The 57,173-nt window shown below is 63.9% G+C and carries 49 protein-coding genes (1 of these 49 running past the window's edge); 22 read left to right on the top strand and 27 right to left on the bottom strand.

Features of this window, described 5'->3' with window-relative positions:
• The 12 genes from GJV18_RS15145 to GJV18_RS15090 form a co-directional block, all read right to left on the bottom strand.
• Positions 1-550, bottom strand: the beginning of a protein-coding gene (locus tag GJV18_RS15145) for a DUF748 domain-containing protein (RefSeq protein ID WP_160347092.1). It extends 2,375 nt beyond the left edge of the window; the window shows 550 of its 2,925 coding nt (coding positions 1-550); it begins with the start codon at positions 548-550; its stop codon lies beyond the left edge, outside the window.
• 88 nt (positions 551-638) lie between these two features.
• Positions 639-1,655: a class I SAM-dependent rRNA methyltransferase gene (locus GJV18_RS15140; RefSeq protein WP_160347090.1), complete on the bottom strand. Its 1,017-nt coding sequence runs from the start codon at positions 1,653-1,655 to the stop codon at positions 639-641.
• 151 nt (positions 1,656-1,806) lie between these two features.
• Entirely contained in the window at positions 1,807-2,988 is a 1,182-nt protein-coding gene (locus GJV18_RS15135) for an acetyl-CoA C-acetyltransferase (RefSeq protein ID WP_160347088.1), read from the bottom strand.
• 186 nt (positions 2,989-3,174) lie between these two features.
• The gene (gene acs / locus GJV18_RS15130) at positions 3,175-5,112 is read right to left on the bottom strand and encodes an acetate--CoA ligase (protein WP_160347086.1); all 1,938 of its coding nucleotides are present in this window, start codon (positions 5,110-5,112) and stop codon (positions 3,175-3,177) included.
• Positions 5,113-5,227: 115 nt separating this feature from the next.
• Positions 5,228-6,892: a glucose-6-phosphate isomerase gene (gene pgi / locus GJV18_RS15125; protein WP_160347084.1), complete on the bottom strand. Its 1,665-nt coding sequence runs from the start codon at positions 6,890-6,892 to the stop codon at positions 5,228-5,230.
• A gap of 103 nt (positions 6,893-6,995) precedes the next feature.
• A complete protein-coding gene (gene panC / locus GJV18_RS15120; RefSeq protein ID WP_160347081.1) occupies positions 6,996-7,850 on the bottom strand; it encodes a pantoate--beta-alanine ligase in 855 nt (284 codons plus the stop codon).
• Positions 7,847-8,647: a 3-methyl-2-oxobutanoate hydroxymethyltransferase gene (gene panB / locus GJV18_RS15115; RefSeq protein WP_160347079.1), complete on the bottom strand. Its 801-nt coding sequence runs from the start codon at positions 8,645-8,647 to the stop codon at positions 7,847-7,849. The genes panC and panB overlap by 4 nt, the downstream gene beginning before the upstream one ends.
• Before the next feature lie 380 nt (positions 8,648-9,027).
• Positions 9,028-9,561, bottom strand: a complete 534-nt coding sequence (gene folK / locus GJV18_RS15110; protein ID WP_160347077.1) for a 2-amino-4-hydroxy-6-hydroxymethyldihydropteridine diphosphokinase — start codon at positions 9,559-9,561, stop codon at positions 9,028-9,030.
• A gap of 1 nt (position 9,562) precedes the next feature.
• Complete coding sequence (locus GJV18_RS15105) at positions 9,563-10,966, bottom strand: polynucleotide adenylyltransferase PcnB (protein WP_160347075.1); 1,404 nt, start codon at positions 10,964-10,966, stop codon at positions 9,563-9,565.
• A gap of 686 nt (positions 10,967-11,652) precedes the next feature.
• Positions 11,653-13,080 carry a sigma-54-dependent transcriptional regulator gene (locus GJV18_RS15100; RefSeq protein ID WP_160347073.1) on the bottom strand — a complete coding sequence of 476 codons (1,428 nt, stop codon included), beginning with the start codon at positions 13,078-13,080 and terminating at the stop codon, positions 11,653-11,655.
• A gap of 75 nt (positions 13,081-13,155) precedes the next feature.
• Positions 13,156-16,110, bottom strand: coding sequence for a sensor histidine kinase (locus GJV18_RS15095; protein WP_160347071.1), 2,955 nt, complete (start codon positions 16,108-16,110; stop codon positions 13,156-13,158).
• A 60-nt stretch (positions 16,111-16,170) separates the two neighbouring features.
• A complete protein-coding gene (locus tag GJV18_RS15090; RefSeq protein WP_003244646.1) occupies positions 16,171-16,347 on the bottom strand; it encodes a hypothetical protein in 177 nt (58 codons plus the stop codon).
• A 147-nt stretch (positions 16,348-16,494) separates the two neighbouring features.
• On the opposite strand from GJV18_RS15090, the gene GJV18_RS15085 reads away from it, so the two are divergent.
• From GJV18_RS15085 to GJV18_RS15065, 5 genes are all read left to right on the top strand, one after another.
• Complete coding sequence (locus GJV18_RS15085; RefSeq protein ID WP_160347069.1) at positions 16,495-17,733, top strand: parallel beta-helix domain-containing protein; 1,239 nt, start codon at positions 16,495-16,497, stop codon at positions 17,731-17,733.
• Positions 17,733-18,845 carry an SO2930 family diheme c-type cytochrome gene (locus GJV18_RS15080; protein WP_160347067.1) on the top strand — a complete coding sequence of 371 codons (1,113 nt, stop codon included), beginning with the start codon at positions 17,733-17,735 and terminating at the stop codon, positions 18,843-18,845. The genes GJV18_RS15085 and GJV18_RS15080 overlap by 1 nt, the downstream gene beginning before the upstream one ends.
• A gap of 351 nt (positions 18,846-19,196) precedes the next feature.
• A complete protein-coding gene (locus tag GJV18_RS15075) occupies positions 19,197-22,487 on the top strand; it encodes a transglutaminase family protein (protein WP_160347065.1) in 3,291 nt (1,096 codons plus the stop codon).
• Between the two features lie 183 nt (positions 22,488-22,670).
• On the top strand, positions 22,671-25,166 hold the full coding sequence (locus tag GJV18_RS15070) for a circularly permuted type 2 ATP-grasp protein (protein ID WP_160347063.1): 2,496 nt from the start codon (positions 22,671-22,673) through the stop codon (positions 25,164-25,166).
• On the top strand, positions 25,163-26,059 hold the full coding sequence (locus GJV18_RS15065; RefSeq protein WP_160347061.1) for a transglutaminase family protein: 897 nt from the start codon (positions 25,163-25,165) through the stop codon (positions 26,057-26,059). Before GJV18_RS15070 ends, GJV18_RS15065 begins: the two co-directional genes overlap by 4 nt.
• Before the next feature lie 82 nt (positions 26,060-26,141).
• On the opposite strand, the gene GJV18_RS15060 is transcribed toward GJV18_RS15065, so the two are convergent.
• From GJV18_RS15060 to GJV18_RS15035, 6 genes are all read right to left on the bottom strand, one after another.
• Positions 26,142-27,083: a DUF808 domain-containing protein gene (locus tag GJV18_RS15060; protein ID WP_160347059.1), complete on the bottom strand. Its 942-nt coding sequence runs from the start codon at positions 27,081-27,083 to the stop codon at positions 26,142-26,144.
• An 842-nt stretch (positions 27,084-27,925) separates the two neighbouring features.
• On the bottom strand, positions 27,926-28,498 hold the full coding sequence (locus tag GJV18_RS15055) for a HupE/UreJ family protein (protein ID WP_160347057.1): 573 nt from the start codon (positions 28,496-28,498) through the stop codon (positions 27,926-27,928).
• 84 nt (positions 28,499-28,582) lie between these two features.
• Positions 28,583-29,197, bottom strand: a complete 615-nt coding sequence (gene ureG / locus GJV18_RS15050) for an urease accessory protein UreG (protein ID WP_160347055.1) — start codon at positions 29,195-29,197, stop codon at positions 28,583-28,585.
• A gap of 137 nt (positions 29,198-29,334) precedes the next feature.
• Positions 29,335-30,009, bottom strand: coding sequence for an urease accessory protein UreF (locus GJV18_RS15045; RefSeq protein WP_160347053.1), 675 nt, complete (start codon positions 30,007-30,009; stop codon positions 29,335-29,337).
• Positions 30,006-30,506 carry an urease accessory protein UreE gene (gene ureE, locus GJV18_RS15040; RefSeq protein WP_160347051.1) on the bottom strand — a complete coding sequence of 167 codons (501 nt, stop codon included), beginning with the start codon at positions 30,504-30,506 and terminating at the stop codon, positions 30,006-30,008. Before ureE ends, GJV18_RS15045 begins: the two co-directional genes overlap by 4 nt.
• A gap of 163 nt (positions 30,507-30,669) precedes the next feature.
• Positions 30,670-31,257: a TetR family transcriptional regulator gene (locus tag GJV18_RS15035; RefSeq protein ID WP_160347672.1), complete on the bottom strand. Its 588-nt coding sequence runs from the start codon at positions 31,255-31,257 to the stop codon at positions 30,670-30,672.
• Between the two features lie 210 nt (positions 31,258-31,467).
• Between GJV18_RS15035 and GJV18_RS15030 the strand changes: the two genes are divergently transcribed.
• Together GJV18_RS15030 and GJV18_RS15025 are read left to right on the top strand one after the other, a co-directional pair.
• On the top strand, positions 31,468-32,583 hold the full coding sequence (locus GJV18_RS15030) for a ferredoxin reductase (RefSeq protein WP_160347049.1): 1,116 nt from the start codon (positions 31,468-31,470) through the stop codon (positions 32,581-32,583).
• Complete coding sequence (locus GJV18_RS15025) at positions 32,580-33,674, top strand: fatty acid desaturase family protein (RefSeq protein ID WP_160347047.1); 1,095 nt, start codon at positions 32,580-32,582, stop codon at positions 33,672-33,674. The genes GJV18_RS15030 and GJV18_RS15025 overlap by 4 nt, the downstream gene beginning before the upstream one ends.
• Before the next feature lie 77 nt (positions 33,675-33,751).
• Here the strand turns inward: GJV18_RS15025 and GJV18_RS15020 are convergent, their stop codons facing one another.
• From GJV18_RS15020 to GJV18_RS15010, 3 genes are all read right to left on the bottom strand, one after another.
• On the bottom strand, positions 33,752-34,474 hold the full coding sequence (locus tag GJV18_RS15020; RefSeq protein ID WP_160347045.1) for a class I SAM-dependent methyltransferase: 723 nt from the start codon (positions 34,472-34,474) through the stop codon (positions 33,752-33,754).
• A gap of 51 nt (positions 34,475-34,525) precedes the next feature.
• Complete coding sequence (locus tag GJV18_RS15015) at positions 34,526-34,849, bottom strand: Rieske (2Fe-2S) protein (RefSeq protein ID WP_160347043.1); 324 nt, start codon at positions 34,847-34,849, stop codon at positions 34,526-34,528.
• Between the two features lie 247 nt (positions 34,850-35,096).
• Entirely contained in the window at positions 35,097-37,379 is a 2,283-nt protein-coding gene (locus GJV18_RS15010) for a TonB-dependent hemoglobin/transferrin/lactoferrin family receptor (RefSeq protein ID WP_160347041.1), read from the bottom strand.
• Positions 37,380-37,509: 130 nt separating this feature from the next.
• Between GJV18_RS15010 and GJV18_RS15005 the strand changes: the two genes are divergently transcribed.
• Genes GJV18_RS15005 through GJV18_RS14970 form a run of 8 tightly spaced genes read left to right on the top strand, consistent with a single transcriptional unit; the run spans position 37,510 to position 43,977 of the window.
• Entirely contained in the window at positions 37,510-38,220 is a 711-nt protein-coding gene (locus GJV18_RS15005; protein WP_160347039.1) for an energy transducer TonB, read from the top strand.
• Positions 38,221-38,252: 32 nt separating this feature from the next.
• Positions 38,253-39,317 (top strand): hemin-degrading factor, encoded by a 1,065-nt coding sequence (locus tag GJV18_RS15000; protein ID WP_160347037.1) that lies wholly within the window; start codon positions 38,253-38,255, stop codon positions 39,315-39,317.
• Position 39,318: 1 nt separating this feature from the next.
• A complete protein-coding gene (locus tag GJV18_RS14995; RefSeq protein ID WP_160347036.1) occupies positions 39,319-39,960 on the top strand; it encodes a MotA/TolQ/ExbB proton channel family protein in 642 nt (213 codons plus the stop codon).
• Positions 39,945-40,388, top strand: a complete 444-nt coding sequence (locus GJV18_RS14990; RefSeq protein ID WP_160347034.1) for an ExbD/TolR family protein — start codon at positions 39,945-39,947, stop codon at positions 40,386-40,388. Before GJV18_RS14995 ends, GJV18_RS14990 begins: the two co-directional genes overlap by 16 nt.
• A complete protein-coding gene (locus GJV18_RS14985; protein ID WP_407692365.1) occupies positions 40,372-41,280 on the top strand; it encodes a heme/hemin ABC transporter substrate-binding protein in 909 nt (302 codons plus the stop codon). The genes GJV18_RS14990 and GJV18_RS14985 overlap by 17 nt, the downstream gene beginning before the upstream one ends.
• Positions 41,277-42,314 carry a FecCD family ABC transporter permease gene (locus GJV18_RS14980; RefSeq protein ID WP_160347030.1) on the top strand — a complete coding sequence of 346 codons (1,038 nt, stop codon included), beginning with the start codon at positions 41,277-41,279 and terminating at the stop codon, positions 42,312-42,314. Before GJV18_RS14985 ends, GJV18_RS14980 begins: the two co-directional genes overlap by 4 nt.
• On the top strand, positions 42,314-43,081 hold the full coding sequence (locus tag GJV18_RS14975) for a heme ABC transporter ATP-binding protein (protein WP_160347028.1): 768 nt from the start codon (positions 42,314-42,316) through the stop codon (positions 43,079-43,081). The genes GJV18_RS14980 and GJV18_RS14975 overlap by 1 nt, the downstream gene beginning before the upstream one ends.
• Positions 43,082-43,092: 11 nt before the next feature.
• A complete protein-coding gene (locus tag GJV18_RS14970; protein ID WP_160347026.1) occupies positions 43,093-43,977 on the top strand; it encodes a ChaN family lipoprotein in 885 nt (294 codons plus the stop codon).
• 320 nt (positions 43,978-44,297) lie between these two features.
• Here the strand turns inward: GJV18_RS14970 and GJV18_RS14965 are convergent, their stop codons facing one another.
• The 5 genes from GJV18_RS14965 to GJV18_RS14945 all read right to left on the bottom strand — a co-directional run bounded on the left by GJV18_RS14965 (position 44,298) and on the right by GJV18_RS14945 (position 48,255).
• On the bottom strand, positions 44,298-45,092 hold the full coding sequence (locus tag GJV18_RS14965) for a Crp/Fnr family transcriptional regulator (RefSeq protein WP_160347024.1): 795 nt from the start codon (positions 45,090-45,092) through the stop codon (positions 44,298-44,300).
• A 105-nt stretch (positions 45,093-45,197) separates the two neighbouring features.
• Positions 45,198-45,470 (bottom strand): TfoX/Sxy family protein, encoded by a 273-nt coding sequence (locus tag GJV18_RS14960; protein WP_160347022.1) that lies wholly within the window; start codon positions 45,468-45,470, stop codon positions 45,198-45,200.
• Between the two features lie 34 nt (positions 45,471-45,504).
• Positions 45,505-46,254, bottom strand: a complete 750-nt coding sequence (locus tag GJV18_RS14955) for a class I SAM-dependent methyltransferase (RefSeq protein ID WP_160347021.1) — start codon at positions 46,252-46,254, stop codon at positions 45,505-45,507.
• A gap of 2 nt (positions 46,255-46,256) precedes the next feature.
• A complete protein-coding gene (locus tag GJV18_RS14950) occupies positions 46,257-46,601 on the bottom strand; it encodes a pentapeptide repeat-containing protein (RefSeq protein WP_160347019.1) in 345 nt (114 codons plus the stop codon).
• A gap of 91 nt (positions 46,602-46,692) precedes the next feature.
• Entirely contained in the window at positions 46,693-48,255 is a 1,563-nt protein-coding gene (locus tag GJV18_RS14945; protein ID WP_160347017.1) for a bifunctional aminoglycoside phosphotransferase/ATP-binding protein, read from the bottom strand.
• A 118-nt stretch (positions 48,256-48,373) separates the two neighbouring features.
• Between GJV18_RS14945 and mrcB the strand changes: the two genes are divergently transcribed.
• Genes mrcB through GJV18_RS14930 form a run of 3 tightly spaced genes read left to right on the top strand, consistent with a single transcriptional unit; the run spans position 48,374 to position 51,700 of the window.
• Complete coding sequence (gene mrcB, locus GJV18_RS14940) at positions 48,374-50,692, top strand: penicillin-binding protein 1B (protein ID WP_160347015.1); 2,319 nt, start codon at positions 48,374-48,376, stop codon at positions 50,690-50,692.
• 16 nt (positions 50,693-50,708) lie between these two features.
• On the top strand, positions 50,709-51,380 hold the full coding sequence (locus GJV18_RS14935; RefSeq protein WP_160347013.1) for a tetratricopeptide repeat protein: 672 nt from the start codon (positions 50,709-50,711) through the stop codon (positions 51,378-51,380).
• Positions 51,380-51,700, top strand: a complete 321-nt coding sequence (locus GJV18_RS14930) for a YqcC family protein (protein WP_160347011.1) — start codon at positions 51,380-51,382, stop codon at positions 51,698-51,700. Before GJV18_RS14935 ends, GJV18_RS14930 begins: the two co-directional genes overlap by 1 nt.
• Positions 51,701-51,720: 20 nt before the next feature.
• Here the strand turns inward: GJV18_RS14930 and GJV18_RS14925 are convergent, their stop codons facing one another.
• Entirely contained in the window at positions 51,721-52,170 is a 450-nt protein-coding gene (locus GJV18_RS14925) for a DUF4124 domain-containing protein (RefSeq protein WP_160347009.1), read from the bottom strand.
• Positions 52,171-52,625: 455 nt separating this feature from the next.
• Here GJV18_RS14925 and GJV18_RS14920 point away from each other — a divergent pair, with 455 nt between their 5' ends.
• The 4 genes from GJV18_RS14920 to pssA all read left to right on the top strand — a co-directional run bounded on the left by GJV18_RS14920 (position 52,626) and on the right by pssA (position 56,878).
• On the top strand, positions 52,626-54,350 hold the full coding sequence (locus GJV18_RS14920; RefSeq protein ID WP_160347007.1) for an acetolactate synthase 3 large subunit: 1,725 nt from the start codon (positions 52,626-52,628) through the stop codon (positions 54,348-54,350).
• A gap of 2 nt (positions 54,351-54,352) precedes the next feature.
• Complete coding sequence (gene ilvN / locus GJV18_RS14915) at positions 54,353-54,844, top strand: acetolactate synthase small subunit (protein WP_160347005.1); 492 nt, start codon at positions 54,353-54,355, stop codon at positions 54,842-54,844.
• Positions 54,845-54,889: 45 nt separating this feature from the next.
• Entirely contained in the window at positions 54,890-55,906 is a 1,017-nt protein-coding gene (gene ilvC / locus GJV18_RS14910; protein WP_160347003.1) for a ketol-acid reductoisomerase, read from the top strand.
• A gap of 156 nt (positions 55,907-56,062) precedes the next feature.
• Positions 56,063-56,878 (top strand): CDP-diacylglycerol--serine O-phosphatidyltransferase, encoded by an 816-nt coding sequence (pssA, locus tag GJV18_RS14905; RefSeq protein WP_160347001.1) that lies wholly within the window; start codon positions 56,063-56,065, stop codon positions 56,876-56,878.
• Positions 56,879-57,173 lie beyond the last annotated feature (295 nt).

Below are 57,173 nucleotides of genomic sequence, written 5' to 3'. Positions count from 1 at the left end.
GCAGGGTGCTGAGGTTGAACAGCTCGATATTCAGGTCGTCATAGAGAAATTCGATGGCTTCGCTGGGGCGCAGATCCTGAAAATGCAGGTTGCCCTGGCTCAGGGCAATTCGCCCGATACGCAAGGGAAACGGCTCGCTGTTTGCTGTCTCGTGTTCTGCTTGATCGCTGGCGGGCAGCTTGAACAGTTGCGTCAGGTTGAGGCGGCCCTGCTTGTCGAATAGCAGCTGACTATTGGGTTTGTCCAGTTCGATGGCGGCCAGGTGCAGGGCGCCGCCCCACAGGCTGTCCAGTTGCAGGTTGGTGTACAGGCGCTGAAAGCCCAGCTGTTCCTCGCCCGGCGCGCCGATGCTCAGGCCCCAGGCGCTGAGCTCCAGGCTGAAGGGGTTGAGCTGCAGGCGTTGCAGGCTGGCCGGCACAGTGGCGTACTGGGCCAGTTGCTGGTTGGCGATGCGCAGGGCGATGCCCGGCAGAATCAGAAAGCCCAGCAGGCTGTAGAGGGTGAGGGCGATAAGCAGGGCGCTGACGGCGCGGGTTAGTCCTTTAAGCATGGAGAGTGCATCTGTGCCGACCAAAGGTGCCTTGGAGTATGGCACGTCGGTGCAGTTCCGCAGAGGCTGGATTTTTCCCGTAAAGGCTCTAGAACTGCAGGATCAGGGTCTTGAGCGGTGGTTGGCCATCGCTGGAGGGAAAGTCCGCAGCCGGGGCCAGCACCTGGCAATCACGCACCGGGCGACCGAGCTTGTCGGCGCAGCGCAGCACCTGTTCACGCCAGTCGTCCATCGCCACTTTTGCCAGGTTGTTGCAGCAGATCAGCACGCCATCCACGGCGGTGGCTAGGATGGCCGGTTTGAGCAGGCTCTGGTAGTCGCGCAGCAGGTCGACGGTGCCAAAGGCGCTCTTGGCCCAGGCCGGCGGGTCGAGAAACACCCGATCAAACTGGCGTTGTTCAAGGCGCGGATAGTGCGGCAGTTTCTGTCCGCAGCGGGCATTGATCGGCAGCCCGGCCAGCTGACGAATCGCCGGAAAATAATCCGACTGGATAAACTGCATGGCCGGCAGTTCGGGATTGAGCGCGCCGTTCTCGCGGCCCACCGCCAGGTTTCCTTCGGCGAAATCGAGGTTGACCACCTCATTCGCACCGCCCGCCGCAGCACTCAGGCCGACGCCACAGGTGTAGGCGAACAGGTTGAGCACGGATTTGCCGGTGCTATGGGCCTTGACCCAGCTGCGGGCGTTGCGCAGGTCGAGAAACAGCAGCGGGTCCTGCCCGGCATGGCGGCCGCGCACCCGGTAGTTGAGTCCCCATTCCCGACCAATCTGGTCGCTCAGGGCTGCGGCATCGGCCTGGTAGACGGCATCGCTGCGATCGATCCGCGAGTTGCCCTGAGCGCGGTCGTTGTAGACCAGTTGCAGCGCTGTACCCAAAGCCTGCTCGCACTGGGCTGCCAGTGGCAGCAGCTGCTCGCGGCTCAGGCTCTGATGGAAGCTCTGTACCAGCAGTTGTGGGCCGTAGCGATCCAGGGTCAGGCCGCCGGCACCTTCCTGGCTGCCATGGAACAGGCGGTAGCAGTCGGTGCCCTGGCTGTGCAGTTCGGCGAGCAGAGGTTCACGGTGAGTCAGGGCGGCGCGCAGCGCCTGGTCAAGAGCAGGCATGCGCGGCATCTCGGAGTAAGGAAAGGCCGGCAGTTTAGCAAGAAAAACGCCGGCACTTGGCCGGCGTTGTGTCGGTGAACTGGATCGGGTGGATGTCGCTGTTTACATCCACCACGGCGGTGGATCGGTGAAGCGTGATCCACCCTACAACTCAGTCCCGCTCAATGGCCAGGGCCACGCCCTGACCGCCGCCGATGCACAGGGTGGCCAGGCCCTTCTTGGCGTCGCGTTTGATCATTTCGTGCAGCAGGGTCACCAGTACGCGGCAGCCGGAACCGCCGATGGGGTGGCCGAGGGCAATGGCGCCGCCGTTGACGTTGACCTTGCTGGCGTCCCAGTTCAGTTCCTTGCCCACGGCCAGGGCCTGGGCGGCGAAGGCTTCGTTGGCTTCGATCAGGTCCAGCTCACTCAGCTGCCAGCCGGCCTTGGCCAGGCAGCGCTGGGTGGCGCCGACCGGGCCGATGCCCATGATCGCCGGATCGACCCCGGCATTGGCGTAGCTGGCGATGCGGGCCAGTACCGGCAGGCCCAGGGCCTTGGCCTTATCGGCGCTCATCAGCAGCACGGCGGCGGCGCCATCGTTAAGGCTGGAGGCGTTGCCGGCAGTGACGCTGCCGTCCTTCTTGAATGCCGGTTTCAGCTTGCCCAGGGACTCGGCGGTGGTGCCGGCGCGGGGTTGCTCGTCAGTGGCGAAGGCAATCGGGTCGCCCTTGCGCTGGGGAATCAGGATCGGGGTGATTTCGTCAGCAAAGCGCCCGGCTTCGATGGCGGCCACGGCTTTCTGCTGCGAGGCCGCGGCGAAGGCGTCCTGTGCTTCACGGCTGATGCCGTACTTGTCCACTAGGTTCTCGGCGGTGATGCCCATGTGGTAGTCGTTGAAGGCATCCCACAGACCATCGGTGATCATGCTGTCGATCAGCTTGGCGTGGCCCATGCGCAGGCCGGTGCGGGCGCCGGGCATCACGTAGGGGGCCAGGCTCATGTTCTCCATGCCGCCGGCGATGATCGCCTCGGCATCGCCACAGCGAATGGCCTGGGCGCCCAGATGCAGGGCCTTGAGGCCCGAGCCGCAGACCTTGTTCAGGGTCAGGGCCGGTACCGCATGGGGCAGGCCGGCGAGGATGGCGGCCTGGCGCGCCGGGTTCTGCCCGCTGCCTGCGGTGAGCACCTGGCCGAGAATCACTTCGTCGACCTGGGCGCCATCCAGGTTGGTTTGTTCCAGCAGGCGACGGATCACGGCAGCGCCCAGCTCCGGTGCCGGAATATTGGCCAGAGAGCCCTGGAAGCTGCCGATGGCGGTACGGGTGGCGGCGACTATGACGACGTCTTGCATCTAGCGATCCTCATCTGGGCGCGGCGGGCCGCGAAAGGGCGCTATGTTGGCACAGAGGCTTTGTCTGCGGCCAGCCTGCGAACCGGTTGGTCAGCGCGTAGGGTGGATGACGCTTTTTTCATCCACCACAGCGATCATCAGGGCGGGGTAGGCTTCCAACTAACCCGCCCTATGACCTGCAGCCGCCTAGCGATTAAGGCGCTGCCCAATCAGCCCATCCACCACGCTGGGGTCGGCCAGGGTCGAGGTGTCGCCCATATTGTCCAGCTCGTTGCAGGCGATCTTGCGCAGGATACGGCGCATGATCTTGCCCGAGCGGGTCTTGGGCAGGCCCGGGGCCCACTGGATCAGCTCCGGCTTGGCGAAGCTGCCGATTTCCTTGCCGACCAGGGCCAGTAGCTCCTGGGTCAGTTCGTCGCTGGGCTCGCTGCCTTTCATCAGGGTGACGTAGGCGTAGATGCCCTGGCCCTTGACGTCATGGGGGTAGCCGACCACCGCCGCTTCGGCCACCGCATCGTGCAGCACCAGGGCGCTTTCCACCTCGGCGGTGCCGATACGGTGGCCGGAGACGTTGATCACGTCATCCACCCGCCCGGTGATCCAGTAGTAGCCGTCCTCGTCGCGTCGCGCGCCGTCGCCGCTGAAGTAGTAGCCAGGGTAGGGTTTGAGATAGGTGTCGATCATGCGCTGGTGGTCGCCGTAGACGCTGCGGATCTGGCTTGGCCAGCTGTCCTTGATGGCCAGCACACCGGCCCCGGGTCCGTCGATCTCCTTGCCCTGTTCATCCAGCAGCACCGGCTGTACGCCAAAGAATGGCCGGGTCGCCGAGCCGGGCTTGAGGTCGGTGGCGCCGGGCAGCGGAGTGATCAGGATGGCGCCGGTTTCGGTTTGCCACCAGGTGTCGACGATGGGGCAGCGGCGCTCGCCGACCACATTGAAGTACCACTCCCAGGCTTCCGGGTTGATCGGCTCGCCCACCGAGCCGAGCAGGCGCAGGCTGGCCCGTGAGGTGGTTTTGACCGGGCCTTCGCCTTCACGCATCAGGGCGCGCAGGGCGGTGGGGGCGGTGTAGAAGATATTCACCTGATGCTTGTCGATCACCTGCCAGAAGCGCGAGGCGTCCGGGTAGTTGGGCACGCCTTCGAATACAAGGCTGGTGGCGCCGTTGGCCAGCGGCCCGTAGACGATATAGCTGTGCCCGGTGACCCAGCCGACGTCGGCGGTGCACCAGTAGATATCGCCTTCGTGGTAGTCGAACACGTACTTGTGGGTCATGGCCGCCATCAGCAAATAGCCGCCGGTGCTGTGCAGCACGCCTTTGGGTTTGCCGGTGGAACCCGAGGTATAGAGGATAAACAGCGGGTCCTCGGCCTCCATGGGTTCGGCCGGGCAATCGCTGGATGCCTCGCTCAGGGCCTTGTGGTACCAGATATCGCGGCCTTCCACCCAGTCGATCTCGCCCTGGGTGCGCTCCACTACCACCACGGTGCTGACGTCCGGGCAGCTCTGCAGTGCCTTGTCGACATTGGCCTTGAGCGCCACGTACTTGCCGCCGCGCACGCCTTCATCGGCGGTGATTACTGTGCGGCAGTCGGCATCGAGGATGCGGTCGCGCAGGGCGTCCGGGGAGAAGCCGCCGAACACTACCGAATGCACCGCACCAATGCGTGCGCAGGCGAGCATGGCGTAGGTGGCTTCGGGGATCATCGGCATATAGATGCACACCCGGTCGCCCTTCTTCACCCCACGGCTTTTCAGCACGTTAGCCAGGCGGCAGACGTGGCTGTGCAGCTTGTTGTAGGTGATGTTGGCCGATTCGCTGGGGTTGTCGCCTTCCCAGATCAGGGCGATCTGCTCGCCGCGCTGTTCAAGATGGCGGTCGATGCAGTTGTAGCTGACATTCAGTTGCCCGCCCTTGAACCAGCTGCCCGCACCGCTGAGCAGATCACCCTGCTGCACGCTGTCCCAGGGCTTGAACCAGTGCAGGAAGGCCTGGGCCTGTTCGCTCCAGAAGCGCTCCGGTTGCTCGATGGATTGCTGGTACAGGCGCAGGTAGTCGTCGTTATCCAGGTGGGCGTGCTGGCGCACGGCATCGGTCACGGGGTGGCGGGTGATCTCGAACATGGCGGGTCCTTGTTGTTGTGTTCCGCGATGCCCATAAGGGTGGACCAAGCAGGTGCTTGGTTCAAGCCCGGATCCGCTTGCTCCGCAGTAGGACAGTCCTAAGTCCGGCAGGCTCCTAGCCGCGATGACGTTCGCGGAAGTGCTGGATCAAGCCCTGGGTCGAGGCATCGCTGGCCGGCGTGTCGAGCTGGCCGGTCAGGCGCTGATAGACGCCCAGGCCCAGCTCCTTGCCCAGCTCCACGCCCCACTGGTCGAAGGCATTGATGCCCCAGATGGCGCTCTGCACGAACACCTTGTGCTCGTACAGGGCGACCAGGGCGCCCAGGTTGAAGGGCGCGACTCGGGTCATGACCAGAATATTGCTCGGCCGATTGCCGGGGATCACCTTGTGCGGGGCCAGACGCTGTACCTCGTCATCACTCAGGCCCTTGGCACGCAACTCTGCGGCGGCCTCGTCCAGGGTCTTGCCCTGCATCAGGGCCTGGGCCTGGGACAGGCAGTTGGCGAACAGCCACTGGTGGTGGTCGGCCAGTGGGCTGAAGCTGTTGACCGGTACGATAAAGTCCGCCGGGATCAATTGAGTGCCCTGGTGCAGCAGCTGGTGGTAGGCGTGTTGGCCGTTGCAGCCGACGCCGCCCCAGATTGCCGGGCCGGTGCTGAAGTCCACCGGGCTGCCGTCCTGGCGCACGCTCTTGCCATTGGATTCCATATCCAGCTGCTGCAGATGCTTGGTGAAGTTACGCAGGTAGTGGTCGTAGGGCAGGATGGCCTGGCTCTTGGCCTCCCAGAAATTGCCGTACCAGATCCCCAGCAGGGCCATCAGCACCGGCATGTTCTCGGCCAGTGGCGCCTGCTCGAAGTGCTGGTCCATGGCGTAGGCGCCGGCCAGCAGTTCCTTGAAGTTGGATACGCCGATGGCCAGGGCGATGGGCAGGCCGATGGCCGACCACAGCGAGTAGCGCCCGCCGACCCAGTCCCACATGGGGAAGATATTCTCGGCCTTGATGCCGAATTCGATGGCGGCCTGCTGGTTGCTGGTGACCGCGATAAAGTGCTTGTGCAGCTCGGCTTCTGGCCCGCCCAGGGCCAGGTACCAGTCGCGGGCGGCCAGGGCGTTTTTCAGGGTTTCCAGCGTGCCGAAGGATTTCGAGGAGACAATAAACAGGGTGGTCTCGGGGTTGAGCCGGGCGGTCAGTTCGCGGAACTCGCTGCCGTCGATATTGGCCAGGTAGTGGCAGCGCACACCGCGCTGGGTAAAGGGGCGCAGCGCTTCGGAGACCAGTTGCGGGCCGAGGAAGGAGCCGCCGATACCGATATTCACCACCTCGGTGATCGGCTTGTCGCTGTAGCCGCGCCACAGGCCGCTGTGGATGCGACTGACCAGTTCGGTCATCTGGTTGAGCACGCGGTGCACTTCGGGGATCAGATCCACGCCGTCCAGCACCAGACGCTTGCCGATGGGGCTGCGCAGGGCGGTGTGCAGGGCGGCGCGGCCTTCCGAGGCGTTGACCCGCTCGCCCTTGAACAGGACCTGGATTGACCTGCCCAGTTGTGCCTGCTCGGCCAGTTGCACAAGCAGCTGCAGGGTGTGCTCGTTGATCAGGTTTTTCGAGTAGTCCAGCAGCAGGCCGCTATGGCTCAGGGAGAAACGTTTGAAGCGCTGGGCATCGCTGGCAAAGGCTTCGCGCATGCTGAAGTCGTGCATCTGCTCTCGGTGCTGGCGCAGGGCTTGCCAGGCGGGCAGTTGGGTGACGGCGTGCGGTTGCTGGTAATAGGCCATTGCAGCGAATTCCTTGTTTTGGGCAAACGAATAACAAAAAGCCCGGAGTCATCCGGGCCTTGAGTGTAACTGGCTGCAACGGGGGGCAGGCAAGTCGGGGTGGCTAAGAGGCCAGGTCGAAGGCCAGGTTGTCGATCAGGCGGGTGCTGCCAATGACCGCGGCGACCAGAATCACCAATTGGCTATCCACCTGGCTGGCGGGACGCAGGCTATTGGCCTCGCGAATCTCCAGATAGTCCGGTTTAAAGCCGGCTTCACGCTGCTGCTGCTGCGCAGCTTCGACCAGTTTCGGGTAGTCCCGTTCTCCGGCCTGAATAGCGGCGGCCATGGCCTGCAGCTGGCGATAGAGCAGGGGAGCGATGGCCCGCTGTTCGGTATTCAGATAGCCATTGCGCGAGGACAGAGCCAGGCCATCTTCGGCGCGTACCGTGGGCTCGCCGATGATCTGGATCGGCATATTCAGGTCGCGCACCAGGGTGCGGATCACCGCCAGCTGCTGGAAATCCTTCTGGCCAAAGATCGCCAGATCCGGCTGGACCATATTGAACAGCTTGCTCACCACCGTGGCCACGCCTTCGAAGTGGCCTGGACGGCTGGCGCCGCACAGACCTTCGGAGATCCCAGGCACGCTGACCCGGGTCTGGCCGTCCATGCCGTGGGGGTACATTTCGGCGACATCCGGGTGGAACAGCAGATTGCAGCCGGCAGCCAGAAGTTTGTCCTGATCTGCGGCGAGGGTGCGCGGGTACTTGTCCAGGTCTTCGCTGGGGCCGAACTGCAGCGGGTTGACGAAGATGCTGGCGACCACGAAGTCGGCGCGCTGGGCGGCCTTTTCCACCAGGGCGGCGTGGCCGGCGTGCAGGTTGCCCATGGTCGGGACAAAGGCAATCTGCTTGCCTTCCTTGCGCGCCTGGCTGACGGCGGCGCGCAACTCGCGCACGGTCTTGACTGTATTCATGCAGAAAATCCGTGTTCGGCGGCGGGGAAGCTCTGGTCCTTGACCGCTTTGACATAAGCGCTGATGGCGCCGCCAATACTGCTCTGGCCGGTCATAAAGTTCTTCACGAACTTGGGCGTGCGGCCACTCAGGGACAGCCCGAGCATATCGTGCAGGACCAGCACCTGGCCGTCGGTGGCATTGCCGGCACCGATGCCGATGACCGGAATTTTCACCGCCTGGCTGATCTCGGCGGCCAGCTCGCTGGGCACGCATTCGAGCAGCAACATGGCCGCACCGGCCTGTTCCAGGGCCATGGCGTCGGCGCGCATCTGCCGCGCCTGGGCTTCCTGACGGCCCTGCACCTTGTAGCCGCCGAGGATATTCACCGCCTGCGGGGTCAGGCCCAGGTGGGCGCACACCGGCACGCCGCGCTCGGCCAGCAGGCGAATCGGCTCGGCCAGCCAGGCGGCGCCTTCCAGCTTGACCATATGGGCGCCGGCTTGCATCAGCGCGGCACTGTTGGCCAGGGCCTGCTCGTGGGTGGCATAGGCCATAAAGGGCAGGTCGGCGAGGATCAGCGCGCCCTGGTTGCCGCGTTTGACGCAGGCCACATGGTAGGCCATATCGCTGACGCTGACCGGCAGGGTGCTGTCATGGCCCTGCAGGACCATGCCCAGGGAGTCACCCACCAGCAGCACGTCGACTCCGGCCTGACAGGCGGCCTGGGCGAAAGTGGCGTCGTAGCAGGTCAGCATGGCGATTTTTTCGCCACTGTGCTTGAGGCTTTGCAGGGTGGTCAGGGTTACATCAGGCATGAAAACGGTCCTCACTCAGGCATTCCGTCGGCAGTTGTGCTGCTTCAAATGGGCCTGCATTGGCCTCGAATTGCACCGGTGTGGCGCAACGGGACGCCTATAGTCCTGATGGGGGGGCTTGAAGTCAATTGCGGGTGTTACCGACCTGTTACGGGCGTTACCGCCAATGAAACCTACTGCGCTCGGTTATGCGGCGTTAAAAGCAGGCTCAACATGCTCATGTACAGACGTACACTCCGCTTGATTCGCTGCGCTCACCCTACGGGCCAGCCGTTGGCTGTTACTTCGCTACGCTGCGTTTTTCGCCTGCCTTGACTCGCCGTGCTCGCCCCTCGGGTCAGCCTGCGGCCGTTACTCCGCTTCGCTGCGTTGCGCCTTGCCTAACCTTCGCTCGTGACGGTTTCAGATCTGTTGAGCCGTTCCAGGCCTGCGAAGGGGCAGGCAGCGAGGAGTTCGGTCAGCGCGCGGCCGTCCGGCAGGCGCAGGTCCGGGGCGATTTCCGCCAGCGGATAGAGGACAAAGGCGCGGGCGTGCATATGGTAGTGCGGCACGGTCAGGCGCGGTTCGGCCAGTTGCAGGTCGCCAAACAGCAGGATATCCAGGTCCAGGGTGCGTGGGCCCCAGCGCTCGGCCTTGCGCGTGCGGCCCTGCTCCAGTTCGATACGCTGCAGGGCATCGAGCAGCTGCAGTGGCGCCAGTTCGGTGTCCAGCGCGGCTACGGCGTTGACGTAGCGTGGCTGATCCGCCGGGCCCAGCGGGTCGCTGATATAAAAGGCGGACTGGGCCACCAGGGCGGTTTGCGGCAGCGCTGCCAGCGCCGCCAGGGCGCTGCGCAGTTGTTCGAGGGGGGTGGCCAGGTTGCTGCCCAGGCCGATATAGGTGCGCAGCACCCTGTTCTCGGAGTCGCGCTGCATCTTATTCGCCGGCCGGGCCGCCGCTGCCTTCGCCCGGGCCGCGCTTGCGTTTGCCACTGCTGCGCCGGCGCTTGCGCGGAGCGCCTGGGCCATCGTCCTTGCCACTGAGGTCGCGGATCATGGCGCGTCGCTCGCTGTCACTGACATCCTGGTAGCGGGTCCACCAGTCGCCCAGACCGCCGGTCTGCTCGCCCGCGCTTTCACGCAGCAGGAGGAAGTCGTAACCGGCGCGGAAGCGCGGATTCTCCAGCAGCAGGTCGGCGCGCTTGCCGCTGCGCCGGGGCAGGCGTTCCTGCATATCCCAGATCTCGCGGATCGGCATGGTGAAACGCTTGGGGACCGCGATGCGCTGGCACTGCTCGCTGATCAGCTCATGGGCCGCCTCCTGCATGGCCGGGATCGGCGGCATGCCGCGCTCCTGTAGCTTGAGCACCCGCGCCGGCAGGGCGGGCCAGAGCAGGGCGGCGAAGAGGAAGGCCGGGGTCACGGTCTTGCCCTGCTGCAGGCGCAGGTCAGTGTTTTCCAGGGCGTTGCGGATCAGCTGGTCGGTGTAGTCCGGGTTGGCCTTGAGCGCCTCGGCACTGGCCGGGAACAACTGGCCGAACAGGCCGTAGTCGAGCAGCAGGTCATAGGTATAGATGGCATAGCCGGAGAGGAACAGCTTGAGCACTTCCTCGAACAGGCGCGCGGCCGGGATTTCCGCCAGCATGGGCGCCAGCTTGTAGATGGGCGCGGCGCTGTGTTTCTCGATATCGAAGTCCAGCTTGGCGGCGAAACGCACGGCGCGCAGCATGCGCACGGGGTCTTCCTGGTAGCGCTGGGTGGGGTCACCGATCAGGCGGATCAGGTGGTTGCGGATATCGTGCACGCCGTTGGCGTAGTCGAGGATGCGTTCGGTACTGGGGTCGTAGTACAACGCATTGATGGTGAAGTCGCGGCGCTGGGCATCGTCTTCCAGGGTGCCGTAGACGTTGTCGCGCAGGATGCGCCCGCTCTCGTTGCGCGAAGCCAGGTTGCTGTTCTCTTCCTCATCGCCCTCCGGGTGGTTGGCGCGGAAGGTCGCCACTTCGATGATCTCGCGGCCAAAGTGCACATGCACCAGCTTGAAGCGGCGGCCGATTACCCGGGCATTGCGAAACTCGGCGCGCACCTGCTCGGGGGTGGCGCTGGTGGCCACGTCGAAATCCTTGGGGTCGATATCCAGCAGCAGGTCGCGTACACAGCCGCCGACCAGATAGGCCTGGTAGCCGGCCTTTTGCAGGCGCTCGACCACGCTGGTGGCGTAGCGACTGATTTCATTGCGTTCGATGGGGTGCTGGCTGCGGCCCAGCACTTGCGGGGTGCTGTGGACGTGTTTGCCACGGCGCAGGGGGGAGCGGAAAGACTTGAACAGCTTTTTCAGCATGGGAGGCACTGTTTGACAAAATGACGGGCCACAGTACAGGGCGGCCACAGGAATGGCACGGATTCTAGCATTGAGTCGGAAGATGATGCAGAAACAGGTAGGAATCTGAGGCGAGGGCGTTGCTGGAAGCTACTGGGGGAACCTAGGCTCCCCCCCAAGTTGGTGCGTGCTTTGTTTTTATTATTATGACGGGCTGATTGTTTTTGTTGATTTACCCGGTTTCTCAAGTCAGTGACTCTATGAGTGACCCCCATTCGGGGGATCAAGAGCAAACGGATTACTTTGGATGCTGACGCTGCCATGGTCACATGTGACCTAACCAGTACTGGGGCTGCCTTGGGGCAGTTTTGTTGTTCTCGGCCTGGTTATGGGGCAAGCCCCAAAGGCAATTCCTTTCCAAAATGATCAGTTAGCTGCGCCTCCATTCTTGTTGTTCTTGTTGTTCTGGAGTCGTTACGTGTTGTTTTTATTGTTGGGGGTGGTGCTTGTTATTGTTGTTGTACCAGCAATAAAGCAGAACCCGTGCCAGTTTTTGTGAGTCCTTGTAAATCAAGGGTTTGCGCTGTTCGTGGGTGGTGCGGCGGGCAGAAAAAAGCCGGGTTCTCGTTACCATAAGACCCGGCCTTTGTTACTAAGTGTTGAAGGGGTAACAGGGAGGGGAACCTTGGGTTCCCTCGTTTGTCACCTCAGTCGGCGGTAGCGCCGGACGACTTGCGCCGTGGAATGCCCAGGCGCTGGCGCCGCTCCCACAGGCACTTGCGGCTGATGCCGAGCTTGCGCGCCAGTTCGGTCTCGGTCATATGGTCCTGGTGCTCCAGGACGAAGTGCTGGAAGTAGTCTTCCAAAGACAGATCCTCGGTGGGCTCGCTGGGCTCATGGCCATTGCCGGCCTGTTGTGCCGGCAGGCCGGCAAAATCGTCCTCCAGATCATCCAGTTCGATGTCGATGCCCAGCAACTCGGCGCTGATGCTCTTGCCCTCGCAGAGGATCACCGCGCGCTCGATGGCGTTCTCCAGTTCGCGTACGTTGCCTGGCCAGGAATAATGACGAATGGCCTGTTCGGCGTCGGCGGCGAAGCTCAGGTCGTTGCGGCCCTGGCGCTGGCACTGGCGGGCGAGGAAGGCTCGGGCGATTTCGAGCACGTCGCTGCCACGTTCGCGCAGTGGCGGTAGCTTGAGGGCGATGACGTGCAGGCGGTAGTAGAGGTCTTCGCGGAACTGGCCGACCTTGGCCAGGCTCTTGAGATCGCGGTGGGTGGCGGCGATCAGGCGTACGTCGACCTTTTGCGACTGCACCGAGCCGACCCGGCGGATCTCGCCTTCCTGCAGCACGCGCAGCAGGCGCGCCTGGGCTTCCAGAGGCAGTTCGCCGATCTCGTCGAGAAACAGGGTGCCGCCGTCGGCGGCCTCCACCAGGCCGGCGCGGCCGGCGCTGGCACCGGTAAAGGCGCCTTTTTCGTGGCCGAACAGCTCGGACTCGATCAGGGTTTCCGGGATGGCGGCGCAGTTCACCGAGATCAGCGGCGCCTTGGCGCGTCGTGACAGGTTGTGCAGGGCGCGGGCCACCAGCTCCTTGCCGGTGCCGGATTCGCCCTGGATCAGCACGTTGGAATCCGTCGGCGCGACCTTGCGGATCTTGCTGTACATCTCCTGCATGGCGGCGCAGGAACCGATGATGCCGATTTCGCCATTGCCATTTTCCGGGGCTTTGTCGGCACTGCCGCGGGGCAGGGTGGAGGGCGTGCTGGGCGCGTTCTGGGCTTGCTGGTGATCACGCAGGATGCGGGCCACGGCCTGCAGCATCTCGTCATGGTCGAAGGGCTTGGCGATATAGTCCACCGCGCCCATTTTCATCGAGTCCACTGCCGAACGCAGGCTGGCGTAGCTGGTCATGATCAGCACTGGGGTGCCCTGGGCCAGCTTGATCAGCTCGATGCCGGGGGCGCCGGGCAGGCGCAGGTCACTGACGATCAGGTCGAAGCCGGGAATGCTGAAGCGTTCCTGGGCTTCCTGTACCGAGCCAGCCTCGCTGACTTCGTATTGATTTCGTTCCAACAGGCGACGCAAGGCAGAGCGGATAATGGTTTCGTCTTCGACGATCAAAATATGAGGCATCAATTCGGTCTCTCGACGGTCTCGTAGGTGCCGCGCGGGGCTGGGCCACTCGCTGCGGGCACTCGGTTAGCTAATTCAAGTCGCTATGGACGCCGTCTCGACATGCCGCGGCAGGCTCACCCGAATACGGGTGCCGCGCTGCAGCTCGGGGTCAGCCGGGCTGTCGATTGTTATCTGCCCATAATGCTCTTCCACGATCGAATAGACCAGCGCGAGGCCCAATCCCGTACCTTCGCCCGGGTCCTTGGTGGTAAAGAAGGGCTCGAACAAACGGTCGATGACGGCCTTGGGTATGCCGCTGCCTTCGTCCTCGACGATCAGCACCACGCTGTGCTCCTGGGCCTCGCTGCGCACGCGGATGGCGCCGCCGGGCGGCGAGGCGTCGCGGGCGTTGGACAGCAGGTTGATCAGCACCTGGGCCAGACGCTGGGGGTCGCCCTCCACCCAATGCTCGGGGTCGCACAGGTTGAAGAACTGCACCTCGATGCTGCGTTTGTTCAGCGACAGCAGGCCGATGGCATCGCGGGCCACGTCAGCCAGGCACACCGGCTCCTCGCTGTGCTGGTGGCTGCCGGAATGGGCAAAGCTCATCAGCGACTGGACGATGCGCGACACGCGCTTGGTCTGCTCGATGATCTGCTGGCTGATCTCGGTCAGTTCGGGATCGCCTTCGCGCTCCTCGCGCAGGTTCTGCGCCAGGCAGGCGATGCCGGTGATCGGGTTGCCGATCTCGTGGGCGACGCCTGCGGCCAGGCGGCCGATGGAGGCCAGGCGCTCGGAGTGCACCAGCTTGTCTTCCAGCAACTGGGTTTCGGTGAGGTCTTCGACCAGCAGGACCAGGCCGCTGTTACCTGGGGCCAGGGGCTCGTCGATGGCGGCCTTGTGCAGGTTGAGCCAGCGGGTTTCGCCGTCCAGGCTCAGGCGCTGTTTGTGCAGGTGTTCGTCGGGGCGCTCGATAAAGTCCTGCAGCAGGCTGTGCCAAGGCTCGCCCAGGGTGCTCAGGCGTGAGCCGACCACGCGCTGGGCGGGGATTTCGGTGAGTTCTTCCATGGCCTTGTTCCACATCAGGATCTCCTGGTCCTTGGCCAGGGAGCAGACGCCCATGGGCAGCTCCTGCAGGGTCTGGCGGTGGTAGCGGCGCAGGGTATCGAGTTCGGCGGCCAGGCCCGTGAGGCGCGAGTGATAGTCCTCCAGGCGGCTCTCGATAAAGTGGATGTCCTCGGTGACATAGGTTTCGCTGCCGGCCTTGTAGGGCAGGAAGGTCTCGACGATGTCCTGGGCCACGCTGGGGCCCATCAGCCCGGACAGGTTGGCCTCGATGCGGTCACGCAGGCGCCGCAGGGCATAGGGGCGGCTCTCGTCGAAGGGCAGGTGCAGATCGCGCAGGGCCTGCTCCACCTCGTGCTGGGCGGTCTTCGCGCCCAGGGGTTTGGCCAGCTGGATGGCGAAGTCCTGGGGCGAAGTGGCCAGCAGTTCACGCCGTTGCGGGCGGCGCACGTTGTCCACCGCGCAGGCCTCGGCGGCGCTTTTCTCCTCCGGGCTGGCTTCGCTAAACAGCGACACCAGGGTGAAGACCAGTACGTTGGCCGCCAGGGAGGCGATGGCGGCCAGGTGCCAGCTGCTGTCATCCAGCACATAGACCAGATTGAGCCAGGGAATGTAGTAGCCCTGCAGGTTGCCGATCATCGGCAGCAGCATGCCCACTACCCACACGCCGATGCCGGCAAGCAGCCCAGCCAGATAACCCTTGCGGTTGGCGGTCGGCCAGTAGAGCACCGAGAGCACACCGGGGAGGAACTGCAGCGTGGCGACGAAGGCGACGATGCCGAGGTTGGCCAGGTCCTGCTCGGCGCCGAGCAACAGATAAAAGCCGTAGCCGGCCATGATGATCAGCAGGATCAGGGCGCGTCGCGTCCATTTCAGCCATCGGTAGATATTGCCTTCCGATGGCGGCTGGTAAAGCGGCAGCACCACATGGTTGAGCACCATGCCGGACAGGGCCAGGGTGGAGACGATGATCAGCCCGCTGGAGGCCGACAGCCCACCTATATAGGCAATCAGGGCCAGGGCCTCACTGTTGACTGCAATGCCCACGCCCAGGGTGAAGTATTCCGGGTTGGTGGTGGCGCCGAGCTTGAGCCCGGCCCAGAGAATCAGCGGCACCGCCAGGCTCATCAGCAGCAGGAACAGTGGCAGGCCCCAGCTGGCGCTGACCATGGCCCGTGGGTTGAGGTTCTCGGTAAAGGTCATGTGGTACATGTGCGGCATGACGATGGCCGAGGCGAAGAACACCAGCAGCAGGGTGCGCCAGGGGCCTTCCTGCAGCGGCGTGTGCAGGCTGGTCAGCGAGGCCTGGTTCTGTACCAGCCAGCGCTGCAGATCCTGGGGGCCGTCGAATACGCCATACAGGGCATAAAGGCCAATCACGCCGATGGCCACCAGCTTGACCAGCGACTCGAAGGCGATGGCGAACACCAGGCCTTCATGCTTCTCCCGAGTGGCGATATGGCGGGCGCCGAACAGGATGGTAAAGAGGATGATCAGCCCGCAATAGGCCAGGGCTACGCGTTCCTGAATCGGCTCGCGGGTGAGGATGCCGATGGAGTCGGCCACCGCCTGAATCTGCAGAGCCAGCAGTGGCAGCACGCCCACCAGCATAAACACCGTAGTCAGGGCGCCGGCCCAGGTGCTGCGGAAACGGAAGGCAAACAGGTCGGCCAGCGATGACAGCTGGTAGGTACGGGTGATGCGCAGGATGGGGTAGAGCAGCACCGGCGCCAGCAAAAAGGCCCCGGACACCCCCAGGTAGCTGGCCAGAAAGCCATAGCCATACTGGTAGGCCAGGCCCACCGTGCCATAGAAGGCCCAGGCACTGGCATATACACCCAGGGAGAGGATATAGGTCAGCGGATGGCGGATGATCCAGCGCGGGATCAGGCCCTTCTCGCTGACCCAGGCCACGCCGAACAGCAACAACAGGTAGGCGGCGCTGATCAGGATCAGCTGGCTCAGGCTAAAGCTCGTCAGCATCGCGTTGGCTCTGCAGCGGGTAGGAGGAGGGGGCAGTCACGCAGATCGTGCCGCAGCGGATCAGAGTTCATCGGCATCACGCTGGCTCTGCAGAATAAAGGTGACGACGATCAGGATCAGCCACAGCAGGTAAGGCCGGTACCACGCGCCATTGGGATCGATCCACCAGTCCATGATGGCCGGTGAGAACAGGTAGATCCCCACCACCAGGATCAGCACCAATCGATAGATATACATGCCGTATCTCTTCGCTTAATTGCCGGCGATGGTAACGGATGCACGACGCTCTGGGCTATTGATCGGGTGGTGTGATCTCCGGGGTTGGCTTTTTTTCATTAATTGGTACTATCGTTCCACTTTATAAGAATAATGCTGGAGACTGCCATGCGCCTTGCCCCGCTTTTCCTGCTTGCCCTGTCCGTGCTGCTGGCCGGCTGCGGCGAAGAACCGACCCCGGTGGCCGATCTGGATTTCCAGAAAGACCTGCAGACCCAGCTGATCAAGGCCAAGCCCGGCAGCGTGATCGAGATTCCCGCCGGCACCTACCAGCTTGACCGTAGCCTGAGCCTGAAAGTCAGCGGCGTGACCATCAAGGGCGCGGGCATGGACAAGACCATCTTGAGCTTCAAGGGGCAGAAGTCCGGCGCCGAAGGCCTGCTGGTGGATGCCTCGGACTTCACCATCGAAGACATCGCCCTGGAGGACAGCAAAGGTGATGCGCTCAAGGTGGTGGGCGGCAAGAACATTATCATCCGCCGTGTGCGCACCGAGTGGACCAACGGCCCCGCCACGGAAAACGGCGCCTACGGCATCTACCCGGTGCAGACCGAGAACACCCTGATCGACGGTGTGGTGGCCATCGGCGCTTCGGACGCCGGCATCTATGTCGGCCAGTCGCGCAATGTGGTGGTGCGCAACAGCCGCGCCGAGCGCAACGTCGCCGGCATCGAGATCGAGAACACCATCGACGCCGACGTGTATGACAACGTCGCCACCGGTAACACCGGCGGCGTGCTGGTATTCAACATGCCCAACCTGCCTCAGGCCGGCCGGGTGACACGGGTGTTCCGCAACAGGATCGAAGGCAACAACCACAAGAACTTTGGTCACAAGGGCACGCCGGTGGCCAGCATCCCCGCCGGCTCCGGGGTGGTGATCAATTCCAACGATGATGTCGAGGTGTTCGACAACGATATTGGCGAGCACAAGACCGCCAACGTGATCATCAGCAGCTACTTCAGCACCGGTTACAGCGATCTTTCCACCGCCGAGAGTTTCGACCCCTACCCGGAAGGTATCCATATCCATGGCAACCGTTTCGGTCCGGCTGGCGACAGCCCGGATCACCTGGAGCTGAAGGCGCTGAAGGTCAGCCAGTTCGGCTTGAACGGCCGTCTGCCGGACGTTCTCTGGGACGGTTACGTCAACCTCGACATCCTGGTCGATGGCAAGCTGCCAGCTGATCGGGCCATCTGCATCAACAACGGTGAGGCGGGGATGATCAACGTCGACGGGCCGAACAACTTCAAGAACATCAGCACCGACATGACCCATTACCGCTGCAGCCTGCCGCCGTTGCCGGCCGTCAAACTGGCCTCGGCTGAAGCCGACCAGGGGGCCTGATGCATTGTCTGTTACTGGGGGCGCTGCTGCTCCTTGCCGGCTGCGAACAGCAGCCGGCGCCGTTGTACCTGCCGCAAGGTGACAACTACCCGGAAACACTCAGCGAGTGGGGCATGCTGCAACGCGCCGCTGGCTATATCGCGCCCGTTGCCGAGGCCTTGCCCTATGACCTGAATACCCCGTTGTTCACCGATTATGCGCACAAGCTGCGCACGGTCTGGATGCCGGTGGGTACGAAGGCAACCTACGGTGAGGCGCATTTCGATTACCCAGTGGGCACGGTGCTGAGCAAGACCTTCTACTACCCCAGGGACGGCCAGGGTCGCCTGCTGCTCAATGAGCAGGATGACCGCGACCCGCAGCGTGGCCTTCCGCTTGCGCGGGTGCAGCTGATCGAAACGCGCATTCTGCTCAAGCAGCAGGATGGCTGGGTGGCGCTGCCCTATGTGTGGGATGAGCAACAGCAGGAGGCCTATCTGCAATGGGCCGGCGACAGCCGCGAGCTGAGCCTGCTGGATGCCGAAGGCAAGACCCAGGCGGTGGCCTATCAGGTGCCGGATGCCAACCAGTGCGCCGGTTGCCATGAGGAAAGCGCAGGGCAGGGCGTCAATCCGCTGGGGCCCAAGGCGCGCCATCTGAACAAGGATTTTGCCTACGCAGGTGGCACGCATAACCAGTTGCAGCACTGGCAGCAGCAGGGCCGTCTACAGGGTTTGCCGGCCGAGTTGCAGGGCGTGCCGCAGAATGCCCTGTGGCCGGTGCCGCGCGCTGGCGAAAGCCTGGAGCAGCAGGCGCGCAGTTACCTGGATGCCAACTGCAGCCACTGCCACAACCCCAAGGGGCCGGGGCGTACCTCGGGACTGTTGCTCGACCCGGCCACCGCCATCGGCATCAGTTATGGCCTGTGCAAGCAACCGGTGGCAGCGGGCAAGGGCTCGGGGGATCGCCTGGTGGATATTCACCCAGGCCAGCCGGACAAATCGGTGCTGATGTTCCGCGTGGAAAGTGTCGACCCGAGCGTGATGATGCCGGAGCTGGGGCGTTCCACCGTGCATGCCGAGGGTGTCGAGGTGTTGCGGCGCTGGGTTGCCAGCCTGCAAGGGGATTGTTAAGGCCATGTTTCAGTACTGTGTTGCGCCGGGCGTCGGTGATGGCCTGACGTTGTAGGGTGCGCCGTGCGCACCAAGCGCCTATGGATCACGCTGGTGCGCACAGCGCACCCTACCCATTACTGATTTTCCAAGGCCACCTCAGAAACGCCTGATGCGTCATTTAATGGGTACAGCCTGTCAAAGGGCGCGCGGTCTATTTTCGGGCGCCGCGGCAAGCGTGGGGCGGGGTGAGCCCTGTTATGGTGCGTTGCACCCTGCTGACCAGGCTGCAAGCCCCGGCCTATGGGGGCTGAGTCACTGGCATAAGTCTTGCGCTGCAGGGTGTGTCGCCCAGGCTCGCAGGAGGCCGCCGTGTCGATCCATATCGCCTTGCACCATGTCAGCCACTACCGCTACGACCGCGCGGTCAACCTTGGCCCGCAGGTCGTGCGCCTGCGCCCTGCACCGCACAGCCGTACCCGGGTGCTGTCCTACGCCTTGCAGGTCGAGCCGGGCGAGCACTTTATCAACTGGCAGCAGGACCCCCAGGGCAATTACCTGGCGCGGCTGGTGTTCCCGGAAAAGACCCGTGAGCTGAAGATCGAGGTCGATCTGGTCGCCGAGATGGCGGTGTTCAACCCCTTCGACTTTTTCCTCGAACCCTACGCCGAGAACATTCCCTTCGCTTACACCGAGGGCGAGCAGACCCAACTGGCGCCTTATCTGTGCAAGCTGCCGGTCACGCCGCTGTTTGCCGATTACCTGGCCAGCATCGAGTTGACGCCGACCCCCAGCGTGGATTTTCTGGTGGCGCTTAATCAGCGTCTGGCCACCGATATCAGCTACCTGATCCGCCTGGAACCGGGCGTGCAGACGCCGGAAGAAAGCCTGGAGAAAGGCTCCGGCTCCTGCCGTGATTCGGCCTGGCTGCTGGTGCAGTTGCTGCGTCACCTGGGCCTGGCGGCGCGCTTTGTCTCCGGTTACCTGATTCAGCTGAAAGCGGATGTGAAATCCCTCGATGGCCCATCCGGCACCGAGGTGGATTTCACCGATTTGCATGCCTGGTGCGAGGTCTACCTGCCCGGCGCCGGCTGGATCGGCCTCGATCCGACGTCCGGTCTGTTCGCCGGCGAAGGCCATATTCCCCTGGCCTGCAGCCCGGAGCCATCCTCGGCGGCGCCGATCAGCGGTGGCGTGGATGAGTGCGAATGCGAGTTCAGCCACGAGATGTGGGTGGAGCGCATCTGGGAAGCGCCACGGGTCAGCAAACCCTACAGCGATGAACAGTGGCAGGCGATTGTTGCCCTCGGCCAGCAGATCGACGAGGATCTGCAAGCGCAGGACGTGCGCCTGACCATGGGCGGTGAACCGACCTTTGTCGCCGTGGATTACCCGGATGATGCGGAGTGGAACACCGCCGCCCTGGGGCCGAACAAACGCCGACTGGCCAGCGACCTGTTCCAGCGCCTGCGCGAGCACTACGCGCCGAGTGCGCTGGTGCATTTCGGCCAGGGCAAGTGGTACCCCGGCGAGCAGCTGCCGCGCTGGTCGCTGAATGCCTATTGGCGTCGCGACGGCGAGCCGATCTGGCACAACCCGGCGCTGTATGCCGATGAGCAGCAGGACTACGGTGTCGATGCGGCCAAGGCCGCCGATTTTCTCACCCTGCTGGCCGAGCGTCTGGGCGTGGATGGCCAATACTGCGTGCCGGCCTATGAGGACCGCTTCTACTACCTGTGGCGTGAGCGCAGGCTGCCGAGCAATGTCACGGCCGAAGACCCTCGCCTGGCCGATGCGCTGGAGCGCGAGCGCCTGCGCAAGGTGTTCGAGCAAGGGCTGGACAAGGTGGTCGGGCATATCCTGCCGCTGGCTCGGCAGGCCAGGCAGCTGGGTTGGCAGAGCGGCAGCTGGTTTCTGCGCGATGGCCACTGCCGGCTGATACCCGGCGATTCGGCGATGGGCTATCGCCTGCCGCTGGACTCGCAGCCCTGGGTCAGCGAAGCCGACTACCCCTATATCACCCCGGAGGACCCCAGCCAGGTGTTCGCCCCGCTACCGGCTGCGGTGCAGATTACCCCGCAGCTGCGCGGCGTCTGGCCGGGCAGCCACAACGGCGCAGGCAAGCGTCCGCTGCTCGGTCAGTCGGCCGCCGGGGTGGTGCGCACCGCGCTGTGCGCCGAACCGCGGGACGGCAGGCTGTATCTGTTTATGCCGCCGCTGGTGCGTCTGGAGGATTATCTGGAGCTGGTGGCAGCCATCGAAGCCACCGCCGCCGAGCTGAACTGCCCGGTGCTGCTGGAAGGCTACGAGCCGCCGCTGGACCCGCGCCTGCAGTACTTCCGCGTCACCCCTGATCCCGGGGTGATCGAGGTGAATATCCACCCGGCGGCCAGTTGGGATGAGCTGGTCGAACGCACCGAGTTTCTCTACGAGCAGGCCCGCGAGTGTCGTCTGAGCAGTGAGAAATTTATGCTCGATGGCCGCCACACCGGCACGGGCGGCGGTAACCACTTCGTCCTCGGCGGTGCGACCCCGGCGGACTCGCCCTTTCTGCGCCGCCCGGACCTGCTGCGCAGCCTGATCAGCTACTGGCACAACCACCCGTCGCTGTCCTACCTGTTCAGCGGCCTGTTTATCGGCCCGACTTCCCAGGCGCCGCGCGTCGACGAGGCGCGCAACGATTCGCTGTACGAGCTGGAGATCGCCTTCGCCCAGATCCCCGAAGCGGGCCGCGACTGCCCGCCCTGGCTGATCGACCGTCTGCTGCGCAACCTGCTAGTGGATGTGACCGGCAACACCCATCGCGCCGAGTTCTGCATCGACAAGCTGTACTCGCCGGACTCGGCCTCCGGGCGCCTCGGCCTGCTGGAACTGCGCGCCTTCGAGATGCCGCCCCATGCGCAGATGAGCCTGGCCCAGCAACTGCTGATCCGTGCCCTGATCGCGCGCTTCTGGCGCGAGCCCTATGCGCCGGCACGGCTGGTGCGCTGGGGCACCGAGCTGCATGACCGCTACCTGCTGCCGCACTTTATCGAGCAGGATTTCGCCGATGTGCTGCAGGAGCTGGACGGCTGCGGCTATCGCCTGCCCGGCGAGTGGTTTGCCCCGCACTTCGAATTCCGCTTTCCCAAGTCCGGCGACTTTGCCGTCAAGGGTATCGAACTGGAACTGCGTCAGGCCCTGGAGCCCTGGCATGTGCTGGGCGAAGAGGGTGGGGGCGGCGGCACGGTGCGCTATGTCGATTCCTCGCTGGAACGTATGCAGGTCAAGGTGACGGGCATGCCGCAGGATCGCTATATGCTGACCTGCAACGGCGTGCCGGTGCCGCTGCGGCCTACCGGCAAGGTCGGCGAGTTTGTTGGCGGCGTGCGTTTTCGCGCCTGGCAGCCGGCCAACTGCCTGCACCCGACCATCGAGGTGCATGCGCCGCTGGTGTTCGACCTGGTGGACAGCTGGATGCAGCGCTCGCTTGGCGGTTGTCAGTACCATGTCGCTCACCCTGGCGGGCGTAATTACGACAGCCTGCCGGTAAACGCCTATGAGGCCGAGAGTCGGCGCCTGGCGCGCTTCTTCCGTCTGGGTCATAGCCCGGGCAAGCGTCCGGCGTTGGCGCCAATCAACAATAATGAGATGCCCATGACCCTGGATCTGCGCCTCGTTTGACGTAATGTTGCGCACTTGGATGACGGCTGCCGCGGCCAGTCCCCTCGCCCCTTTGGGGAGAGGGTTAGGGAGAGGGGAAAGCTTGTAGTTTCGCGGTGTTTTCAGCCCTCTCCCCCGCCCCCTCTCCCATAAATGGGAGAGGGGCGCGTAAAGCCGTATTGCCTTGCCACTGCCGAGATGTCCATGCCCGACCTGCTTGCCGACTACCCCCTGAACCCCGGGGCATATCATGAACTGCTCGACGCCGATGGCCAGGTGCGCCCGCACTGGCAGCAGCTGTTCGACCGTTTGCAGCGCAGCAGCCCGGCGCAGCTGGCGCAGCGCCAGGCCTTGCTGGCGCGGCAGATTCAGGAAAACGGCGTGACCTACAACGTCTACGCCGACCCCGATGGCGCCGACCGGCCCTGGGAGCTGGACCTGCTGCCCAATCTGATTCCGGCCGAGGAGTGGCAGCAGATTGCCACCGGCGTGGCCCAGCGTGCCGATTTGCTCAATGCCGTGCTGGCCGACCTGTATGGCCCGCAGCAGCTGCTGGCCGATGGCCTGTTACCGGCCGAGCTGGTGTTTGGCCACAACAACTATTTATGGCCCTGCCAGGGTGTGCAGCCGCCCGGTGGCACCTATTTGCATCTGTATGCCGTGGATCTGGCCCGCGCGCCGGATGGCCGCTGGTGGGTCACCGCCGACCGCACCCAGGCGCCGTCTGGCGCGGGTTATGCCCTGGAAAACCGGCAGATCGTCTCCCGCGCCTTTCCCGAGCTGTACCGCGATCTGCGCGTGCAATACCTGGCAGGTTTCTTCCGCACCCTGCAGGACAGCCTGGCGCGGCAGGCACCTGTGGCAGGTGGCGAGACGCCGCTGGTGGTACTGCTGACCCCGGGGCGTTTTAACGAGAGCTATTTCGAGCACCTGTACCTGGCGCGTCAGCTCGGCTACCCCCTGGTGGAAGGCAGCGACCTGACCGTGCGCGACGCCAGGGTCTATCTGAAAACCCTGGCCGGCCTGCGCCGCGTGCATGCCGTGCTGCGCCGCCTGGATGATGATTTCTGCGATCCACTGGAGCTGCGCACCGACTCGGCCCTGGGTGTGCCCGGCCTGCTCGAAGCGGTGCGCCAGGGCCATGTGCTGATGGCCAATGCCCTGGGCAGTGGCGTGCTGGAGTCCCCTGGCTTGCCGGGCTTTCTGCCGGCCATCGCGGAAAAATTATTGGGCGAAGAACTGCTGTTGCCGAGCATCGCCAGCTGGTGGTGCGGCGAGCCGCCGGTGCTGGACGAGGCGCTGGACAAGCTCGACGAACTCTTGGTGCGCGCCAGCTTTCCCTCGCAGAGTTTTGCCCCGGTGTTTGGCCGTGATCTGGACGAGGCGCAGCGTGCCGAGCTGGCCGCACGCCTCAGGGCGCGGCCCTATGCCTATGTCGCCCAGGCCCTGGCGCAACTGTCGCAGGCGCCGGTATGGCAGGCCGAAGATGCCAGCCTGCAACCGCGCGCCATCGGCATGCGGGTATTTGCCGTGGCCAGCGCCGAGGGCTATCGAGTCATGCCCGGCGGCCTGACCCGCGTTGCCGCCGAGGCCGATGCCGAGGTGGTGTCGATGCAACGCGGCGGTGCCAGCAAGGACACCTGGGTGCTCGGTGAACGCCATGCCGGTGGCGAGCCCTGGCAATGGCTGCGTCCCCTGGGGGTGGCCGATCTGGTGCGCAGCGACCCCTATCTGCCCTCGCGGGTGGTGGAGAACCTCTACTGGTTCGGCCGCTACAGCGAGCGCTGCGAAGACCATGCGCGGCTGCTGCGCATCATGCTGGCGCGCTATGTGGATGACGACGATGACCCGCAGGCGCTGCAGACCGCCCTGAGCCTGGCCGAGAGCCTGGGTTTGCTGGCGGACGCCGACAGCGGCGAGTTGCACGCGCGTCTGCTGGCGGCCTTGCTCGGCGAAGACTGGCCGGACAGCCTGCGCGGCAATCTGCAGCGCCTGCAGTGGGTGGCCGGCAGCGTGCGCGGCAAGCTGTCCCAGGCCAACTGGCAGGCGTTGCTCGAACTGCAGCGCGAGGCCCAGGGGCTGAGCGGCGAGCAAGCCGACTTTGGCGACCTGCTGGATTTTCTCGACCGTGCCCTGCTGTCACTCGCCGCGCTGTCGGGCTTTGCCCTGGATGATATGACCCGGGATGACGGCTGGCGCTTTCTGATGCTCGGCCGCTGTATCGAACGCCTGCAGTTTCTCTGCGACAGCCTGGCCAACTTCCTGCGCAGCGGCGCGACGCAGGATCAGTCGGCGCTGGAATGGCTGCTGGAGCTGGGCAACAGCAGCATCACCTACCGCACCCGTTACCTGGCCTCGGCGCAGCTGATTCCGGTGCTCGACCTGTTGCTGCTGGATGAGCAGAACCCGCATGCGGTGCTGTTCCAGCTGCGTACCCTGTTGCGTTCGCTGGCGCGTCTGGGCGAGCGCTTCGAGCTGCCGGCCGAGCGGCGCTTGCAGCATCTGGAGCAGCAGCTGGCGCGCTTTGGCCTGGCCAGCCTGGAGAGTCCGCTGTTTGGCGCGACCAGTGTGCAGGAGGTGCTGGAGGGCCTGGCCGAGTTGCTGACGAGTATCGGCCAGGCCAGCGCCGAGCTTTCCGACCGCTTAGGATTGCGCTTTTTCGCCCATGTCGATGCCAGCCAGCGGACCCAGTCGTCATGAGCAGCGCCCGCTACCAGATCCTCCACGACACCCATTACCGCTATGCCAGCCCGGTGTCCCTGGCCCAGCAACTGGCCCACCTGTGGCCACGGGCCTGCCCGTGGCAGCGCTGCCTGCAGCAGCACCTGCTGGTCAGCCCGCAACCCTGTCAGCGCCAGGATGGCCTGGATGTGTTCGGCAACCCGCTGACCCGCCTGGTGTTCGAGCGGCCCCATAGCGAGCTCAAGGTCAGCGCGCGTCTGCAGGTCGAGGTGGTGGAGCGCCCTGCGCTGGATCTGCAGGCCTCGCCGGCCTGGGAAGAGGCCTGCGCGGCGTTGCGCTATAGCGGTCAGGCGTTGCTGCCTGGGGTGCTGGAGGCCACGCGCTTTCGTTTCGAGTCGCCCTATGTGCACCTTAAACGGCAATTCGCCGATTATGCGGCGGATTGCTTTAGTCCCGGCCGGCCTTTGCTGGCGGCGGTGGACGGCCTGATGCAGAAGATTTATCGGGAGTTTCGCTTCGATGCCGCCGCCACCCAGGTGGCGACGCCCTTGTTGCAGGTGCTGGAGGAGCGGCGCGGCGTGTGTCAGGACTTCGCCCACCTGATGCTGGCCTGCCTGCGCTCCATGGGCCTGTCGGCGCGCTATATCAGTGGCTACCTGCTGACCCAGCCACCACCCGGCCAGCCACGGCTGATCGGCGCCGATGCCTCCCATGCCTGGGTGTCAGTATTCTGCCCGCAGCAGGGCTGGGTGGATTTCGACCCGACCAACAATATCCGCCCGGCCCTGGAGCACATCACTCTGGCCTGGGGCCGGGATTTTGCCGATGTCTCGCCGCTGCGCGGGGTGATCCTCGGTGGCGGCAGCCATGACCCCGAGGTGCAGGTCACGGTGTTGCCGTTGGCGGGTTAACCGATTGTTGCCCCAAGGCGCGATTCACGGTGCTGTACCCGTAGGGTGCGCCGTGCGCACCAGTGATCCGCAGCACACCCTATTAGCCCTTGATGGCTTTCCAGGCGCGGGTTGCCAGGCTGACCAGCAGCAGGGCGACGGCTCCGGCGATAATCCCGGCGACGGCATTGAGCAGAGTTGGCAACAGGGCAGCGAGCAGGCCGCTGCTGGCCGCCACGTTCGTGGCCAGCTGTTCGATCCATTGCTGGGCGGCGTGCACGCCGTGGGTGAGGATGCCGCCGCCGACCATAAACATCGCCGCGGTGCCGAGAATCGACAGGCTTTTCATCAGATAGGGGGCGGTCAACAGAATGCCGCGCCCAAGGCTGCGTTGCAGGCGGCGACCCAGGCTCTCGCCGCTGCGTTGATTGAGATAGAGCCCGGCGTCGTCCAGCTTGACGATGCCGGCCACCAGGCCATAGACCCCGACGGTCATCACCAGGGCGATGGCGGACAGCACCGCGACCTGTTTGCTAAAGCTGGCGGCCGCCACAGTGCCGAGGGTGATGGCGATGATTTCCGCGGAGAGGATAAAGTCGGTGCGGATCGCGCCTTTGATCTTGTCCTTCTCGAACGCCAGCAGATCCACTTGCGGATCGGCCACGGCGTGCAGCAACTCCTTGTGCTGGGCCTGGTCCTCGGCCTGGCTGTGCAGGAACTTGTGCGCCAGCTTCTCGAAACCCTCGTAGCAGAGAAAGGCGCCGCCAAACATCAGCAGCGGTGTTACCGCCCAGGGCGCGAAGGCGCTGATCAGCAGGGCGGCCGGCACCAGAATCAGCTTGTTCTTCAGCGAGCCCTTGGCCACCGCCCAGACCACCGGCAGTTCGCGTTCGGCGCGCACACCGCTGACCTGCTGGGCATTCAGTGCCAGGTCGTCGCCCAGTACCCCGGCGGTCTTCTTCGCCGCCACTTTGGTCATCACCGCCACATCGTCGAGAACGGTGGCGATATCGTCGAGCAGGGTTAACAGGCTGGCGCCGGCCATGGGCAGGATTCCTTTCTACGGGTTCTGATGGGTCAACCGCCGGGCAGTGCTGCCGGCAGAGCTGTAGGCGATGGTGGGCAGATTTATACGTGACTCGGCTCGCATCAGCCATAGGCGCTTGCCTCCGGGTTGCCGCAGCGCGGAAAAACCGTCAGCGCAGGCTAGTCGCTGTTGTCACGCGCACCGCTGACTCCGCTGGCATAGGTGGCGAGCAGGCTGCGCAACAGTTCATTGAGGGGCATGGGCATCTCTCCTGAGGGATGCAGTGACCTTACGCCGGAGCGTTGTGACTGGGCTGTTGAATGTTTCGATAGGGGTCATAGCCCGTAACCCTTATGGCGTTATGCACAGCTCCTTCGGCGATGAATCTTTTTTGTGCACAAAGACTGTGGAGCGAGCTGTGGATAAGGTGGGTGCAGGCTTCTGCAAGCCTAGTTGCGCGTGCGCTCGGTTGCCCTGGCTGTTTTTTAACCAAGGGTTTTTTATTGTTAAAACATAAACTTAGGCTGTTATCAAAACGCTCGCTCAGTGGCGTTTTAGTTGTCCACGAATTTTGTGGGTAGGGTTGTGCATAACTATCCGGTTATGGCCTGAAGGCCCCGCCATTGCTGACTTTTATGCCTCTGTACGATTATTGAACAGGCTTGGCGGCGGCTTGCCGATTGCTCGGAAGTCAAGGATTAATCCAGCTATTTCAGGGGCTTATCTATTGCTGTCGATAACTTATCCCGGATAGCTGTGGAGGGTTCTGTGGATAAGCTGCGGGTGCCTGGATGCAGGCCAAGGCTGGCCTGCATCTTGGGGTGTTGGTTGTTTTTTGTGCAACGCTTGCCCGGGGCGGTTCAGCCGAGCAGCAGCCAGGCACCGGCCACTGCCGTGCCGGCACCGAGCAGGCGTACCAGGGGCGTGATGACTGCAGGCAGTTGGCGCACCAGCACGTAGCCAAGGCCATGCAGGGTGGCCGTGGCCAGCAGAAAACCGGCGGCATAGCCGTAGGGGCTGGTCAGTGCCGGCAGTTCCAGGCCGTGGGCCACGCCGTGGCTGAGGGCGAACAGGCCGGTCAAGCCCAGGGCGAAGGCCGTCGGCAGACGCACGGCCACGGCAATCAGCAGACCCAGGGCCAAGACCGAGGCGGCGATTCCGGTTTCCAGCAGGGGCAGCTGCAGGCCGGCAAAGCCCAGCAGGCCGCCGAGCAGCATGCTGGCCAGGAAGGTCAAGGGCAGCGCCCAGCGCAGCATACCGGCTTGCTGGGCAGCCCACAGGCCAACGGCAAGCATGGCCAACAGATGATCCAGGCCGAACAGCGGGTGGGCCAGGCCGGCCAGCAGCCCGGCATGGTCATGGCCGGCGTGGGCAAAGGCCAGGGCCGGGCTGAGAAACAGGGCAATGGCGAACAGGGTTTTGCGCAGGTTCATGGGGTGTCTCCTTACTGGGTGGCAGGGAGAGGCTGCCCTCTCCCCCGGCCCCTCTCCTGCAAGCGGGAGAGGGGAGGTGATGCGTCAGGCTGCGGTGAGCATGCCGTGGCGTTCGATAAAGGCGATGATCTGGTCGAGACCCTGGCCGATCTTCTGGTTGCTGAAGACAAAGGGTTTGTCGCCGCGCATCTTCAGGGTGTCGCGCTCCATGACCTCCAGGGAGGCGCCAACCAGCGGGGCCAGGTCGACCTTGTTGATCACCAGCAGGTCGGACTTGCAGATGCCCGGGCCGCCCTTGCGCGGCAGCTTGTCGCCGGCCGAGACGTCGATCACATAGAGGGTCAGGTCCGACAGCTCGGGGCTGAAGGTGGCCGAGAGGTTGTCGCCGCCGGACTCGACGATGATCAGGTCCAGCCCCGGAAAGCGCCGGTTGAGCTGATCCACCGCTTCCAGGTTGATCGAGGCGTCCTCGCGGATCGCGGTGTGCGGGCAGCCGCCGGTTTCCACGCCGATGATCCGCTCCGGCGCCAGGGCCTCATTGCGCACCAGAAACTGGGCGTCTTCCTGGGTGTAGATATCGTTGGTGACCACGGCGATGTTGTAGCGCTCGCGCAGGGCCAGGCACAGGGCCAGGGTCAGGGCGGTCTTGCCGGAGCCGACCGGGCCACCGATGCCGACGCGCAGGGGTTGGCTGTTCATAGCGTTGTCTCACTCCCATCTTCACTTGAGTGTCGACCGAGGCTATTGCCCTGGGCGACTGAGTTCGTTCACGTAGGAGCGGGGCATGCCCGCGAAAGCTGATCGCGGGGCATGCCCCGCTCCTACAGGTTTAGTGGTTACGACCTGAATAGCCGGCTGTACTGGCGCTCGTGCGCCATGCTGGTCAATGCCAGGCCGAAGGCGGCGCTGCCCCAGTGTTCGGGTTTGAGCGCAACGGCTAGATGTTGGGCCTGATCCAGCAGGGGCAGCAGCTCCGAGGTCAGGCGCTGGGCAGCTTGCTGGCCCAGGGGCAGGGTTTTCATCAGCACCGCCAGCTGGTTTTCCAGCCAGCCCCAGAGCCAGGCGGCCAGGGCATCTTCTGGCGCGATCTGCCAGGCCCGCGCCGCCAGCGCCCAGCCAACGGCCAGGCCGGGTTCGTCCAGCTCACTAAACAGCTGCTGCGCCGGTTGATCCAGCTCCGGTAGGCCGCTGAGCAGTTGCTGCAGGGAGTAGCCCATTTGCCGGCTTTCCAGGCGCAGCTCGCGGGTTTCGCGGCTGGCGCGTTGTTGCTCGGCCAGGGCTTTGAGTTGTGCCCAGTCCTCGTGCGCAGCGGCCTGGCAATGGGCGAGCAGTAGCGGCGCTTCGAAGCAGGCCAGGTTGAGCAGCAGCTGATCGGCAATCCAGCGCTGGGCGCTTTCTGCGCTATCGACCAGACCCTGCTCCACGGCCATTTCCAGGCCCTGGGAATAGCTATAACCACCGATAGGTAGCTGCGGGCTGGCGAGTCGTAGAAGCTGCCAGGCCTTGTTCACTTGCGCGCTCCGAATTGATGCAGGCGCGGGGCGTAGCTGAATTCCGCATCGCCGGCATGGGAGTGATGATGACCGCCGCCGTAGGCGCCCTGTTCGGGCTGGTAGGGCGCCTCGATCAGCTGCACAGTCGCGCCGAGCTGTTCGAGCATGGCCTTGAGCACATAGTCATCCGGCAGGCGCAACCAGCCATCGCCCAGCTGCAGGGCGACATGACGGTTGCCCAGGTGGTAGGCGGCGCGCATCAGTTCGAAGGCATTGGCGCAGGTGACGTGCAGCAGCGGCTCAGGGCGGGCCATGACCCGCACGATACGACCATCCTCGGCCTGCAGGTATTCGCCATCCTGCAGGGCCGGCTGGCCCCGTTCGAGAAACAGGCCGACATCCTCGCCGCTACGGCTGAAACAGCGCAGGCGGCTTTTGCTGCGGGCCTCGAAGCTCAGTTCGAGTTCGGCATCCCAGCGCGGCTGGGGGGCGATACGGCGGTGGATGACCAGCATGGGGACTGTCCGGCAGTTGACTGCCGGGAACAGAGCAAGGGCCTTGCCAGTTTGTCGCAGGGCCGCGATCAGGCGGCCATGGCGGGCCTTGTGGGCAGAAAATGGGGCAAAAGCGGGCTGTATTCTGGTGCGTGAGCGGCTTTTGTGCGCGCTAATGGTGCGCTCAGCTGCCCTGACCCAGACCCTGCCAGTGTTTGGCGCCGATAAAGATAAAGCGCAGCTGCTCGATCATTTTGGCCTGGGGCGTGGCATGGGCGGGCAGGGTGGCGGCGGGCGGGTCGATCAGCTCGGGCAGGGTGGCGAACACCGTCTTCACCACCAGATCGGCGATCACCGTCAGGGCGGCCTGATCCAGATGCTGCTGCTTGGGCATCAGGCTCAGGTCCGCCACTAGGTCGGCGCTGATGCGCTCGCGCAGGGCGGCAATGGCCTGGCGTACCGGCTGCGAGCCGCCGTACTGCTCGCGGGCGAGAAACAGGAACTGCGAGCGATTGGCCGCCACCGCGTCGAGGAAGATGCGCACCGAGGCATCGATCACCCCGCCCAGTTCGAACTCGTGATGGCGCACCTGACGGATGGTCTCGCGGAAGGTTTCCCCCACTTCCTCCACCAGGGCCAGACCCAACTCGTCCATGCCCTGAAAGTGGCGGTAGAAGCCGGTGGGCACAATGCCGGCGCTGCGCGTCACTTCGCGCAGGCTCAGGCTGCCGAAGCCGCGGCCACTGTCCATCAGGTCGCGGGCGGCTTGCATCAGGGCATGGCGGGTCTGCAGCTTCTGTTCGGCGCGGGGTTGGGTCGGTTTCAAGCGTCCTGGCTCTGCATGGCTCAATCAGCGCCGCACTCTAGCAAATGGGCGGCGCCTGCGTCGAACCGGGGCGTATTGGCTTTTGAGTGAACAAGTGTTGACTGAGATGTATGGCTCTGCCAGTCTAGTGTACGGTTGTTCACTGAGAGTTGAGCCATGAACCTTTTACCGACTGCGCTGTTGCCGGCCTGTGCCCTGTTGCTGCGACCTCTGCGCTATCTGGTGGCCCGGGGCTGGCTGCGCGAAAGCGATGTGGATGCCTGGCTGCGCCTGTTGCACCCGGCTCTGCGTCTGAACCGGGTGCTGGCCCGGGTCTGCGCCCGTGAGTGGGTGGCCGAGGACATGCTGGCCCTGACCCTGCAGCCTAACGGCAACTGGCGCGGCGCCCAGCCGGGCCAGCATGTGCAGCTGTATATCGAGCGCGATGGAGTGCGCCTGAGTCGCAGCTACAGCCTGACCCGCGTCGGCGCGGATGGCCGCTTGCAGATCGCCATCAAGCGCCAGGCCGGCGGCCGGGTTTCGCCCTATCTGCTGGAGTGTCTGGCGGTAGGCGAGGTGCTGGAGCTGGGCACGGTGCAGGGTGAGCTGCACTGGCCGCAGCAGGCCCCGGGGGTGCTATTGCTGGCCGCCGGTAGCGGCATCACGCCGCTGCTGGGGCTGCTGCGCAGCGCCCTGGCCCAGGGCTTTGCCGCCCCGGTTACGCTGCTGCATTACGTGCGCGAGCAGGGCCAGCGAGCTTTTGCCGACGAACTGCAGGCGTTGCAGGCGCAATACAGCAACTTTCAGGTGCGCTGGGCCCTGACCGGTGCCGAGACGCCATCCGCCGAGTTGCAGGGCCGTTTTACCGCCGAGCATCTACAGGGCATTGGCGATGTGGCCCAGCGTGCGGTGCTGAGCTGTGGTCCGGCGTCTTTCGTCGCTGCGGTGCAGCACTGGTGGCAGGGCACAGGCAGTCAGGCCGAGCTGCAGGTGGAGGCTTTTACCCCGCCACCCCTGAGCGTCGGCAGCGAGCGCCGCGAGGTGCAGCTGAGCCTGGCTCGCAGCCGCCAGGTGCTTAGCGCACATAACCAGGCCAGCCTGCTGGAGCAGGCCGAAGCCCATGGCCTGCGGCCAGCCCATGGTTGTCGTCAGGGCATCTGCGCCAGCTGCACCTGCACCCTGGTGAGTGGCGTGGTGCGCGATATGCGCAGCGGCGCCCGGCTGGCCGAGCCGGGCCAGGCCATCCGTCTTTGTATCAGCGCCCCGGAAGGGGATGTGGAGATCGAGCTATGAACCATCGCCAAGATCGTCAACTGAGCCCCGCCGAACTGGATGCCTTCGGTGCTGAACTGGACGCCCTGCGCCAGCGCACCCTGGCCGACCTGGGCGAGGCCGATGCGCGCTATATCCGTCGTATCCGCACGGCGGTGCGTTTCTGCTGCTGGAGTGGCCGGGGCCTGCTGATGTTCGGCTGGTTCCCGCCCACCTGGCTGCTCGGCAGCCTGTTGCTGGGCCTGGGCAAGATTCTGGAGAACATGGAGCTGGGGCATAACGTCATCCACGGCCAGTACGACTGGATGAACGATCCCGAGTTTGCCGGGCGCAGCTACGAGTGGGATATCGCCGGGCCCAGTGATTTCTGGCGGCATACCCACAACCATGTGCACCACACCTGGACCAATGTGCTGGGCATGGACGATGACGTGGGTTATGGCGTGGTGCGCCTGTTTCCCGAGCAGCGCTGGAAGCCCTTCTACCGCTGGCAGCCGCTGTGGGTGACGCTCCAGGCCGTGCTGTTCCAGTACTCGGTGGCGATCCAGCATCTGCGTCTGGACAAGGTCTACAAGGGCAAGCTGAGCAAGGCCGAGGTGCGCCCGCTGATCAAGCAGTTCAACGCCAAGCTGTTGCGTCAGTGGAGCAAGGATTACCTGTTTTTCCCCCTGCTGGCGTTGTTGATTGGGGCCAATGCCCTGGCGGTGCTGGCCGGCAATGTGCTGGCCAATCTGCTGCGCAACCTGTGGACCTTTACCGTGATTTTCTGCGGTCACTTTACCGAGCAGGCTGCGGTGTTTAGCAAGGAGTCGGTGGTGGGCGAGAGTCGCGGGCACTGGTACCTGCGCCAGCTGCGTGGCTCCAGCAACCTAAATGGCGGGCCGCTGTTTCATATCCTCACCGGCAACCTGAGTCACCAGATCGAACACCACCTGTTCCCCGATCTGCCGGCGCGGCGCTATGCCGCCCTGGCCGTGGAGGTGCGCGAGATTGCCGAACGCTATGGCCAGCATTACAACAGCGGCAGCCTGTGGCGCCAGTTCGCCACGGTGCTCAAACGCATCTGGATCTACCGCCGACCACCAGCAGAGCACCTGCCAGCCAGCGCCTAAGAGCATTGCGTAGCCCGGATGCAATCCGGGACGCTGTACGGGTATTCCCGGATTACATCCGGGCTACAGAGGGAAGGTCAGCGGCTAAACACGCAGGTCAGGTAGCGGTTGCTGAACCCATAGCGCAGCATCGAATACAGCCGGCGCAGCAGATACAGCGGGTGACGCCGGTAATACAGCAGCACCGCATTGCCGACGCCATCGGAGCGGTTGAGCTTGTGCTGGTCGGTGCGCCGGCTGAACAGGCCCTTGAACTGCCAGGGCTGCACCTGCTCCAGCTGCTGCCGGGCCTCAAGGCCCTGCTGACGGAACAGGGCGAAGAAGCTGCGCTTGCTGAAGTCGTGCAGGTGGTGGGGGTTGCCGTCCAGGGTCGGGGTGATGGGCACCGAGGCGATCACCTGGCCGCCTTCGGCCAGCAGGCGCCCGTAGTTGGCCAGCAGCATGTGCGGCCTTGGCAGGTGTTCGATGGTTTCCAGGCTGACGATGCAGTCGAAGCCCTGAGTGCAAGCGAACTGCTCGGCATCGGCACATTCGTAGCGCAGGTTGTCCAGCTGGTAATGCTGGCGGGCATAGGCAATGGCGTCCGGATCGATATCCACCCCGAGCACCTGCTTGTCCGGGTTGCGTTCGGCCAGCAGGGCGGTGCCATAACCACAGCCGCAGGCCATATCCAGTACGCGCTGGCCGCTCAGGTGCTCGGCGGCGAACTGGTAGCGCTGCAGGTGGATGCGCAGACTGGCCTGATCGTCGGCACTGCCGGGGTCGAGGTGCTTGGGGTAGATCCGTTCGATACTGTGCATGGGCGGCCCTGCCTGTTTTTTCTGGACTATAGCCGCTGTGCCCGGCGGGCGTCAGGTGGGTAGATCAAGCCACAGGCCCGCCGCATCCTCATGGCAGTCGACCCGGCTCAGGGACTGTCCGGCACAGGGGCCGGCCACGCATTCGCCGGAGTCGATCAGAAACAGCGCGCCATGGGTGGCGCACTGGATCAGGCTGGCACTGGCATCGAGAAACTGGTCGGGCAGCCATTCCAGAGGAATGCCGCGGTGCGGGCAGCTGTTGCGATAGACATGGCACTGGCCATCCTTGCGCACGGCCAGCAGCTTCTGGCCGGCTATCTCGAAGCCCCGGCTCTGGCCTTCGGCCAGCTCATCCGGTGCACATAAACGCAGCATTGGGGAACCTCCACGACGGGCGAGCATTATGCCGGCCCGGCGCGGAAGTGAAAGAGCAGGGCGCGTCCTTGCGCCAAGTGGAACAGGGTTAGCAGGCTGTTGAAAAACTACCTGCGTTGCCATTGCTGCGTTAAAAACAGGCTCAAAATGCTCATTTACAACTCGTAAACTCCGCTTTTTCGCCTGTTTTTGCCTTGCACTGGCTGCCTCGCCTACGTTTTTCAACGGCCTGTTGGCCGCTGACTGATCAGATTTCCCAGATCAGATTGACCGCCATATGCCGGCCCGGCTGGCTATAGCGGCCGATGCCGGCGTCGTCGCTGGCGCGGCCGCGGACATCGCCCCACTGCCAGTACTGCTTGTCGGTCAGGTTGTACAGGCCGCCATTGATCGAGAACTGTTCGTTGAGCTGCCACCAGGCATTGAGGTCGAGCACGCCATAGCCGGGGCTGCGGAACTGCTCGCCAATCCGTGAGCTGGCCGCTTCGCTGCGGTCGATGCGTTCCTTGGCGGCCACCAGGGTCCAGTTCAGTTCGCCACCAAAACGGCCGCTGGGCTCGCGGTAGCCGAGGCCGAACACGCCCTTGAGCGGGTCGATGCTGTTCAGCGGCTGGTTCTTGCCCTTGTCCTGGCCATGGGCGTAGGCGAGGCCGGCCAGGGCGTAGGTACCGCCGGGCAGGCCCAGTCGATCCAGATACAGCTCACCCTTGAATTCGGCGCCACGGATATCGACGCGATCCAGATTCACGCTCTGGAAGGTCAGCAGCGGCGCGGTGGCCACCGTGGCCTGTTCGATAAAGTCCTTGTAGCGGTTGTAGAACAGGCTGGCGCTCAGGCTGCCCAGGGCGTACTGGCCGCGCAGGCCGGCTTCCAGGCTGTGGCTGGTTTCCGGCTTGAGGCTGGTATTGGCGATGGTCTGGTAGCCATGGGCCGGGTTGCTGAATTCACCGAAGATATCCACCGCTTCGGGGGCGCGAAAGCCGGCAGCGTACTGGCCGAACAGGCTGTGGGCGCTGTCCAGCTGGTAGGTCAGGCCGAATTTCGGCGACCAGGCGCTGTCGCTGAAGCTGGGCGGGTTGGGCTCGGTGCGGTTGGCATTGAGGTACTCGGCGGTGGCCTTGGGCTTGATCGAGTAGTGGTCATAGCGCAGGCCCGGCAGCAGGGTCCAGCGCCCGATGCTGATGCTGTCCTGCACGAACAGGGCGCTGTGCAGGCTGGTGGGGTCGGGGAAGTCGCTCAGGGGGAAGTTCTCCGGGTTGACGAAGGGCGCACCCGTGATGCGGTTGACCTCGCTGCCCAGGCGCAGGTTGCGGCTCTTGCTGCGCTTGAGGTCCAGTCCGTAGATCAGTTCATGCTGCCAGTCGCCCAGCTGCAGGTCCTTGCCCAGGGCCAGGTTGAAGGCCCACAGGTCTTCCTCGTAGCGCGAGTCGCGCTGGCGCTCGCGCAGGGTGGCGGCGGGTGGTGGTGGCAGCGTCGGGGCGCCCATGGAGGTCCACACTGTACGCTGTTGCAGGCTGCGCTGGCGGGTCTCGGTGCTCTGCTGGCTCAGTTGCCAGTCCAGGCGGTCGGCCAGCAGGCTGTCCAGGGCCAGTTGATGGCTAAGGGTAAAACGTTCGCGGTCGGTGCTGTCGTCCGTCCAGGAGTCGGTGATCAGGCTGTTGCTGCGCATCACCGGGCCGATGGCGGTGCTGCTCAGCACGCCTTCCTCGCTGCGCAGGCGGCTGTCGACATCGTCCTGGTAACGCTCGTAGGCCAGTTGCAGGCGGCCGCCCTCGGCATAGTCCCAGCCGATCTTGGCCAGCAGGTTGTCGGTCTGAGAGTCCAGCGGGTTGGCCTGCTCGCGGCCGCTACCCTGACCGCCGCGCCCACCATAACTGTCCACGGCCTGGCCGCTGCGCCGGCCCAGGTTGAGCAAACCGTCCACCTGGCCCAGGCGGGCGGCGAAGGTGGCGCTGCGCTGCCAGCTGTCGTCGCTGCCGTCGTAACCGCTCTTCAGGCGCGCGTAGGCATCGTCGCCCTCATCCAGGTAGTCGCGGGCATCCTTGGTCAGAAAGCTCACCGCGCCGCCGATGGCATTGCTGCCGTACAGCGAACTGGCCGGGCCGCGGATGATTTCCACCTGGCGGATGGTGTCGAGGTCGACGTAATTGCGCTGGGCGCTCTGGAACGGGCCGAAGCTGAAGGCATCGGCTACCCCGACACCGTCCACCTGGGTCAGCACGCGGTTGCCGCCAATGCCGCGGATGCTGAAGCCGGACAGGCCGAAGCGGCTGCCGCTGCCACCGACCGAGACCCCGGGTTCATGGCGCACCAGGTCCTTGATGTTCTTTAGGGTCTTCTGGTCGATATCCCGCTCGCTGGTCACCGATACGCTGTTGGGCACCTGATCCAGGGTTTGCTCGCTACGGGTGGCGGTGACCGTCACGGTGTCGAACTGGCTGACCGGCGCCTCGGCGGCCAGCAGCAGCGATGGGCTGAGCAACAGCAGGGCGAGCAGGGGGCGATGGGCGAAGGGGGGACGCAAGGGCATGGCTTTACTCCAGGGCATGCGGTGGCTTCTCTGGCCACGGGTTGGCATCGGCGGGCAAAGCTAAACGACATTGACATACAAATGCAAATGCTTATCAAATAGATTTAATTCGATTTGATCAGGTCGTCCCATGCTGCGTTTGTCCCTCTTCCTCCTGCTCTCGCTGCTGCTGCATCTGGCCGGCTGGCAGTTGCTGGGCGCGCCTGGAGTGCCGCCGAGCGAGGTGGCACAGGCGCCACAGGTATTGCGTCTGGGCGGGCTGGTGCAGCTGGCGCCGGCTGAACCGCCTGCAAGCCCGCCGCGAACCTTGGCACCGGCCAAGGCCCGGCCTGCGCGCAAGGCCGATAGCGCTTCGGTGGTGGCGCGCAAGCCTCGGGAGAGGGCGGTCGAACGGGCGCCCAGGCCGGCTTCTGTAGTGGCGGCGCCTGCTGCCCCAGCGTCGCCGGTTGCTGCGCCGCCTTCCGCCGCCCCGGTGCCGTCAGCGGCCTTGGCGGCAGCAGCTGACCCGGAGCCAGCGCCCGTCCAGGCGATATCGCCCGCCCAGCCCGTCGAGGTGCTTAGCCATAAGCCGAGCTTTCGCCGGCCGCCGCAGCCGCCCCATTACCCGGCCCAGGCGCGCCGGCGCAATCAGCAGGGCACTGTGCTGTTGGAGGTACGCCTGGATAAGCGCGGCCAGCAGCGCGGCCTGGCGGTGTTGCGCTCCTCCGGTATCGCCAGCCTGGACCGTGCCGCCCTGGAGGCGGTGGCGGCCTGGCGCTTCAACCCACAGCAGCATAACGGCGTGGCGGTGCCCAGCCGTGTGCAGATTCCCATCGAGTTCGCCCTGACGGCGAGCCGCTAAGCCCACTCACTTAAACGTGCAAGGAGTTCCCCATGAGTACCGCTTCCCTGGCCGTCGCGCCCAACAATGATCTGTATCTGGCCTGGCAGGTGCTGCGCCAGGAGCAGCCGCGTCTGCGTGCCCGGGATGCTGCCGAGCGCCTGGCCGTCAGCGAGGCGGAGCTGACCGCCAGCCGCCTGGGCATCGACGCCACCCGTCTGCGCCCTGACTGGGCGGCGCTGCTGCCGGCCCTGGGCGAGTTGGGTTATGTGATGGTGCTGACCCGCAATGAACATTGTGTGCACGAACGCAAGGGCCATTACAGCGAGGTCACCGTCAGCGGCCAGATGGGCCTGGTGGTGTCGGCCGATATCGACCTGCGCCTGTTCCTCGGCGGCTGGGCCAGCGTCTTTTCTATCGAGGAGCAGGGCGCCCGGGGCATCCAGCGCAGCCTGCAGATCTTCGACCGTCAGGGCATCGCGGTACACAAGGTCTTTCTCACCGAGCGCAGTGATCTCGGCGCCTGGGTCCGGCTGCTCGAACGTTTTGCCGCCCCCCAGCAGACGCCGGAGCTGGAGCTGCAGCCATTGCCCGAGGCCACGCCGCTTACACCCGACGAGGCCATCGACGGCGAGTCGCTGCGCGCCGGCTGGGCCAGCCTGAAAGACACCCATCACTTTTTTGGCTTGTTGAAGAAGCACGGTGCCAGCCGTACCCAGGCGCTGCGTCTGGCCGGACGGCAATGGGCCGAGCCTCTGGAACTGGCGGAGCTGCCCAGGCTGCTGGAGCGAGCCGCTGCCCGGGAGGTGCCACTAATGGTGTTTGTCGGCAATCGGCACTGCATCCAGATCCATTCCGGGCCGGTGCGCAACCTGCGCTGGCTGGACAGCTGGTTCAACGTGCTCGATCCCGAGTTCAACCTGCACCTGCAGACCGCCGGCGTGCGTCAGCTGTGGCGGGTGCGCAAGCCCAGCACGGATGGCGTGATCACCAGCTGGGAGGCCTTCGATGAGCAGGGCGAGCTGATCCTGCAGCTGTTTGGCGCGCGCAAGCCGGGTGTGCCCGAGCGCGAGGACTGGCGTGCCCTGGCCGAAGCCGCGCCAGCCCGGGAGCTGTGAGATGCAGCCCTGGTGGCACGCCATGGGGCCGCTGGCCTGGCCCCTGGCACTCTGCTCCCTATTGGCCCTGGCGCTGATTCTGCAGCGCTTCTGGTTGTTTATCGGCTTGCAGCCGGTCAGTCAGGCGGCCATGCGCGCGGCCGTCAGCGCCTGTCGCACCTGCGCGCGTGAGCACTGTCAGGGGCGTGTGCAGGGCTGGCGCCGTGGTCTGGCGCTGCTGCTCAAGCACAGTGCCCTGCCGGCCGCGCAACGTGAAGAGGTGCTGGGTTGCTGGCTGCTGGAGGAGCGTCAGCGTCTCAACAGCCAGTTGCGTCTGTTGCAGCTGATCGGTGTGCTGGCGCCCATGCTCGGCCTGCTCGGCACGGTGCTGGGCATGCTGCAGATGTTTGCCGGCATCGCTGGGCAGAACAGCCCGGTGACCCCGGCGCTGCTTGCCGATGGCCTGTGGCAGGCGCTCTATACCACGGTCTGGGGTCTGCTGATCGCCATCCCGGCACTGGCCGCCGGCCAGGGCTTCGCGCTCTGGGCCGAGCGTTATCTGCAGCAGGTTCAGGCGCTGCTTAATCGTTGTCAGCTGGCGCTGGATGGGCTTGAACTGGAGCCGGTGGACAGTCTGGCGCGGCCGCAATGGGTGTGGTCGTGATCCGTCTGCCGGCTGCCAATAGTGTCCAGGCCAACCTGCTGCCGGACCTGACGCCGCTGCTGGACGTGATCTTTATCGTCCTGGTGTTCTTTCTGCTCACCGCGCAGACGCCGCTGCTGCAGCTGCCCCTGCAGTTGCCGCAGAGCCGCGAGGCGCTGCAACCGGCCAGCGCCGATCCTGGCGAGCGGCTGCAGGTGCAGCTGTCCGCAACCGGGCAATGGCGCCTGGGCGCGCAGCCACTCAAGGATTTCGCCGCGCTGCGCCAGGCCCTGCAAGGGGCCTATGCCGCTGCGCAACCGCCGGGGCTGGATCTGGCCCTGGATCGCCAGGCGCCTCTGAGCGCCTTTCTCGACCTGATGGCCTGGCTGCAACAGCAGGGCATCGAGGACAGTCGTATTTTGTTGGAGGCTCATGATGAAACGCCTTAAAACCCTGTTTGCCCTGGGTACGGGCCTGTTGTGCTGTGGCTGGGCCGTGGCCGACGACGCCCTGCCGCAACGCTGGATCAGCTCCGGCGGCGCGCTCAGCGAGTGGGTGGTGCTGCTCGGCGGCGAGGAGCGGTTGGTGGGGGTGGACAGTACCAGCCAGCATCCGCCCAGCCTGCGTGAGCTGCCCAGCGTTGGCTATCAGCGTCAGTTGGCGGCCGAAGGCATGCTGGCGCTGCGTCCGGACCTGCTGCTGGGCAGCGAGGAAATGGGCCCGCCGCCGGTGCTGGAACAACTGGTCCGGGCCGGGGTGCAGGTGGAAGTGCTGTCGTCCCGGGCCGATCTGGCCAGCCTGCAGGCCAGTGTGCTGCGTATCGGCGAACTGCTGGGTCGGCCGCAGCAAGCCCGCGCCGCACTGGCCGACTACCGGCAGCGCCTGCAGCAACAGGCCCAGTGGGTGGCCCAGGCCCAGGCCCAGCAAGAGCAGGAGGCGCCAGGGGTGTTGCTGCTGCTCGGCCATGCCGGTGGCAATCCCCTGGCGGGCGGGCGTGATACCGCCGCCGACTGGCTGATCGAGCAGGCCGGCGGGCGCAACCTGGCGCAACACACCAGCTACAAGGCCCTGTCCAGCGAAGCCCTGCTGGCCCTGGACCCGCAGGTGCTGATCATCGCCGACCGCAGCCTGTCCGGCGAGCAGGCCCGCGAGGCCTTGCTGCGCCACAATCCGGCGCTGGCCGCGACTCGCGCGGTGCGCGAGGGGCGCCTGATCCTGCTCGACCCGACCCTGCTGGTGGGCGGCCTGGGGCCGCGCCTGCCGGATGGGCTGGCGGCCTTGTCCGCCGCCTTTTATCCTGCCAGCCACTCCACACTCGCCCAGGCCCGGCCCACGCCATGAATCCCTTGATCAAACCGCGCGCCCTGTTTGTTGCCCTGGGCCTGCTGCTGGCCCTGGCGCTCTGGCTGTCCCTGGCCCTGGGCCCGGTCAGCCTGCCCCTGGCCGACACCCTGCGCGCCGCCCTGCGCCTGCTCGGCCTGCCGCTGGCGGGGGAGGGCCTGGCGCAGACCGAGCTGATCCTCGGCCAGATCCGCCTGCCGCGCACCCTGCTGGGCCTGCTGGTGGGGGCCGTGCTGGCCCTGTGCGGGGTGGCCATGCAGGGCCTGTTTCGCAACCCCCTGGCCGACCCCGGGTTGATCGGTGTGTCCAGTGGCGCGGCCCTGGGCGCGGCCATCGCCATTGTCGGCGGCGCGGCCCTGGGCGGGCTGCCGCCGGCTTTTGCGCCTTACCTGCTGTCGGCCTGCGCCTTTGCCGGCGGTCTGGTGGTGACCAGCCTGGTCTATCGCCTGGGTCGGCGCGATGGCGAGACCCATGTGGCCACCATGCTGCTGGCCGGCATCGCCCTGACCGCCCTGGCTGGTGCCGCCATCGGCCTGTTCACCTACCTGGCCGATGATGCCACTCTGCGCACCCTGACCTTCTGGAACCTGGGCAGCCTGAATGGCGCCAGCTACCCGCGGCTTTGGCCGCTGCTGTTGGTCACCGCCGCGGTGGCGCTGTGGCTGCCGCGCCGAGCCAAGGCCCTGAACGCCCTGTTGCTGGGCGAGTCGGAGGCCCGCCACCTGGGCTTTGCGGTGGAGCGGATCAAGGCCGAACTGGTGTTCTGCACCGCCCTGGGCGTCGGCGCGGCAGTGGCCGCCGCCGGCATGATCGGCTTTATCGGCCTGGTGGTGCCCCATCTGGTTCGTCTGCTGGTGGGGCCGGATCACCGCGTGCTGCTACCGGCCTCGGCCCTGGCCGGTGCCAGCCTGCTGCTGTTGGCGGATCTGGCGGCGCGCCTGGTCTTGGCCCCGGCCGAGTTGCCCATCGGTATCGTCACGGCGCTGATTGGCGCGCCATTCTTCCTTTATCTGTTGTTGCGGGGGCGTACCTGATGCTGCGTGCGGAAAACCTGGCAGTACAGCGCGGCCCCTGCACGGTGCTGGCGGATATCGACCTGCAGCTGCAACCGGGCCAGGTGCTTGGCGTGCTGGGCCCCAATGGCGCGGGCAAGAGCACCCTGCTCGGCGCCCTGTGCGGTGAACTGGAACCGGCGGCGGGTGAGGTCTGGCTGGAGCAGCGGCGCCTGGCCGACTGGCCAGGGCCGGAGCGCGCCCGGCGCCTGGCGGTCTTGCCGCAGAGCTCGTCCCTGACCTTCGCCTTCTCCGTGGAAGAGGTGGTCGGCATGGGCCGCTTGCCCCATGCCAGCGGTCGACTGCGCGATCAGCAGATCGTGCGTCAGGCCCTGGAAGCGGCCGATGCCCTGCACCTGGCCGGGCGCAGCTACCTGGCGCTGTCCGGCGGCGAGCGCCAGCGCGTGCACCTGGCCCGGGTGCTGGCCCAGCTCTGGCCGGCCGGTCCCGGTCAGGTGCTGCTGCTGGATGAGCCCACCTCCATGCTCGACCCGCTGCATCAGCACATCACCCTGCAGGCGGTGCGTGAGTTCGCCAACCAGGGCGCGGCGGTGCTGGTGATCCTGCATGACCTGAACCTGGCGGCGCGCTACTGTGACCAGCTACTGCTGCTGGCCGGCGGTCGGCCCCAGGCCCAGGGTGGCCCGGATCAGGTGCTGCGCGCCGAGGTGCTGCAGGCCGTGTTCGGCCTGGAAGTGCTGGTGCAGCCGCACCCCGAGCGCGGCCACCCTATGATCATCGCCCGTTAAGGAGTAAGACCATGCGTGTTTTTGTTCTGGCCAGCCTGCTGCTGCTTGCGGCCTGCCAGGTCTCCCCGCCGGCGTTGCCGGTCTGGCAGAGCCCGGAAGGCCTCGAACATCCTCAGCTGGGGCAGATCATCGAGCTGCGCAGCGGCACGCGGCTGACCCCGGCGCAACTGGTCGAGCGCCTGGCTCGGGCCGAGCGGGTGCTGGTGGGCGAGCGCCACGACAACCCGGACCACCATGCCCTGCAACTCTGGCTGCTGCGTGCCCTGGCCGCGCAACGCAACCAGGGCAGCCTGCTGCTGGAAATGCTCAATCCCGATCAGCAGCCCCGGATCGAGCAGGTGCGTGCCCAGCTTGCCACCGGCCAGGCGCCCCAGGACATGCTGCAGGCCCTGGCCTGGCAGCGTGGCTGGGCCTGGTCGCAGTACGGGCCGCTGGTGCAGCATGCCCTGCGCCAACCCTATCCGTTGCTGGCGGCCAATCTGGACCGCGGCGAGGTGCTGGCCATCTACAGCCAGGTGCCTGACTTGTCGGGGGCGGCCTCTACGGCCGCTTCGGTGCGCGAGGCATTGCTGGAGCAGATCCGTCGTTCCCACTGCGACCTGCTGCCGGAAAGCCAGCTGCCGGCCATGCTCGCGGTGCAGCAGCAACGTGACCGACGTATGGCCGAGGCGCTGCTGGCCGCGCCGACCCCGAGCCTGCTGGTTGCCGGTGCCTTTCATGCGCGCCGCGATCTGGGCGTGGCCCTGCACCTGAGTGACCTGGGCGAGCAGGGCGCAACTGCGGTGCTGATCCTGGCCGAGGTAGGCAGCGAGTTGGACGCTGCACAGGCCGACTACCTCTGGCTGACCCCGGCACAGCCCGAGCAGGACTATTGCGCCAGTCTGCGCAAGGGATAAATCATGAGGGTCCAGCAAGAGGGGCGCCCTGTGCGCCCCTTTTTGCGTTTCAGCGATAACGCGGCAGGCCTGGGGCTAGGCAAAAAAAGACCCGGCAAGAGCCGGGTCAATAACCGTGATTAGCCTGATGAGGAGATAATCTGAAGAGGCCGACTGCAGGTCTCTTGAGCTTATCGACTGATCTCGCGATCAGTTGAGTTAATAATAACGCTTCTCATTTATATGTAAAGCCTTTTTGCGAATTATTTTCATCTGCGAGCTGGCGCCCTATCAGCACAGAACCCGGCGCGGGCCGGGTTCGTGGATTGACTTGCGTTGCTTCAGAGGTGGGGTTGGCGCAGTTGGGTCACTTCCTTGTTCAGCAGGTCGATACGCTTGGCCATGCTTTCGATCAGGCTGTGGGCGATGCGTGGGTTGCTCTGCATCAGGCTGAGGAACTGCTCCTTGGGAATCACCATGACGGTGCAGGGCTCGCTGGCGATCACCGTGGCGCTGCGTTTTTCCCGGGTAAACACGGCCATGGCACCGAAGATTTCGTCCTTCTGTACATCGCCGACCTTGTGCCCGTCCACATAGGCCTCGGCATGGCCTTCGATAATGATGAAGACGTGGTCGGCGTTGTCGCCCTGGTGGATCAGTTCCTCTCCGGCGGCGAAATGCTGGAAGCCCGTAGCGGGGCGAATTTCCGGCTGCTTGAGACGGGCCAGAGCGTCGGAAAGCAGCGCGGTATGGCCGATCAGGTACTGGATAAAGAGTTCCTGGCGCTCCTCGCTGGCATAGATGTGCTGGAACACTGCACTGCGCGAATAGGGAATCAGGCTCAGTTTTTCCTCGCTGCTGTAACGGCAGCTGGGCATTTCCAGGCCCTGGCGCAGGCCCACCAGGTCACCTTCCTGCAGGTAGAAGAGCGGGCGTTCGTCGACCACGGCATGCAGCAGGCCGTTTTCGATGATGAACAGCTGGTTGCCCGGTAGCACCTTGGCCAGATCTTCAACCTGCTCCAGTTGCAGAGGAGCGCCCAGAGGGGCAAGGCCTTCCAGCAGCTGAGTGGGGATGCTTTGCAGTCGATTGATCAGCTGATCGGCGTAGGCCGGTTGCTCCCCGAGTAGATACATGAGCGAAATTCCTTGAGCTGGCTGGGCGTACTGAACGCACGAACGTCCCTCAAACAATAGGCTGGAGCGCGGCTCAGGTAAATCCCCGGGCGCGCAGGTTGTGAGCTAGCTCTTGTTCGCGCGGGGGCCGAGTTCGATCTGCTTGTTGAGCTCGGCCTTGTGTGCCGGTGGCAGGTCGTTCCAGTGTACGTCCAGCAGGGCGCCTTCTATGGCGTACAGCAGGACCTTGGAAACCCTGAAACCGCGGGCCTTGACCGCTCGATAGGCAGCCACTGCGCCGAGGCGACGCAAGTCGTTGAGGCTATGGATGCCCGAGGCATGCAGCCATTGCGCCGAGGTTTTGCCGAGATTTTTCAAATGCTGCAGTTCGTCATTCATCCAGTCGCCTTGCCTGTATCAGGTGAGGAGGGCGTCAGTGTTTGATGCCTGTGACAAAGTGTAGTGGCCAGTTGATGTGTCGGGCTTGCTCGGGGTCGCCCCAGGCATGCTGCAGCTGGGGATAAAGGGCGAGCAGCGGATCCTGTCCCTGTTCGGCTGCCAGACGCTGCAAGGCCGACCAGGTGTGCAGGTAGCCCAGCAGGTGAGGCAATGTCCACTGCGCTTGCAGGGCCAGCTCTGGCGGTGTGATGGCGGCCCAGGGCAGCTGGATGTCACGATAGCCCCGGTCGACGCTTTCACGCCCTGCGGGCCAGTAGCCGTGCAGGTTGTGCCAGTAGAAGTCGTGGATGATGCTATCCAGTTCGGTGTTGATGCTCATCAGGCTGTAGCACCAGGCACAGAACAGGCCGCCGGGTTTGAGCAGGCGCTCGGCTTCGGCGAAAAAACTGTCATGGGCGAACCAGTGCAGGGCCTGCGCCACCACGATCAGGTCGAGGCTGGCACTCGCCAGAGGCTGGTGCTCGGCCGGGGCCACATAGTAGTGCACACCGTTGTGGACTTTGGCGTTCTGTAACTGGGCGAGGCTGGCATCGCTGGCCAGCACCTGGCTGAAATAGCGGCTCAGGGGCAGGCTGGCCTGGCCGTTGCCACAGGCGATGTCCAGGGCACGCTGCCGACCTGGGCTGTGCTGGGCCAGCCAGGTAAACAGGCTGGCGGGGTAGTCAGGGCGATAGCTGGCATAGGCGCCGGCCTGGGCGCCAAAGAGTTCGGCAACTGTGCTCATCGCTAGCTTTTTCTGTAGCGCAGGCGGGTGCCGAAGTTGACCGACATCAGAATCTCGTCCGCGGTCAGTTCCACCGGGAAGTAGGCGCCGGAGATCTGCGCATGAGCCAGGCTGGCACCTTCCATGCGAGTGTTGCGCAGATCCAGGCCGCGCAGGTCACTGCCGCGAAAGTAGGCGTCACTGAAATCAATACCCTGGGCATCCAGGGCGCGCAGGTCGAGACCGCGAAAATCGCCGCCGCTCAGGTCGACCGGGCCCTCCTTGGGTTTTTGTGCGTTGAAACCCTTGATGTCTTCAGTGTGGATCAGGCGGTAGAGCGGGGTGTCCAGTTGGCGCGGCTGGCTCATGGGGCGTCATCCATGCAGAGGTTCTGCCCTGCAGTATAGAAGCCGCCCGAGTCTTTGCCTGTTGCGGGCCTGGTTGGCAGGCCCGCATGCCTCAGAGATTGGGCAGCCGCTGGCGAATGCGCTCGATCAGGCTGTCCAGGCTGGTGCTGTCATGGGTGTCGACGCGCTTGCTGTGGGCCTGCTCCTCGGTGGACAGCGCTTCGCGCGTGGCCTGCTGGGCCTGGATCACTTCCAGGGTGGCGTCGGAGGGGTCCTGGCCCTGGGCCTGGCGCTGCGCCAGCCAACCGGCAATGACGCTCTCCGGGGCCTGGCAGTCGAGGATCAGGAAGGGCACGCCGGCCTCTTCGGCCACTTGCCAGGCGGCCTGGCGCTGTGCCCACTGCAGATAGGTGGCGTCGATGACCACCGGAAAGCCGGCGTGTAGAGCATCCTGGGCCAACTGGTGCAGGCGCTGATAGGTGGCGGCACCGGCCTCGGCGCTGTAAATGCCCTGGCCGATCTGGCCCCGTTCGGCCGTTTGTTGTTCGCCGAACAGGCGTTTGCGCTCGACGTCCGAACGCAGGCGAATGGCGCCCAACGCTTCGACCAGACGCATGGCCACATGGCTCTTGCCCACGGCGGATACACCATGGGTGATGGCCAGGAAATGCGAGGGGATGGCGCTGTAGCTCTCCGCCAGGGCGGCGTAGTTGCGGTACTGGCGCAAGGTCACGGCCCTTTGCACCGCGTCGCTTTGATGGGCCAGGCTGAACAGCGCGACCTTGGCCCGCACCAGTGCACGGTAGGCCTTGTAGAAGTTCAGCAGTTCCAGGGCCGCATAGTCGCCACTGTGTTCCAGCCAGGCATTGACGAAGCGCCGGGCGTGGGCCTTGAGACCGCGGTCTTCGAGGTCCATGGCGAGGAAGGCGGCATCCGAGGCGATATCGATCAGGCGGAACGGCTCGTTGAATTCGATGCAGTCGAACAGCACCACCTGATCATCCAGCAGGGTGGCGTTACCCAGGTGGATATCGCCGTGGCATTCGCGGATCGAGCCGGTGCTCGCCCGCTGAGCCAGGAGGGGCTCCAGACGGGAGAAACTGGCTTCGGTCCAGGCTTCCAGGGCGTCCAGTTGCTGCAGATCGGCGATATCGCTGAGCAGGGGGCGGATCTGCTCGAAATTCTGTCGCATGGGCGCGACGATGGCGGTCGGCGAGCACAGCGGGTGGTCGGCGGCCACGGCCGGGGTGCGCGCGTGAAACTCGGCGATCTGCCTGGCCAGTGCATCGATATGGGCTTCGCTCAGCTCGCCGCGGGCCTGTACCGCGCTGAGCATCTGGTATTGGGGGAACTGGCGCATCTTCAGGGCGTATTCGATGGCCGGGTTCTGGCCGCCCAGTTGTGGCGCCTCGATGCTGCCGCTGATCGGCAGGACTTCCAGGTACAGGCCCTGGGTCAGGCGCTGGTTGAGGCGTAGCTCTTCCTCGCAGAAGTGCTTGCGGTCGGCCAGGCTGGTGAAATCGAGAAAGCCGAAGTTCATCGGCTTCTTGATCTTGTAGGCGTAGGGGCCAGTGAGAATCACCCAGGAAATATGGGTTTCGATGACCTGGAAGCCTTCTACCGGGTGGGGGTAGAGGGCTGGATTCTGCAATGCGCTGATCAGGGCTTGGCTCACGGGCGATCCTTGGCGTGCTTGGACTATGAAAAGGCGTCCATTATGTCTGCTGTGCGCCACTGTGCAAACCGCCAAGGTGCCCTGCTGGTGCCCTGCAAAGTGCGTATAATGCCGCGCCATGACTCGACCTCGATCTTCCCGTTCTCGCGCAAAAAAACGTCCCGGCATGGCGCGCCGCCTGTTCGGCTGGGCTCTCAAACTCGGCCTGGTAGGGCTGGTGGTACTGGCCGTGTTCGCGGTCTATCTGGACGCTGTGGTGCAAGAGAAATTCTCCGGCAAGCGCTGGACGGTGCCGGCGAAGGTCTATGCGCGGCCGCTGGAGCTGTTTGTCGGGCAGAAACTGGCCAAGGCGGACTTTCTCCAGGAACTCGACGCCCTGGGCTATCGTCGCGCGACAACGGTTTCCGGCCCTGGTGTGGTGTCGGTGGCGGGCAACAGCATCGAACTGCATTCCCGGGGCTTTCAGTTCTATGAAAGCAGTGAACCGGCTCAACGGGTGCGGGTGCGGTTTTCCGGTGACTTTGTCGCCGGCCTGAATCTGGCCAATGGCCGCGAGCTGCCGGTGGCACGCCTGGAACCCTTGCTGATTGGTGGCCTGTACCCGGCTCATCAGGAAGACCGGGTGCTGATCAAGCTGGACCAGGTGCCGCCCTATCTGGTGGAAACGCTGGTGGCAGTGGAGGATCGTGAATTCTTCAACCACTTTGGCGTATCGCCCAAAGGCATTGCCCGGGCTTTCTGGGTCAACGCCACCAGTGGTCGGCTGGTACAGGGGGGCAGTACCCTGACCCAGCAGCTGGTCAAGAATTTCTATCTGACCAATGAGCGCAGCCTCTCGCGCAAGGCCACTGAGGCCATGATGGCGGTGCTGCTGGAGCTGCACTACGACAAGCGGGAGATCCTCGAGGCCTACCTCAATGAGGTGTTCCTCGGTCAGGATGGCCAGCGTGCGGTGCATGGCTTCGGCCTGGCCAGCCAGTATTTCTTCAGCCAGCCGCTGTCCGAGCTGCAGCTCGAACAGGTGGCGCTGCTGGTGGGCATGGTCAAGGGCCCGACCTTCTATAACCCGCGGCGTAATCCAGAGCGTGCGCTGGAGCGACGTAATCTGGTATTGGATCTGCTGGTTGAGCAGGGCGTGGTCACGGCTGAAGTGGCAGCTGCAGCCAAGGCCAAGCCTCTGGGTGTAACGCGCCGTGGCAGCATGGCCGACAGTTCCTTCCCGGCGTTCCTGGACCTGGTCAAGCGGCAGTTGCGCGAGGATTACCGCGAGGAGGACCTGACCGAGGAAGGGCTGCGTATCTTCACCAGCTTCGACCCGATCCTGCAGTTCAAGGCCGAGGGCGCCCTGGCTGATTCGCTCAAGCGTCTGTCGGGGCGCAAGGGCGTGGAGGCGGTTGAAGCCGGCATGGTTGTGACCAATCCGGAAAACGGTGAGGTGCAGGCTCTGATCGGCAGCCGTCAACCACGCTTTGCCGGCTTCAATCGGGCCATTGATGCGGTGCGTCCGATCGGTTCGCTGATCAAGCCGGCCATTTACCTGGCGGCATTGGAGCGGCCCAGTCAATACAGCCTGACCAGCCTGCTGGAGGATGAGCCTTTTTCCATCAAGGGGGCCAATGGTCAGGTCTGGAGTCCGCAGAACTATGATCGCAAGGCCCATGGCACCATTTACCTGTATCAGGGCCTGGTCAATTCCTACAACCTGTCCACGACGCGCCTGGGTATGGAGCTGGGTGTGCCCACGGTGCTGAAAACCCTGGAGCGGCTCGGGGTCGAGCATGATTGGCCGGCTTATCCATCGATGCTGCTGGGGGCTGGCGGTTTGAGTCCGCTGCAGGTGGCGGGCATGTACCAGACTTTGGCCAATGGTGGCTTCAATACGCCACTGCGTGGTATTCGCAATGTGCTGACTGCCGATGGCGAGCCGCTCAAGCGTTATCCCTTCCAGATTCAGCAGCGTTTTGACAGCGGGGCCATCTACCTGCTGCAGAATGCCATGCAGCGCACCATGGCCGAGGGAACCGGTCGCTCGGTTTACAGTCAATTGCCGCGCTCCCTGAATCTGGCAGGCAAGACCGGTACCAGTAACGATTCCCGTGACAGCTGGTTTGCCGGTTTCAGCCAGGATGTGCTGGCGGTGGTGTGGCTGGGACGTGATGACAATGGCCCAACGCCTCTGACTGGTGCCTCCGGTGCCCTGCAGGTGTGGGCCGACTTTATGCGTAGGGCGGACCCATTGCCATTGGATATGCCAGTGCCCGGCAACGTGACCCAGGCCTGGATTGACCCAGTGGATGCCCGCGGCGCCGATCCAAGCTGTCCGGGGACGGTACAGATGCCTTATATTCGCGGCAGTGAGCCATTGCCCGGCAGCCCATGCGGGTTGCAGGCTCCGGTAGATTCCGTGATGGACTGGGTGCGTGGTTGGCTCGATTAATTGAAGAGGATTTGCTGTGAGTAAGCGCTTTGTTCCTGCTGTGCTGGCGGCCTTGTTGCTCGGCGGTTGCGCCTCGGTGCCGCGTGGCTCGATTCCGGTGGTGGATGCTGGTAGCTCCATCGGACAGCCTGCTCCAGCCCAGGGCGGCTACGGTGCGTCTGTGCAGGCACAGAGTACTCCTGAGGATGCAGGTGTTGTCGTCATGGTGCCTGGCGGTAGCGCTGCGCCTATTCAGTCGTTTCCGGCGCCGGGTGCCGCCAGTGAGCCCTGGTCGCCCACGGTCGGGGCGAGCGATGGCTACGGTAGCGTTCCAGCACCTGTGGCGCCCAGCGGTATTCCCGGCAACCTGGCTCAGGACGAGCAACTTGATGGTCCTGTGCTGGCGCTGTTGACCACCGCACAGCAGCAGCAGGGTGGTGGTGATCTCAATGGCGCTGCGGCGAGCCTGGAACGTGCCCAGCGCATTGCGCCGCGTGAGCCCCAGGTGCTCTATCGCTTGGCAGAGGTGCGCCTGGCCCAGGGCGATGCGGCCCAGGCCGAGCAGTTTGCTCGCCGTGGCTTGAGTTATGCCGCCGGCCGTCCGGCTCTGCAGGCCAGTCTGTGGAATCTGATTGCCCAGGCTCGTGAGCGCCAGGGGGATGCGGCAGGTGCCGCTCAGGCCCGCGAACAGGCGCGCGTGAGTCTGTGATGGAAGCTCGGGTGCTGCTTATCGCCGATCAGCTGCTGCTGATCGAGCGGGAGCTGAGGGTGCAGGGCTGGTGGGAAATCGAGTCACCAGGCGAGCAGGCGCTGTCCAGTCAGCAGCCTTTCTGTATCGATACCCTGGCTTTCGAGCAGTGGCTACAGTGGATCTTTCTGCCACGGATGAAGCAGCTGCTGGAAAGCGGCGCGCCTCTGCCGCAGGCTTCCGGTATTCACGTCATGGCTGAGCAGGTATATGGCTCTGATGTGGCTGCTCGGGCGTTAGTAAAGCTTCTGGGTGACTTTGATCGTTTGATTGTTGGCTGACACGGGGTCAGCCAGGGTGACTATCTGCAGTTTTCGGCAATTGATTTCTGTAGTTCTGCTATTCGCTGCTGGCGCTCATCCTCGCTGAGTTTGCGGATTTCCCCATCTACCTCGGTGCGTACCCGGGGATTGTTCTGTAACTGCGACAGGTTGGTTCGCACGGTTTCGCAGTATTGCTTACGCTCCGCCGCCTGAGCCGCGACTTCCTGGCGCGTTTTCTCATCAATGGCGGCTTGCTCAGGATCATCACCTGTTTCCAGGTCAGGTGCTGCTTGTTCATCCGTTTCTTCAGCTAGAGAGGGGCGTGGCGAGGGCGTTGACGTATTGATCAGCGTTGCCTGCTGCCCTTGGGGTGGCTGGGCGCCAAAATGGGTAACCCCCTGGGCATCGACCCATTTATAGATTTGCCCGGCCATGGCTGTTGTGCTCATGGCAAGCAGCAAGCTGGTGGCGATCATCATGCGGCGCATGCTGTTTCCTTATGTGAGCGGCAATTGCTGTTCATTACTATAACCAAAATGCCCGAATCGTCATCCTGCGCTTTGTCACAGAGCCGTAGTATGGGTCAGGTTTTTTCCTGCGGGACTGTTTGGTCATCGTGCAGGGGTGGCCTTTTGCAGATTTCGTCACGGATTACTTGACTTGGCCTGGCCGAATCCGAACAATCCCACGTTCGCTGTAGTGGAGTCCGCCGCAAGTGTCCTCCAGCTCAGCGAAAAGAGGCGCTACCCGTGCCGAACCGTGACACCCGCAACGCGTTACCTCGCGCTGGGAGGGTCAGCCCCGCAAGACCATGGGCTGCTCCGTTACTCGTCAAGCTGATGTTCCGAATCCACGACCACCGTCGTGCGTGTCCGCTGACAGTAAGACCTACTTAGGGCCATTCGTTGTTGGGTGGCATTCTGGCGTACAAGAGGTGAACAACGTGGAGCTTTTATCCGGCGCTGAAATGGTCGTCCGCTTTTTGCGTGACGAAGGCGTTAAGAATATCTATGGGTACCCGGGTGGTGCTCTGCTGCATATCTACGATGCCCTGTTCAAGGAACCGGAAGTCAATCACATCCTGGTTCGCCACGAACAAGCGGCTACTCATATGGCTGACGGCTATGCCCGTGCCACCGGCAAGGCCGGTGTGGTGCTGGTGACTTCGGGTCCCGGTGCAACCAATGCCATCACCGGTATCGCCACTGCTTACATGGATTCGATCCCCATGGTGGTGCTGTCCGGCCAGGTGCCGAGCACCATGGTTGGCACCGATGCCTTCCAGGAAACCGACATGATCGGTATCTCCCGGCCCATCGTGAAGCACAGCTTTATGATCAAGCACGCCTCGGAGATCCCGGAAGTCCTGAAGAAGGCCTTCTACCTGGCCCAATCCGGCCGTCCAGGCCCTGTGGTTGTGGACATTCCCAAGGACATGACCAATCCGGCTGAAAAGTTCGAATACGTCTATCCGAAGAAGGTCAAGCTGCGCTCCTACAGTCCGGCCCTGCGTGGCCACTCCGGACAGATCCGCAAGGCCGCTGAGTTGCTGCTCAGTGCCAAGCGTCCGATCGTCTATTCCGGTGGCGGCGTGATCATGGGCGGTGCTGCAGAGCCGCTGACCGAGCTGGCGCAGATGCTCAACCTGCCCGTCACCAATACTCTGATGGGCTTGGGTGGCTATCCGGGTACCGACCGCCAGTTCCTCGGCATGCTCGGCATGCACGGCAGCTACACCGCCAACCTGGCCATGCATCATGCTGATGTGATTCTGGCGGTCGGCGCCCGCTTCGATGATCGCGTGATCAACGGTGCAAGCAAGTTTTGCCCGAATGCCAAGATCATCCACGTCGATATCGATCCGGCTTCCATCTCCAAGACCATCAAGGCTGATATCCCGATTGTCGGGCCGGTCGACAGCGTCATGACTGAAATGGTCGCCATCCTCAAGGAAATCGGCGAGAACCTGAACAAGGAAGCGCTGGCGAGTTGGTGGAAGCAGATTGACGAATGGCGTGGCACTCGCGGCCTGTTCCCATACGACAAGGGCGACGGCAGCATCATCAAGCCGCAGACCGTGATCGAGACACTGTCTGAAGTCACGGGCGGGGATGCTTTCGTCACCTCCGATGTGGGTCAGCACCAGATGTTTGCGGCGCAGTATTACCGCTTCAACAAGCCGAATCGTTGGATCAACTCCGGCGGTCTGGGCACCATGGGCTTCGGCTTCCCGGCGGCCATGGGCGTCAAGCTGAGCTTCCCGGATGATGATGTAGCCTGCGTGACCGGTGAAGGCAGTATCCAGATGAATATTCAGGAGCTGTCCACCTGCCTGCAGTACGGCTTGCCTGTGAAGATCGTCAACCTGAACAACGGTGCGCTGGGTATGGTGCGTCAGTGGCAGGACATGATGTACAGCAGTCGTCACTCGCACTCCTACATGGAGTCGCTGCCGGACTTCGTCAAGCTGGCCGAGGCCTATGGTCACGTCGGTATGCGCATTACCGATCTGAAAGACCTCAAGCCGATGATGGAAAAAGCCTTCGCCATGAAGGATCGTCTGGTGTTCCTCGATATTCAGGTGGATACGAGTGAGCACGTCTATCCGATGCAGATCAAAGACGGTGCCATGCGCGATATGTGGCTGAGCAAGACGGAGCGAACCTAATCATGCGACACATTATCTCCCTGCTGCTGGAAAACGAGCCCGGCGCACTGTCCCGCGTGGTCGGTCTGTTCTCGCAGCGTAACTACAACATCGAAAGCCTGACCGTGGCCCCGACCGAAGACCCGACCCTGTCGCGTCTGACCTTGACCACTGTGGGGCATGACGAAGTCATCGAGCAGATCACCAAGAACCTCAACAAGCTGGTCGAGGTGGTCAAGCTGGTCGACCTGTCGGAGAGCGCTCACGTCGAGCGCGAACTGATGCTGGTCAAGGTCAAGGCCACCGGCGCCCAGCGTGCCGAGGTCAAACGCACCACCGATATCTTCCGTGGTCAGATCGTCGATGTGACCAGCAGCGTCTACACCATTCAGCTGGCCGGCACCAGTGACAAGCTGGACAGCTTTATCCAGGCCATCGGCACTGCGTCGATTCTGGAAACCGTACGCAGCGGCGTCACCGGCATTGCCCGTGGCGACAAAGTACTCAGTCTCTAACTTATTGAACGAATGGCCCTGAGCCAGCTAAACAGGAGAATTCCCATGAAAGTGTATTACGACAAAGACTGTGACCTGTCGATCATCCAGGGCAAGAAAGTTGCCATCATCGGTTACGGTTCCCAGGGCCACGCCCAGGCGTGCAACCTGAAAGATTCCGGCGTTGATGTCACCGTTGGTCTGCGCAAAGGTTCGGCCACCGTGGCCAAGGCAGAAGCCCACGGCCTGAAAGTAGCTGACGTGGCCACCGCCGTTGCCGGTGCCGACCTGGTCATGATCCTGACCCCGGACGAGTTCCAGTCCCAGCTGTACAAGAGCGAAATCGAGCCGAACATCAAGCAGGGTGCTACCCTGGCCTTCTCCCACGGCTTCGCCATCCATTACAACCAGGTTGTGCCGCGTGCCGACCTCGACGTGATCATGATCGCACCGAAGGCGCCGGGTCACACCGTGCGTTCCGAGTTCGTCAAGGGCGGTGGTATCCCTGACCTGATCGCCGTCTACCAGGACGCCTCCGGCAATGCCAAGAACGTTGCCCTGTCCTACGCTTCTGGCGTAGGCGGCGGCCGCACCGGCATCATCGAAACCACCTTCAAGGACGAAACCGAAACCGACCTGTTCGGTGAGCAGGCTGTTCTCTGTGGTGGTTGCGTTGAGCTGGTCAAAGCCGGCTTCGAAACCCTGGTTGACGCTGGCTATGCGCCGGAAATGGCCTATTTCGAGTGCCTGCACGAGCTGAAGCTGATCGTTGACCTCATGTATGAAGGCGGTATCGCCAACATGAACTACTCGATCTCCAACAACGCCGAGTACGGTGAGTATGTGACCGGCCCTGAAGTGATCAACGCCGAATCCCGTGCCGCCATGCGTAATGCCCTCAAGCGCATTCAGGACGGTGAATACGCCAAGATGTTTATCCAGGAAGGCGCTACCAACTACGCTTCCATGACTGCCTACCGTCGTAACAATGCCGCTCACGGCATTGAGGTGGTGGGTGAGAAGCTGCGTTCCATGATGCCTTGGATCTCGGCTAACAAAATCGTCGACAAAGCCAAGAACTAAGCTTTTATGACGTAAAGAAAAACGCGGCCACGGCCGCGTTTTTTCATGGTGCGCCACGGCTTCTGGTATAAAGCCGAGGTGCTGAATGGGCAGTATCGGCGAACCCTTGTCGATGCGGTCTGTCAAAATCTTCAAATCCGTTGCAAGGTATTGTTCATGAACGAACGTCCAGATGAGCCCCAAACGCCGCCCGATGCCGACAGTTTGCTGCCGATTGATGAGCATATAGAAGAAGGGCAGGATGCTGAGGGGCGTAAGGTTCGTCATCGCGGTATCTACTTGCTGCCGAACCTGTTCACCACGGCCAACCTCTTTGCCGGCTTCTACGCCATCATCAATGCCATGAACGGCAATTTTTATGTGGCAGCCGCTGCTGTTTTTGTAGCCATGGTGTTGGACGGTCTGGATGGTCGTGTGGCACGTCTGACCAATACGCAGAGCGCCTTCGGTGCTGAGTACGACTCGCTGTCCGATATGGTGGCCTTTGGTGTGGCGCCGGCACTTTTAGCCTTCGAGTGGGCGTTGGGTAGTATGGGCAAGGTCGGCTGGATGGTCGCCTTTATCTATGTGGCGGGTGCGGCCTTGCGCCTGGCCCGCTTCAATACCCAGATCGGTAGTACTGATAAGCGCTACTTTATTGGTCTGGCCAGTCCGGCTGCGGCAGGTGTGGTAGCCGGAACGGTGTGGGCATTCAGCGATTTTGGTATTCAAGGTTCGAACATGGCCTTTGCTGTCGCCATTCTGGTAGCTGCGGCGGGCATGTTGATGGTGAGCAATATCAAGTATCACAGCTTCAAGGATCTAGACCTCAAGGGGCGTGTGCCTTTTGTGGCTATTCTCGTCGTGGTGCTGGTCTTTGCTGTGGTCTTTAGTGACCCTCCACGGATTCTGTTGATTATCTTCCTGGCGTATGCCGCGTCGGGCCCTGTCCAATACTTGCTGCAGTTGCGTAAGCGTAAAAGCGTCGAGTAGTCAGGGCGGAGCAAACAACAAGCCGGTATTGCAGCATGCAGTGCCGGCTTTGTTGTTTCTGCTTGCGGGGGGGGGGGCTAACGAGAGCTTGGCGATAAAGCGCTGTGACCCATAATGCTTGCCTCTTGCGCCGCAGGAATCCATTTAACTGCTTTTAAAACAAGAGGTTAAGTTGATTGCAGGGGTTGCAAAGCAGCGAAAGCTGCGTAGAATGCGCCGGGCTGGCAGGGTGGTGGTTTCATCCTGTTGGTGCTTTGATCGGAAGCGATCAAAGAGGTGGTTGACAGTGGTTTGA

The sequence above is a fragment of the Pseudomonas xionganensis genome, from assembly GCF_009763245.1.
In the GTDB taxonomy this organism is placed as follows: domain Bacteria; phylum Pseudomonadota; class Gammaproteobacteria; order Pseudomonadales; family Pseudomonadaceae; genus Aquipseudomonas; species Aquipseudomonas xionganensis.
This window is presented reverse-complemented; position numbering and strand designations above follow the sequence as displayed.

Coding starts and splice junctions, on each gene's coding strand:
- ilvC (WP_160347003.1), top strand. CDS start 54,890: ATGAAAGTGTATTACGACAAAGACTGTGACCTGTCGATCATCCAGGGC.
- pgi (WP_160347084.1), bottom strand. CDS start 6,892: ATGGCCTATTACCAGCAACCGCACGCCGTCACCCAACTGCCCGCCTGG.
- pssA (WP_160347001.1), top strand. CDS start 56,063: ATGAACGAACGTCCAGATGAGCCCCAAACGCCGCCCGATGCCGACAGT.
- folK (WP_160347077.1), bottom strand. CDS start 9,561: ATGCAGCGCGACTCCGAGAACAGGGTGCTGCGCACCTATATCGGCCTG.
- GJV18_RS14960 (WP_160347022.1), bottom strand. CDS start 45,470: ATGAATGACGAACTGCAGCATTTGAAAAATCTCGGCAAAACCTCGGCG.
- GJV18_RS15005 (WP_160347039.1), top strand. CDS start 37,510: ATGCTGCGTTTGTCCCTCTTCCTCCTGCTCTCGCTGCTGCTGCATCTG.
- GJV18_RS15065 (WP_160347061.1), top strand. CDS start 25,163: ATGAGCAGCGCCCGCTACCAGATCCTCCACGACACCCATTACCGCTAT.
- GJV18_RS15010 (WP_160347041.1), bottom strand. CDS start 37,379: ATGCCCTTGCGTCCCCCCTTCGCCCATCGCCCCCTGCTCGCCCTGCTG.
- GJV18_RS15055 (WP_160347057.1), bottom strand. CDS start 28,498: ATGAACCTGCGCAAAACCCTGTTCGCCATTGCCCTGTTTCTCAGCCCG.
- GJV18_RS15095 (WP_160347071.1), bottom strand. CDS start 16,110: ATGCTGACGAGCTTTAGCCTGAGCCAGCTGATCCTGATCAGCGCCGCC.
- GJV18_RS15030 (WP_160347049.1), top strand. CDS start 31,468: ATGAACCTTTTACCGACTGCGCTGTTGCCGGCCTGTGCCCTGTTGCTG.
- acs (WP_160347086.1), bottom strand. CDS start 5,112: ATGTTCGAGATCACCCGCCACCCCGTGACCGATGCCGTGCGCCAGCAC.
- GJV18_RS14975 (WP_160347028.1), top strand. CDS start 42,314: ATGCTGCGTGCGGAAAACCTGGCAGTACAGCGCGGCCCCTGCACGGTG.
- GJV18_RS14930 (WP_160347011.1), top strand. CDS start 51,380: ATGGAAGCTCGGGTGCTGCTTATCGCCGATCAGCTGCTGCTGATCGAG.
- GJV18_RS14995 (WP_160347036.1), top strand. CDS start 39,319: ATGCAGCCCTGGTGGCACGCCATGGGGCCGCTGGCCTGGCCCCTGGCA.
- GJV18_RS15100 (WP_160347073.1), bottom strand. CDS start 13,080: ATGCCTCATATTTTGATCGTCGAAGACGAAACCATTATCCGCTCTGCC.
- GJV18_RS14950 (WP_160347019.1), bottom strand. CDS start 46,601: ATGAGCCAGCCGCGCCAACTGGACACCCCGCTCTACCGCCTGATCCAC.
- mrcB (WP_160347015.1), top strand. CDS start 48,374: ATGACTCGACCTCGATCTTCCCGTTCTCGCGCAAAAAAACGTCCCGGC.
- GJV18_RS15105 (WP_160347075.1), bottom strand. CDS start 10,966: ATGCTGAAAAAGCTGTTCAAGTCTTTCCGCTCCCCCCTGCGCCGTGGC.
- GJV18_RS15035 (WP_160347672.1), bottom strand. CDS start 31,257: ATGCAAGCCGCCCGCGACCTGATGGACAGTGGCCGCGGCTTCGGCAGC.
- GJV18_RS15020 (WP_160347045.1), bottom strand. CDS start 34,474: ATGCACAGTATCGAACGGATCTACCCCAAGCACCTCGACCCCGGCAGT.
- GJV18_RS15000 (WP_160347037.1), top strand. CDS start 38,253: ATGAGTACCGCTTCCCTGGCCGTCGCGCCCAACAATGATCTGTATCTG.
- panC (WP_160347081.1), bottom strand. CDS start 7,850: ATGAATACAGTCAAGACCGTGCGCGAGTTGCGCGCCGCCGTCAGCCAG.
- GJV18_RS14955 (WP_160347021.1), bottom strand. CDS start 46,254: ATGAGCACAGTTGCCGAACTCTTTGGCGCCCAGGCCGGCGCCTATGCC.
- GJV18_RS15015 (WP_160347043.1), bottom strand. CDS start 34,849: ATGCTGCGTTTATGTGCACCGGATGAGCTGGCCGAAGGCCAGAGCCGG.
- ilvN (WP_160347005.1), top strand. CDS start 54,353: ATGCGACACATTATCTCCCTGCTGCTGGAAAACGAGCCCGGCGCACTG.
- ureG (WP_160347055.1), bottom strand. CDS start 29,197: ATGAACAGCCAACCCCTGCGCGTCGGCATCGGTGGCCCGGTCGGCTCC.
- GJV18_RS14990 (WP_160347034.1), top strand. CDS start 39,945: ATGGGTGTGGTCGTGATCCGTCTGCCGGCTGCCAATAGTGTCCAGGCC.
- GJV18_RS14970 (WP_160347026.1), top strand. CDS start 43,093: ATGCGTGTTTTTGTTCTGGCCAGCCTGCTGCTGCTTGCGGCCTGCCAG.
- ureE (WP_160347051.1), bottom strand. CDS start 30,506: ATGCTGGTCATCCACCGCCGTATCGCCCCCCAGCCGCGCTGGGATGCC.
- GJV18_RS14965 (WP_160347024.1), bottom strand. CDS start 45,092: ATGTATCTACTCGGGGAGCAACCGGCCTACGCCGATCAGCTGATCAAT.
- GJV18_RS15070 (WP_160347063.1), top strand. CDS start 22,671: ATGCCCGACCTGCTTGCCGACTACCCCCTGAACCCCGGGGCATATCAT.
- panB (WP_160347079.1), bottom strand. CDS start 8,647: ATGCCTGATGTAACCCTGACCACCCTGCAAAGCCTCAAGCACAGTGGC.
- GJV18_RS15140 (WP_160347090.1), bottom strand. CDS start 1,655: ATGCCTGCTCTTGACCAGGCGCTGCGCGCCGCCCTGACTCACCGTGAA.
- GJV18_RS14980 (WP_160347030.1), top strand. CDS start 41,277: ATGAATCCCTTGATCAAACCGCGCGCCCTGTTTGTTGCCCTGGGCCTG.
- GJV18_RS15060 (WP_160347059.1), bottom strand. CDS start 27,083: ATGGCCGGCGCCAGCCTGTTAACCCTGCTCGACGATATCGCCACCGTT.
- GJV18_RS14985 (WP_407692365.1), top strand. CDS start 40,372: ATGATGAAACGCCTTAAAACCCTGTTTGCCCTGGGTACGGGCCTGTTG.
- GJV18_RS15135 (WP_160347088.1), bottom strand. CDS start 2,988: ATGCAAGACGTCGTCATAGTCGCCGCCACCCGTACCGCCATCGGCAGC.
- GJV18_RS15080 (WP_160347067.1), top strand. CDS start 17,733: ATGCATTGTCTGTTACTGGGGGCGCTGCTGCTCCTTGCCGGCTGCGAA.
- GJV18_RS15025 (WP_160347047.1), top strand. CDS start 32,580: ATGAACCATCGCCAAGATCGTCAACTGAGCCCCGCCGAACTGGATGCC.
- GJV18_RS14925 (WP_160347009.1), bottom strand. CDS start 52,170: ATGCGCCGCATGATGATCGCCACCAGCTTGCTGCTTGCCATGAGCACA.
- GJV18_RS15090 (WP_003244646.1), bottom strand. CDS start 16,347: ATGTATATCTATCGATTGGTGCTGATCCTGGTGGTGGGGATCTACCTG.
- GJV18_RS15085 (WP_160347069.1), top strand. CDS start 16,495: ATGCGCCTTGCCCCGCTTTTCCTGCTTGCCCTGTCCGTGCTGCTGGCC.